Origin of the sequence: Amycolatopsis sp. NPDC006125, from assembly GCF_040614195.1 — a bacterium.
In the GTDB taxonomy this organism is placed as follows: Bacteria; Actinomycetota; Actinomycetes; order Mycobacteriales; family Pseudonocardiaceae; genus Amycolatopsis_E; species Amycolatopsis_E tucumanensis.
In genome coordinates, this window is sequence record NZ_JBEXTZ010000010.1 from 1 (window position 1) to 56472 (window position 56472).

Consider the following 56472-nt stretch of genomic DNA (forward strand, 5'->3'; position numbering starts at 1 on the left):
AGTGTGTTTCAGTCGCCGAGCAGCGGCGTCAAGGCGGGAAAGAGTACCTTGACCCCGCTGATCGGCGACTAAAAGCAGGCTGTGGATCGGGGGCGGGGGAGGTCTGGTTGGGGTAGTCGCCTGCTTTGCGTTGCCGGGTGGCGGTTTTTTTTATTTCAGGTCGAGGATCTTCAGTGCCTTCTCTCGCATTTCGACCTTCCTGACCTTGCCGGTCACGGTCATCGGGAATTCGTCCACGATGTGCACGTACTTCGGGATCTTGTAGTGCGCCAGCTTTCCCGTGCAGAACTCCCGCAGCGACTCCGCCGTCAGTGGCTGGGCTCCTTCGCGCATCCGGATCCACGCCATCAGCTCTTCGCCGTAGCGCTGGTCCGGCACGCCGATCACCTGCGCGTCCAGCACATCCGGGTGCGTGTAGAGGAATTCCTCGATCTCCCGGGGGTAGATGTTCTCGCCGCCGCGGATGACCATGTCCTTGATGCGCCCGGTGATCTGGATGTAGCCCTCGTCGTCCATCACGCCGAGGTCGCCGGTGTGCATCCACCTCGCCTTGTCGATCACCTCGGCCGTCTTGTCCGGCTGGTCCCAGTACCCGAGCATCACCGAGTAGCCCCGGGTGCACAGCTCGCCCGGCTCGCCGCGCGGCACCGTCAGCCCGGTCTCCGGGTCGACGATCTTGACCTCCAGGTGCGGCCCGACCCGTCCGACGGTCGACACCCGCCGCTCGATCGAGTCGTCCGACCGGGTCTGCGTGGACACCGGCGAGGTTTCCGTCATGCCATAACAAATGGACACCTCGGCCATGCCCATCCGCTCGATGACCTGCTTCATCACCTCGACCGGGCAGGGCGAGCCCGCCATGATGCCGGTTCGGAGGCTGCTCAGGTCGTAGTCCTCGAAGCCGGGCTCGGCCAGCTCGGCGATGAACATCGTGGGCACCCCGTACAAGGACGTGCACCGCTCCGCCTCCACCGCCTGCAGGGTGGCCTTCGGCTCGAACGACGGCGCCGGGATCACCATGCACGCCCCGTGGGTGGTGGCCGCGAGGTTGCCCATCACCATCCCGAAGCAGTGGTAGAACGGCACCGGGATGCACACCCGGTCCGCCTCGGTGTAGTGGCACAGCTCGCCGACGAAGAAGCCGTTGTTGAGGATGTTGTGGTGCGAGAGGGTCGCGCCCTTCGGAAAGCCCGTCGTGCCGGAGGTGTACTGGATGTTGATCGGGTCGTCGGCGGACAGGCCGACCTCGGGCAACGCCTTGCCCCGCCCGGACTCCATCAACTCCGACCACTCGTCCGAGCCCAGCAGCACCACCTGCTCCAGCGCGGCGCACCGCGGCCGGACCTCCTCGATCATCGCCGCGTAGTCGGACGTCTTGAACGTGCGGGCCGCGACCAGCATCTTCACCCCGGCCTGGTTCAGCACGAACTCCAGCTCGTGCGACCGGTAGGCGGGGTTGATGTTGACCAGCACCACGCCGATCTTCGCCGTCGCGTACTGCAGGAACGTCCACTCGGCACAGTTCGGCGACCAGATCCCCACCCGGTCGCCCTTGCCGATGCCGCGCCCGGCCAGCCCGGCGGCCAGCGCGTCGACCTCGGCGGCCAGCTCACGGTAGGTCCACCGGCGGCCCGACGCGTACTCCACCAGCGCGTCCCGGTCGCCGAACGCGGCCACGGTCCGGTCGAAGTTGTCACCGATCGTGTCACCCAGCAAGGGCACCTCGGAGATACCCGACGCATAACTCGGCACGGCTGGCATGACGCCTCCTCGGACGCTGTCGACACTGACTGTGACCGAGTTTAGAAATCCCGGCTCATCCCGGACACCCCCTAGAGTGGGTGGCATGCGGCTCTCGATCGTCGACTCGTTCACCGGCACCCCGTTCGCGGGCAACCCCGCCGGAGTGGTGCTGCTCGACGAGCCTGCCGACCCGGCGTGGATGCAGTCGGTGGCCGCTGAGCTGCGGCACTCGGAGACGGCGTTCGTCGAGGTCACCGGCGACGGCCCGAAGCCGCTGCGCTGGTTCACGCCGACGGTCGAGGTCGACCTGTGCGGGCACGCCACCCTCGCCGCCGGGCACGTCCTCGGCGGCGAGCAGGTGTTCACCACCCGCAGCGGCGAGCTGCGCACCCGCGCCGCCGACGGGTGGGTCAGCATGGACTTCCCGAACGACCCGCCGCGCGCCGCCGACGACGACGTCCTCGACGCGTTGCCGGGCGTGACGATCGCGGGCGTCGCCCGCGGCAAGTGGGACGTCCTGGTCGAGGCCACCGACGCCGCCCAGGTCCGCGAGCTGAAGCCGGACCTCGACGTCATCGCGGGGTGGGACGCGCGTTGCGTGATCGTCACCGCGCCCGGCGACCGGGACGACGTGGACTTCGTCAGCCGCGTCTTCGGGCCCGCCGTCGGCGTGCCGGAGGACCCGGTGACCGGATCGGCGCACTGCCTGCTGGCGCCGTTCTGGGCGGAGAAACTGGGGCGGGTCAAGCTCGTCGGCGAGCAGGCGTCGGAACGCGGCGGGATCGTCCGGGTCCTGGTGAACGGGGATCGGGTGACGCTGTCCGGACAGGCCGTCACCGTAGTCAGTGGGGAGCTGCACGCCTGATGCGCATCATCCTGAACCTGATCTGGCTGGTCTTCGCCGGCTTCTGGATGGCTCTCGCGTACGTGGTGGCGGGGATCGTCTGCTGCATCCTGATCATCACGATCCCGTTCGGCATCGCGTCGTTCCGCATCGCGAACTACGCGCTGTGGCCGTTCGGCCGCACGATCGTCGACCGCCGCGGCGCCGGTGTCGGGTCGCTGATCGGCAACGTCATCTGGATCATCTTCGCCGGCATCTGGCTCGCGATCGGCCACGTCCTCACCGGGATCGCCCTGTGCGTGACGATCATCGGGATCCCGCTCGGGCTGGCGAACTTCAAACTGATCCCGGTTTCGCTGATGCCCCTTGGCAAGGCGATCGTGCCGGTCGACCGCGGCACCGAGGCGTACTACCGCCCCTGAGGCCCGACGAGCTCACGCAGCAACTCGACCAGCTGCTCCTGCTGCTCCCGGCCGAGTGAGACCAGCGGCGAAGCGCGGTCGAGGCGGTCGAGCACGCCCGCCTGCGCGTCACGCCCGGCGGCCGTCAGCACGATCTCCTTGGCCCGCCGGTCGGTCGGGTGCGGCCTGCGCTGCACCAGGCCCTGCTCCTCGAGCCGGTCGACGACGAACGTCGCGTTCGAGGCCTCGCACGACATCCGGCTCGCCAGCTCCCGCGCCGTGATCGGCTCCGACAACTCGCGCAGGGCGACGACCTGCGTCGGGGTCAGGCCGACCTCCTCGCCGACCCGCCGCACGTGCACGTCCAGCCGTCGCGCGAACTCGTGCACGAGTTTGCACACGTCGCGGTCGATCCCGGCGTCCACCATGATCCCGAGTCTAGCGACGGTGTTCCGAACTGTGATAGTTCTGACTAGCATTATTACAGTTCGAATCACTTGGGGGTCGTGGTGCCGTTGCCCGTCTTCTCGCTGATGCTCGTCGTCTTCGGGCTCACCACCGGCGAGTTCGTGATCGCCGGTCTCGTGCCGGACGTCGCAGCCGGCCTGTCCGTGTCCGTCCCGTCGGCCGGTCTGCTGGTCAGCGCCTACGCCGCGGGGATGATCGTGGGCGGCCCGGTCCTCACCGCGCTCACCGCGCGCGTCGCCCGGAAACCGCTGATCACCGGGCTCGTCGTGGTGTCCGTGCTGGGGAACCTGGGATCGGCCCTCGCGCCGGGGTACGCCGTCCTGCTGCTGGCGAGGTTCGTCGCGGGCCTGGTCGTCGCCACGTTCTTCGCGGTCGCGATCGCCACCACGGCGGCGATGGCCGCGCCGGGCCGGCAGCCGAGCATGATCGCGAAGGTCGCGCTGGGGATGAACCTCGGGATCGTCCTGGGCACACCACTGGGCACGTTCGTGGGGCACCACTTCGGCTGGCGGTCCACCTTCGTCGCGGTCGCGGCGATCACGCTCCTCGCGCTCATGCTGGTGCTGCGTTCCGTCCCGGCGTTCCCGGCGGCCGGCGCGTCGGCTGCCGGGGAACTGCGGGTCCTCACCGACCGCGAGGTGCAGCTCGGCATCCTCCTGACCGCGGTGGGAAACCTCGGCGCCGTCACGGTTTTCACCTACATCGCGACACTGCTGACCGACGTGAGCGGCTTCGGCGCGGACGCCGTGCCGGTACTGCTGCTCGTGTATGGAGCCGGGGCGGTGCTCGGGAACCTGCTCGGCGGACGGCTCGCCGACCGCGCGCTGATGCCGTCGCTCGCCTGGATGCTCGCCGCGCTCGCCGTCACGTTGCTGCTGCTCTGGATCGCCGGCGACAACCGCGTGGCAGTGGCGATCCTGACGTTCGTCCTCGGCGCGCTGGCGTTCGCGATCATCCCCGGCATGCAGACGCGCGTGCTCACCGCCGCGGGAGCCGCGCCGACGCTCGCCATCGCGGTCAACGCCTCCGGCTTCCAGCTCGCCGCCGCCTTCGGCGGATGGCTGGGCGGACAGCTGCTGACCGGCGCCGGCGCGGAAGCGCTCTACCCGGCCGCGGCCGCCGTCACGCTGGCGGGTCTGGGCATCGCACTGGCGATGCTGCGCCGCGACTCGACCGGTGACGTGCCGGTCGACCACGGCACCGACGCGAACCACCGGCCCTGATCGCGGCCGCGGGGTAGGGCCAGCCCTACCCCGGAGATCATTGCCCGCCCGGTGGGGCCCGGACCCGCCCGCGACCAGGATCTTTCCCATGGTGCTGGTACGGAATTCGATGGACGCTCCGCCGCGGGAAGTGGTCGAGCTGCTCGAGGTGACGAAGGTGCATCCCGGTGGGGTGCGGGCGCTCGACGGCGTCACCGCGGGGTTCACCCGCGGGACGTTCACGGCGGTGATGGGGCCCTCCGGGTCGGGCAAGTCGACGCTGCTGCACTGCGCGGCGGGCCTGGACCGGCCGACGTCGGGCCGGGTCGTGCTGGCCGGACGTGACGTCGCGACCCTGCGTGAGCCGAAGCTGACCGCGGTCCGGCGCGCCCACGTCGGGTTCGTGTTCCAGTCGTTCAACCTCGTCGACTCGCTTTCGGTGTGGGACAACGTGTTGCTGCCGCAGCGGCTCGCCGGCGTCCGGCCGGACCGCGAGTGGGCACGGGAACTGCTGACCCGGGTGGGCCTGGCCGGGCGGGAGAAGGCGCGGCCGGGTCAGCTGTCGGGCGGGCAGCAGCAGCGGGTCGCGCTCGCCCGCGCGCTGGCCGGCAGGCCGGAGGTGATCTTCGGGGACGAGCCGACGGGTGCGCTGGACCTGTCCACCGGGCGCGAGGTGCTGGGCCTGCTGCGCCGGTTCGTCGACGAGCTGGGCGCGACGATCGTGATGGTGACGCACGACCCGGCCGCGGCCGCCTGGGCCGACCGCGCGGTGTTCCTCGCCGACGGCCGGGTCGCCGGCGAGCTGGCCGCGCCGTCCGCCGAGCAGGTGTCGGCGCGCATGATGGAGCTGACCCGATGATGCGCAAACTCGCCGCGGCCGGCGTGCGGCACCGGCTCGGGTCGTTCGTGGGCACGTTCCTCACCGCGTTCCTGGCGATCGCGCTGATCGCCGGCAGCGGGCTGCTGCTGTGGTCGGTACTGACCCAGGGACCCGGCGGGAACCGGTTCGCCGCCGCGGACGCGGTGGTCGCGGGTGACCGGTCGGTCGTGCTGACCACCGCCAGTGACAAGGGCGACAAGGTCAAGACCAAGACGAAGGAGGAACGGCTCACCGGTGCCGAACCGCTGCCGGCCGGGCTGACCGGGGAGTTGGCGGCGGTGCCCGGGGTGGCCGCCGCCGTCGCGGACTACGCGTTCCCGGTGGCGCTCGACCTCGGCGGCGAGCCGGTGCGGGCGCCGGACGCGGCGAGCGTCGCGCACGGCTGGTCCTCGGCCGCGCTGACGCCCTACCCACTGCGGGAAGGCGCCGCGCCGCGTCCGGGCGAAGTGGTGCTGCAGGCCGCGTTCGGGGTGCCCGTCGGTCAGTCCGTGCGGCTGACCACCCGCACCGGCGTGCACGACCTGCTGGTGGCCGGCGTGGTCGACGGGGACGTGCCGGGACAGGCGGCGGTGTTCGCCGCCGACGAGCAGGTCGCCGAGCTGTCCGGGCTGCCCGGCCCGACCGCGGTCGCGGTGCGCCTGGAGCCGGGCGTGGACACCGGGACCGCGCTGGCGGCGCTGGGCGAGCGGGTCCGCGGCACCGCCACCGTCCACACGGGAGCCGACCGGGTCACCGCCGATCTCCCCGGCGCGGTCCCCGACTACATCGGCGCGATCTCCATCTTCGGGTTCGTCCTCGGCATCACCGGCTTCGCGGCGGTGTTCGTGCTGACCGGCACCGTGTCGCTGGCCGTCCAGCAGCGGCTGCGGGAACTCGCCCTGCTGCGCGCCGCGGGCGCCACGCCCCGGCAGCTGCGCCGGATGCTGAGGCTGGAGATCACGCTCGTGACGCTGGCCGCGGCCGTGCCCGGCCTGCCGTGCGGGATCGTGGTGGCCGAGCTGGTCGCCGCCCGGTTCCGCGACCTCGGCGCGGTGCCACCGCAGTTCACCGTGTCGCTCAACGCGGTCGTGCTGATCGCCGCGGTCGTGCTGGGCCTCGCGGTGACGGTGCTGGCCACGGCGATCGCGGCCCGTCGGGCGGTGCGAATCGCTCCGACGCAGGCGCTGCGGGAAACCGTGACGGCAGGCCGCGTCGGCAAGGCGCCACGGATCGTCCTCGCGACCGTCCTGACCGCCGGTGCCGTGGCCGTGCTGAGCCTGGTGCCGCTCGGCGGCCCGTTCGGCATGGGGATGGGGTTCATCTCCTGCTCGCTGCTGCTGTGCGCGGCTGCCGCGCTCGGGCCGCTCGTCGTCGGTCCCCTCACCGCGGTGGTGGCCAGGGTCGCTGGGGTCGCCGGCGCCACCGGCAGGCTGGCGAGCGCGATGACCCGCGCCGACAGCAGGCGCGTCGTCGGCGTCGCGATCCCGCTGACGCTGATGTTCGCGATCAACGGCACGATGCTGCTCAACGGCGACATCCTCACCGAAGTGACCGGCGACCAGCAGGCCGCGCGCACGGCGACGGCGACGGTCCGGGTCGCCGCGGCCATGCCGCTCGGGACCGCCACCGAGGTCACGGCTCTGCCCGAGGTCACCGGCTCCGCCGCGACAATGGCGACGCGGGTCGTCGTCGACCAGGAGGGCAAGCCCGAGGACTACGCCGCGCAGGGCTTGCGGACGACGGGTGAGCCTGCCGTCGATCTCGGTGTGCGGCAAGGGGAACTGGCACTGCGGGACGGGACGGTCGCCGTGAGCGAACCGCTCGCGGAGGCGCGCGGCTGGCACGTCGGCGACCGGCCGGTGTTCTGGCTCGCCGACGGCACGCGGACCGAGCTGACCGTCGTCGCCGTGTACGCGAACTGGCGTGGCTTCGGTGACCTGGTGCTGCCCGCCGACCTCGTCGCCGCGCACGATCCACGCGGTCTCGTCACCTCCTTGTACCTGCGCGGCACCCCCGGCCTCGTCGCCGCGGTCGAACACCGGTGGCCGGCGGCGCCCGTCACGGATCCGCGGGCCGGTGCGGCGGACGTCCAGAACCAGCAGGCGGCGTGGGAGCTGATGGTGGCCATCTCGCTCGGTTTCACCGCGATCGCCGTCGTCAACACCTTCGCCATCGCGACCGGGGCGCGCCGCCGGGAGTTCGCCGACCTGCGCCTGGCCGGTGCCACCCCGAGGCAACTGCACCGCATGCTCGACCGCGAAACGCTCATCACCGTGGTGGTCGCGCTGGTGCTGGGTGGTGTGCTCAGCGGTGCGGTGGTCGGCACGTTCAGCGTCGCGCAGGACGGCCAGTGGCGGCTGTTCGCCGAGCCGCTGCGGTACCTGGCGCTGCTCGGCGGGGTCGGCCTGCTCGGCGCGATCGCCGGGATCGTCCCGGCCCGCGTGGTGATCCGCCCCCGGTCGCTGCCCTCGGGCGCCGCCCGTGCCGACGGCTAGATTGATCACCGTGATCCGCCGTGGGGCGCGTGCGATGGCCCACCTGCTGACCAGCCTGCTGCTGGGGCCCGCGACCTTCGCGTGGGCCCTGGTCACCACGCTGGTCAGCGGCGTGCTGTCGTTCACCTACCTCGCCCCGCCCGCGTTCCTCGCGGTCACCTGGGGCACCCGGCGGATCGCGGAGTTCGAGCGGTGGCGGGCGGCGCTGGTGCTCGGGCGGCGCGTCGAATCGCCGTATCCCGCTCCGTTGCGCGGAAACCCGTGGCGCCGGGGGCGCGCGCTGGTCCGCGAGCCGGCCACCTGGCGCGACCTGGCGTGGTTGCTGTCCTTGTTCCCGGCCGGGCTCGCGGGGCTGGCCGGCCTGGTCGCCGGAGTCGTCGACCTCGCGACGATCCTCGCGCCGCTGTGGCTGTGGTCGGTGCCCAACCCGTACCTGCCGCCCGTGGTGGACTGGCTGTTCAACACCGTCGGCGGCCGGTTCGCGCTCACCGGCATCGGGTTGGTGCTGGCGCCGGTCGTGTGGCCGCTCGTGACCACCGCGGCCAACCTGCAGGCCCGTGCCGCGGCGATGCTGCTGGAAGCCGGCCCCCGGCAACGGCTCGCGCGCCGCGCCCGCGAGCTGGCCGTCACCCGTCGCCGCGTGGTCGACGCGCAAGCCGCCGAGCTGAAGCGGATCGAGCGCGATCTGCACGACGGCGCGCAGGCCCGCATCGTCGCCGCCGGCATGACCCTCGCGCTCGCCGAGCGCAAGCTGCGCCCGGCCGGGGACGACCTCCGCAACGCCCGCCGGCAGCTCGACGAGGCACTGGCCGAACTGCGCCGTCTGGTCCGCGGCATCCACCCGCCGATCCTCACCGACCGCGGACTGGTGGCCGCACTCGCCGCGCTCGCGGGCGACGCGCCCCTGCCCGTCGAGGTCCGCGCGGACGAGCTGGGGGACCTACCGCCCGCGGTCGAATCGGCGGCCTACTTCGTCGCCGCGGAAGGGCTCGCGAACGTCGTGAAGCACGCCGGCGCGGACGCCTGCACCATCAGCATCCGCCGCACCGGAGACACGTTGTCCCTCACGGTCCGCGACGACGGCCGGGGCGGCGCCGACCAGACCGGAGCCGGACTCGACGGCCTGCGCCGCCGGGTCGAGGCGCTCGACGGCACGATGTCGGTCACCAGTCCGGCAGGCGGGCCGACCACCGTCCGAGCGGAGTTGCCATGCGCGTTGTGATCGCCGAAGACCTGCTGCTGCTGCGCGACGGGCTGGTGCGGATGCTGACCGACACCGGCCACGACGTCGTCGCGGCCGTCGCGACGGCGCCGGAACTGGAAGCGGCGGTGGCCGAGCACCGACCGGACGTGTCCATCGTGGACGTGCGGTTACCGCCGGGCTTCCGGGACGAAGGCCTGCGGGCGGCCCTGTCCATCCGCGGGCGCGAGCCGCGGACGCCGATCCTGATCCTGTCCCAGTACGTCGAGCGCGTGTACGCCGCCGAGCTGATCGCCGACGGCCAGGGCGCGGTCGGTTACCTGCTCAAGGACCGCGTGACGGCGCTCGACGACTTCCTCGACGCGCTGGAGCGCGTGGCCGCCGGCGGCACCGCGATGGACCCCGAGGTGGTGCGGCAGTTGTTCGCGCGCAACACCGGCGACCAGGGCATCGCGGCGCTCACGGCGCGCGAACGCGAGGTGCTCGGGCTGGTCGCGCAGGGGCTGTCGAACTCGGCGATCTGCGCGGAACTGGTGCTCGCACCGGCCTCGGTGGAAAAGCACATCGGCAACATCCTGACCAAATTGGACCTGCCCCCGTCCGACGACACCCACCGCAGGGTGCGGGCGGTCCTCGCCTACCTCAACCAGTGACGGGCCCCAGCCACTTGGCGCAGGCGGCACGAAGTCCGTCGACACCCGGTGCGGCCGTCCACGCCACGTGGCCGTCGGGGCGGATGAGGACGGCCGGCGGGAAGCCGGACGGGCCCTTGGCGACGACGACGTCGAGCCGGTCGTCCCAATCCCGCGCGGCGGCCGCCGGTTCCGGGTCGCCTGCGAGGTCCAGCAGCACCGCCCGGCCCGCGTGCAGCAGCGTGAACAGCCGGGTCGCGCCGTGTTCGGTGACGAGGTCGAGGTCCGGCATCCGCAGTCCCAGCAAGGGATCCGCGTCGCCGAGCGGGTAGCGGACGTCGAGCGCGGTGATCATGCCGGCGAGTGCGTAGTTCACCTCCTCGATCGCGATCTGGCCGGCGAACACCTCCCGCAGGGCGTCGACGTGCGCTCCCGGCCGGCTCAACGCGGTCTGCGCGCGGGTGTTGTGCAGGAGCCGTTCGCCGACGGGGTGCCGTTCCGCGTGGTAGGTGTCGAGCAGGGCCTCGGGCGCGTGACCGCGGACGACCGCGGCCAGCTTCCAGCCGAGGTTGACCGCGTCCTGCACACCCGTGTTCAGGCCCTGCCCGCCCGCCGGGAAGTGGATGTGCGCCGCGTCGCCGGCGAGCAGCACGCGGCCGCGCCGGTACTGCTCGGCCTGTCGCGCGGCGTCGCCGTAGCGGGAGATCCAGCGGGGGCTGTGCATGCCGAAGTCGGTGCCCGCGATCTCGATCAGCGACTCGCGCAACTGCTCGAACGTGACCGGCTCGTCCCGGCCGGCCACGCGGTCGTAGCGGGTGGTCATGACCCGGTACCAGCCCGGCTGCAAGCCCAGCACCGAGAAGTCGCCGTGCTCGGTGCGGCGCATGAAGACCGGCTCGCCGGGCGGGTCGGTCAGCTCGACGTCGCCGAGCAGCGCGGTCAGCGTCGCGGGCGTGCCGGGAAAGCCGATGCCGGCGAGCTTGCGGACGGCGCTGCGCCCGCCGTCGCAGCCGACCAGGTAGGCCGCCTCGATGGTGGCACCGTCCGCCAGCGCCACCTCGACGCCGGTCGCGTCCTGCCGGAACCCGGTCACCTCGGACGACCACCGCACCCGCACGCCCAGCTCGGCGGCCCACTGCTCCAGCAGCCGCTCCACGTCGGCCTGCAACAGGTTCAGCAGGAACGGGTACCGGGTCGGCAGGCGGCTGAAGTCCAGCCACAGCCCCGAAAAGTGGCCCACCTGCATCGGGCGGCCCGCCGCGAGGAACCGGTCGGCGACGCCCCGCTGGTCCAGCACCTCCAGGGTGCGCGCGTGCAACCCGCCCGCGCGCGATTCGCCGCTGCGGCCGGGCAGGCGGTCCAGCACGGTCACGTCGACCCCGGCCAGCCGCAGTTCACAGGCGAGCATCAAACCGGTCGGCCCGCCGCCGGCGATCACCACGTTCTCTAACATGATTAGAGAGTTCCCTAACTCTGTTAGAGTGTCAAGCCATGGCGATCAATCCGGAGGTCATCGCGCGGACGGCGCTGCGACTGCTCACCGACGTCGGCCTCGACGGGCTCACGATGCGGCTGGTCGCGACGGAACTCGGCGTGCGGGCGCCGACCCTGTACTGGCACGTGAAGAACAAGCAGGAACTACTGGACGCGATGGCCACCACGATGTACCTGGAAGCCACCGGAGGGCTCGAAGCGCCGGGCGCCGGGGTGTCCTGGGAGGACTGGCTGGCCGACGGCGCCCGCCGCCTGCGGCGCACGATGCTGCGCTACCGCGACGGCGCGCGCGTCCTGGCCGGCACGAACACCACGCACCCCGGGATGTTCCGCACGGTCGAACTCACGCTGCGCACACTGCGGGACGCGGGTTTCTCGGCGGCGGACGCGGCGGAGGGCTACCCCGCGCTGCTGCACTACACGATCGGCTTCACGATCGAGGAACAAGCCCGCACGGGCACCGCCTACGGTGAAGACAACCCGTACGAACCGGGCCGCCTGGAGCGATCCATCGACCGCGAACAGTTCCCGCTCACCGCGAGCATGGTCGGCCACATCTTCGCGCCGGACACCGACGCCGCCTTCGAAGCCGGACTGCGCCTCATCCTGACCGGCCTCCGCACCACGTACCTGCGTTAGTCCCCCATGAACCACAGGTAGCTGCCGGGCGTGGCCGCGCACGCTTCGAGCATCCCGGCGAGATCGGCCAGCGCGGCCCGGGCCGCGGGGTCGGTGCAGTCCCGCAGCAGCGCGGAAACCTGCGGCAGCGCCGCCTCCGCCACCTGCTCGTTGAACATCGTGTCGCCGTACGGGTCCACCCAGCTCAACCTGCCCGTGTCGACACCGTCCAGCACCCGGGCCAGCGCCTCGCCGTGCTCGTAGGATCCGCGCAGGAGCGACGATCCGTCGCGTGCGGGACGGCCGGCGTGGAGTTCCAGCTCCACCCCCACCGGTCAGTCCTCCGGCTTCCAGGGCAGCGGCACCACCAGGCAGGGCCCGCCGACGAACAACCCGCCGTCGATGCCCAGCACCTTCCCGCCGGCGTACAGGTAGGGCGCCTCGATCTGGCTGGGGTGGATGCCGAGCTGGTCGGCGATCACGCTGTGCCCGTGCACGATCCGCTCGCCGCCCAGCTGCTCCAGCAGGTAGTCGGCGATGTCCGGGCCGTGCGGGCCGCGGAAGGCGTAGCGCGTCGTCATGCGGCGCCACACGTCCCACCACTCCACCAGGTCGTCGCCGACGAGGATTTCGCGCACGGTGGTGTTGATGTCCTCGGCGTCGTCGCCCCAGTCGAGGTATTCGACGGTGTCCGAGTGCATCAGCAGGTGACCGGCGGCGTGCGCGATCAGCGGCCTGCTGGTCAGCCACTCGACGTGCTCGTCGGTCAGCGCGTCCTGATCGGACAGCTGCCCGCCGTTGATCTCCCAGCTGCGGGCGAAGCTGCGCGGCCCGAAGTCGGACGGCACCTCGGTGTCGCCGAAGCGGTGCATGCCCAGCAGCAGGATCTCGTGGTTGCCCAGCAACGTCCGCGTCGACCCGCCTGCCTCGGCCGCCTGCCGGTGCAGCCGCATCACCAGGTCGATCACGCCGATCCCGTCCGGGCCACGGTCGACGAAGTCGCCGAGGAACCACAGGTGCGCGTCCTCGCCGGACCAGTCGCCGGACTCGTCGACCAACCCGGCGCGGCGCAGCGCTGCCACCAGCGGTTCCCGGTGCCCGTGCACGTCGCCGACGACGTAGGTGCGCTGGTGGTCACTCATCCCTCGACGATAGGCGGTTGCCGCAGGTCAGGTGAGCACCGCCCCGTCCCCGAACGGGTCCTGCGTGCGGCCGACCAGGTCCGCGATCGAGTCGAGCACCAGCGTCGGCCGGTACGGGTAGCGCTCGGCCGACTCCTTGGTGGAGATGCCGGTGAGCACCAGGATCGTCTGCAACCCGGCCTCGATGCCCGAGTGCACGTCGGTGTCCATCCGGTCGCCGATCATGATCGTGCCCTCGGAGTGCGCGCCGAGGCTGCGCAGCGCCGACCGCATCATCAGCGGGTTCGGCTTGCCCACGAAGTACGGCTGCCGCCCGGTGGCCCGCTCGATGAGGGCCGCTATCGACCCGGTGGCGGGCAGGCTGCCCTCCAGGCTGGGCCCGGTGGCGTCCGGGTTGGTGGCGATGAACTTCGCGCCGGCCTCGATGAGCCGGATGGCGCGGGTGATCGCGGTGAAGCTGTACGTGCGGGTCTCACCGAGCACCACGTAGTCCGGGTCGCGGTCGGTGAGCACGTACCCGGCCTCGTGCAGCGCCGTGGTCAGCCCGGCCTCGCCGATGACGAACGCCGACCCGCCCGGCCGCTGGCTGTGCAGGAACTTCGCGGTCGCCAGCGCGGAGGTCCAGATGCGTTCTTCGGGCACGTCCAGCCCGGTGCGCAGCAGCCGGGCCCGCAGGTCGCGCGGGGTGTAGATGGAGTTGTTGGTCAGCACCAGGAACGGGGTGTCGTTGGCCCGCAGCTCGGCGAGGAACTCGTCGGCGCCGGGCACCAGGTGCTCCTCGTGCACCAGCACGCCGTCCATGTCGGTCAGATAGGTCCAACGGCTCATGCCTGAAGACTAGCCGGGTGCACCGTCACCGCGGTGGCCTTGATCGCGAGCCGCACCGGCACACCCGGCTCCAAGCGCAGGTCAGCGACCGCGGCCGGGGTGAGATCGGCGGACAGGCCGTCCGCCCAGCCCTCGCCCGCGGCCCGGACCCGGATCACCGGTCCGTGTGGTTCGAGCGCGCCGACGACGGCCCCGATCGTGTTGCGCGGGCTGCCCGGGTGCCCGTCCTCGGCGGGGTGCACCGACACCGCGCTCGGCTCGAACACCGCGACCGCCGGTTCGCCGGTGACCGCGTCCGGCGACAGGATCCCGGCGACCAGGCCGCCGTCCGCGGTCCGCAGTCCCTCGGCGACCGCGGTCCCGGGCACCAGGTTGAGCCCGGCGATCCGCGCGGTGAACGCCGTTCGGGGCGCGGCCAGCACTTCCCGCGTCGGACCGCGTTCGACCACCCGGCCCGCGGCCAGCACCACCACGTGATCGGCCAGCGCCAGCGCGTCCAGCGGATCGTGGGTGACCAGCACCGTCGAGCGGTGCGGGTCGGCGGCCAGCACCCGCCGCAGCAGGCCGCGGATGGCCGGAGCGGCGTCGACGTCGAGCGCCGCCAGCGGCTCGTCGAGCAGCAGCAGGTCAGGGTTCCCGGCCAGCGCCCTGGCGACCGCGACGCGCTGCGCCTGACCACCGGAGAGCTGCGACGGCTTGCGCTCGGCGAACTCGGCCGCGTCCACCTCGGCCAGCCAGCGCCGGGCGATCTCCCGCGACTCGGCGCGCCCCGCTCCCTTGGACCGCGGCGAGAACGCCACGTTGTCCACAACGGACAGGTGAGGGAAGAGCAGCGCGTCCTGCGACAGCAGGCCGACGGCCCGGTCGTGCGCGGGCAGGTCGTGCAACTCCCGCCCGCCGAGGGTGATCACCGCCCGGTCCGGCCGGAACAGCCCGGCGAGGCACCCCAGGATGCTCGACTTGCCGGAGCCGTTCGGGCCAAGGATCGCCAGCACGCTCCCGGCGGGCACGTCGAACTCCGCGGACAACGCGAAGGTGCCGCGGGTCAGCTCGATCTCGGCGTGCAGGCTCACCGGGCGGTCCCCTCCAGCGCCCGCGGCCGGGCGACCGCGATGACCACGACCGCGACGACGATCAGCAGCAGCGCCAGCGCGACCGCACTGTCCACATCGGCCTCGGCCTGCACGTAGACCTCCAGCGGCAACGTCCTCGTCACGCCTTCGTAGCTGCCGGCGAACGTGATGGTCGCGCCGAACTCGCCAAGCGCGCGGGCGAAGCTGAGCACCGCGCCCGAGCCGAGCGCGGGCAGCAGCAACGGCAGCGTGACCCGCCGGAACACCGTCCACGGGCGGGCGCCCAGGGTCGAGGCGATCTGCTCGTATCGGTCGCCGCCGCTGCGCAGCGCGCCCTCCAGGCTCACCACCAGGAACGGCATCGCGACGAAGGTCTGGGCGATGATCACCGCCGCCGTGGTGAACGGGACCTGCACCCCGGCCGTCACGCCCAGCAGGTAGCCGAGGAACCCCTTGCGGCCGAGCAGGTACAGCAGCGCGAGCCCGCCGACGACCGGCGGCAGGACCAGCGGCAGCAGCACGACCGCGCGCAGCACCCGGATCCCGCGGACGGTCGAGCGGGCGAGCACGACCGCCAGCGGCACGCCGAGCACGATGCACGCGACCGTCGACACGGCCGCGGTCTCCAGCGACAACCGCAGCGCGGTGAGGGCGGCGTCGCTGACGATCAGCTCCGGCAGGCGACGGAGGTCCGTCCGCACGAGCAGGCCGACCACCGGCAGCACGACGAGCGCGAGGGCGAGCACCGCGGGCACCCACAGAACCCACGGCACCCGCCGGGTCCTACGGAGCGCCAAAACCGGCCTTCTGCAGCTCGGCCCGGCCCTGCTCGCCCAGCACGAACTCGACCCACTGCTTCGCGAGTCCGGACTGCGGGGCGTCCTTGACGACGGCGATCGGGTAGGAGTTGACCGCCTGCGCCGCCTCCGGGAAGTCGACCCGGCCGACCTTGCCCGCGGCGCTCGCCGCGTCAGTCACGTAGACCAGGCCGGCGTCCGCGTCCCCGGTCTGCACCTTGTTCAAGACCTGCTTGACGTCCTGCTCCTCGCTGGCGGGCCGCAGCGCCACCCCGGTGCTCCGCTCGACCTTCTCCGCCGCGGAGCCGCACGGCACCTGCGGGGCGCAGACGATGACGGTCAGCCCGCCCCGCGCGAGGTCGGCGAATCCCGTGATGCCCTTCGGATTGCCCGGCGCGACGGCGATGGTCAGCCGGTTCGTCGCGAACACCGACGGCGCGCCGTCGACCACCCCGGCCTGCACGGCCTTGTCCATGTTGGTCTGGTCGGCCGAGGCGAACACGTCGGCCCGCGCGCCGTTCGACAGCTGCTGCACCAGCGCGGACGAGCCGGCGAAGTTGAACTTGACCTCGGTGCCCGGGTGCGCCGACTCGAACGCCGTCTTCAACCCGGTGAACGACTCGGTGAGCGAGGCCGCGGCGAACACCGTCAGCGTCTGGCTCTCGCTCCCGCCCGACGACGACCCGCACCCGGTGATCATCAGCGCGGCCGCGGCCACGAGGGCGCCCAGCTTCTTCAACTCTGTCCTCCCGGAGTCTCGACGACCACGGTGGTCGCCTTCACCACCGCGACCGCCAGCGATCCGGGCTTCAGGTCCAGCTCCCGCACCGCCTCGGCGCTCATCAGCGACACCACGCGGAACGGCCCGCACTGCAGCTCGACCTGGGCCATCACCTTGTCCACGACCACGTCGGTGACCAGGCCGACGAACCGGTTGCGGGCGGAGCGCCCGACACCGGAGGGGTCGTTGGGACGGGCGGCCTGCTCACGCGCGAAGGCGGCGAGCTCCGCGCCGTCGACGACCTTGCGGCCGGCGCCGTCGGTGGTGGCGGCAAGCTGCCCGCCCCGCACCCAGCGCCGGACGGTGTCGTCGCTGACGCCGAGCAGCTCGGCGGCTTCGGACAACCGGAATTGCGGCATGGAGGCGAGATTACTTCCGCAATTGCGGAAAAGCTATGGGGTTTGCCCGAGAACGTCCGCACGCAAGAGGTCGAGCAGTTCGTTCTGGTACCGCTCGATCGCGTCGCGTTCGGCCGGACTGAACTTCTCCAGCACCTTCTCGGTGATCACGAGCGCCGACTCGAACAGCGGCGCGATCTTCTCCTCGTCCAGCGGCAGGACCTCGACGAGGACCTTGCGGCGGTCCCGGACGTCCCGCACGCGGCGCACGAAACCCGCGCGCTCCAACCGGTCGATCACGCCGGTCACCGCGCCGGTGGACAGGCCGGTGAGCTTGGCGATCTCCCCCGCGGTCAGCGGACCCTCCGCGCGGGCGGCCAGGTCGAGGGCCTTGTGGTCGGTGGCGGACAGCCCCAGCTTCTCGGCGATCTGGGCGTGCCGGAGGACGGCGAGGGTGCTCGATTCCCGGCCGATCTCGGCGAAGCGGGCGAGCACGTCGCCGGGCACCGGGTACCTTTTTTCCTCCGGCATCCGGCGCGTCCCTTCCCAAGTGGTCTTCGCAGTTGAAACACTCTGCTACTGAGACATTCTAGTGAGGATCCACGGTGTGGTCGGCGGGTTAGGCTGGTGTCAATGAGTGCGGTAGATCTCGGGCTCCCCCGCGTGCCGGGCACACGCGGAACCACGCAGCCCCGCCCTGACAACCCCGCCCTCGTCGACACGTTCGGCCGCGTAGCGACGGATTTGCGCGTGTCGCTGACCGACCGCTGCAACCTCCGCTGCACGTACTGCATGCCGGCCGAGGGCCTGCCGTGGCTGCCCGGTGACGAGGTGCTCACCGACAGCGAGCTCCTGCGGCTGCTGCGGATAGCGGTCGAACGCCTCGGCGTCACCGACATCCGGCTCACCGGCGGCGAACCGCTGTTGCGGCCCGGGCTCGAGCACCTGGTCGGGGAGATCACGGCGTTGCGCCCCCGGCCCCGGCTTTCCATGACCACCAACGGGATCGGGCTCGCCAAGCGCGCCCGCGCGTTCGCCGAAGCGGGCCTGGACCGGATCAACATCTCGCTCGACACCGTCGATCCCGAGACGTTCGTGCGGATCACCCGGCGCGACCGGCTCAGCCACGTGCTGGACGGCCTCGCCGCCGCCCGGGACGCGGGGCTGGACCCGGTCAAGGTGAACGCGGTGCTGCTGCGCGGGATCAACGAGCACGAGGCCGCGCCGCTGCTGCGGTTCTGCCTCGACCACGGCTACCACCTGCGGTTCATCGAGCAGATGCCGCTGGATGCCCAGCACGGCTGGAACCGCGCGGACATGGTGACGGCGGAGGAGATCTTTTCCTTGCTCAGCAAGGAGTTCACGCTCTCGCCGAGCCCGGAGGCGCGCGGCGGGGCGCCTGCCGAGCGCTGGCTCGTCGACGGCGGCCCGGGCGACGTCGGGATCATCGCGTCGGTCACGCGCCCGTTCTGCGCGGCCTGCGAGCGCACGCGCCTGACGGCCGACGGGGCCGTGCGGTCGTGCCTGTTCAGCAACGACGAGACGGACCTGCGCGCGCTGTTGCGCGGCGGGGCGGACGACGAGGCGATCGCCCAGGCCTGGCGCACGACGATGTGGGGCAAGCTGGCCGGCCACGAGATCAACGACGCCGGCTTCGCCCAGCCGATCCGGCCGATGAGCGCGATCGGGGGATAGATCTTGACCATGAGCGTCCGGGTGCGGTATTTCGCGTCCGCGCGCGCGGCCGCGGGCGTGGAAGAAGAGGTACTCCAACTGCCCGCCGGCGCGTCCGTCGCCGAGGCCGTCGTCGCTCTCCGTGATCTTCATCCGGAGACCCTCCCGCGGATCCTCCAGGCGGCCAGCTTCCTCGTCGACGGGGTGGCCGTCCGCGACCGTTCGCGCCCCCTCCCGGAGGGGGCCGAACTGGACGTCCTGCCGCCCTTCGCGGGCGGTTGAACGCGGTTCACGATTGGTCCAACCGTGCCGGAACGACGTGATCCAGACCTCACGATCGGTGAAATATCTCGACTTGGAAACGGCCAGGTAACGGCGCGCTGACCAGGAAAAACGACGAGATCGGCATAGGTTGCGCGATGTTACTGTGATGTAGGACACACCTCGAATAATTTCCGATCACGCTCGCCGTTACGTACCGTCGCTTTTCGGCTGGCCCCGACCGGCCAAGGCAACACCGGGATTCCGAGCGCCAAACCCTGTCCGGCGGAATCCCGGACCAAACCCCGAGCGAAAGAAGGTTTTCCGGACAGGGACGGAGAGGGTCGGACCCGAGCGTTTTTCGCGAAGGCCCGATTGGCTCGCCCGGACCCCGCCGGGTGGAGCAGGACCCGTCAGGGTTCGCCTCGCAGCTTCGGCCCGTCGGTGCGAAAGCCGAGTTGATGGAATGTCCTACCGAGGCAAGCACCGCAAGATGTCCCCCGCCGCTCGCAACATCGCCCGCGTCGCTGTCGCGGGTCTCGCGGTCGGCACCCCGCTGGCGATCGCCGCGACCCCCGCGCAGGCCGCCAGCGTCAACTGGGACGCCATCGCGCAGTGCGAGAGCGGTGGCAACTGGAGCACCAACACCGGCAACGGCTACTACGGTGGTCTGCAGTTCTCCGCCAGCACCTGGAAGGCCTACGGCGGCACCGGCAGCGCGGCGAACGCTTCCCGCGAGGAGCAGATCGCCGTCGCCGAGCGCGTCCTGCAGGGCCAGGGCATCGGCGCCTGGCCGGTCTGCGGCAAGAAGGCCGGTTCTTCGGCGAGCTACAAGGGCAAGAACACCCAGGGCTCGACCCAGAAGAAGGCCACCACGCCGAAGAAGTCCACCGCTCCGAAGAGCACGCCGAAGAAGAGCACCCCGGCTCCGGCCGTGAGCGTTCCGACCTCCAACCCCAACGGTGACTACACCGTGGTGGCCGGCGACACGCTGTCCGGGATCGCCAAGAAGTTCAACGTCGAGGGCGGCTACCAGAAGCTTCAGGAGCTGAACTCGCAGTACATCTCGAACCCGAACCTGATCCTGGTCGGGCAGAAGATCGCCACGAAGTGACGCTGGGGGTGTCCGGCAGCCCCACCGCAATCCCCCGGGTGGTGGGGCGCCGGCACCCTGGCGGTTCGGGTTCCACCCGCGCCGCAGGCGTCAGGGCGAGTTGACCCACTCGTCCGTGCCATCGGTGAAGTGCTGGTGCTTCCACACCGGCAACTGGGCCTTCACCTCGTCGACCAGTTCGGCGCAGGTGGCGAAGGCCTCGGCCCGGTGGTCGGCGGACACAGCGCAAGCGAGCGCCACGTCCCCGATCTCCAGGGCTCCGATCCGGTGGCTGACGGCGATCGTCCGCACTCCACTGCGGCGGCCGGCGACCTGAGCGACCACGCGGGCGAGCACATCGCCCGCGCTCGGGTGTCCCTCGTAGAACAGGGACTTCACGCCCTTGCCGCCATCGTGGTCGCGGACGACGCCACCGAAGGTCACCACCGCTCCGGCGGACTGGTCGTCCACGAGGGCCGCGTGCTCCTCGACGGACAACGGCTGATCGGTCACCTCGGCCCGCGCGATGTGCGCGGTCGCCTGGGTGACCGTCGGCGTTTCCGGGGTCTTCGCGGCGGGCGTTTCGGCTGTTTCGGCGGCCGGGCGTGGGTGGTCGCCGCCCGCGAGCTGGTCGACGGCGTGCGTGAGCACCCCGTCGAGCACGCCGAGCCCGTCCTTCACCCCGCCGCGTGAACCGGGCAGGTTCACGACCAGGGTCCGGCCGGCGACACCGGCCACGCCGCGGGACAGCACCGCGGTCGGCACCTTGGGCAGTCCGGCGGACCGGATCGCCTCCGCGAGGCCCGGCAGCTGGTGGTCCAGCAGCGGCGCCGTGACGTCCGGCGTGCGGTCGGTGGGCGAGATCCCGGTGCCGCCGGTCGTGATGACCACGTGCACGTCGTCGTGGAGCGCCTCACGCAGCGCCTGGGCGACCGGGTCGCCGTCGGGCACCACCCGCGGTTCCGGCACGTCGAACCCGCGCTCAGCGAGCCAGGCGACGATCACCGGCCCCGTGTGGTCGGCGTAGACCCCCGCCGAAGCCCGATTCGACGCGACGATCACCCGCGCGGTGCGCTTGTCGTTGCTCATGGCCGCTCCCACACGCCGGACTTGCCGCCGAGCTTGCGCTCCAAACGGACCCCGTCCAAGGTGGCTGCGGGGTCGACGGCCTTGATCATGTCGTGCACGGTGAGCCCCGCCACGGCGACGGCGGTGAGCGCCTCCATCTCGACCCCGGTGCGATCGGTGGTCTTGACGGTCGCCGTGATGCGCACTTCGGCGGGCCCGAGGTCGAACTCGACCTTGACGCCGGACAGGGCGATCTGGTGGCAGAGCGGGATCAGGTCCGGCACCTTCTTGGCGCCCATGATCCCGGCGATGCGCGCGGTCGCGAGGGCGTCGCCCTTGGGCAGCCCGTCCCGCGACAACAGGTCGATCACCTCGGCGGTGGTGTGCACAACCCCCGTGGCGACGGCCGTCCGAGCGGTGGCCTGCTTGCCGGAGACGTCGACCATCCGGGCAGCGCCCTTCTCGTCGACGTGGCTCAGTTCACTCACGAGACAAGGCTAAACGCCGAGCCCCACCTGCCGAGTGAAGGGGCATCCGAGCCGCGACCGTCCGGCCCGCACGTGGCAGGACCGGACGGGCGTCCCGCTGGCCCAGTGCGCCACCCGCACGGCCCCGCGAACCGCCCCCGGACGGGGGTCCGAGCAGCCCAGGGGGCCGGCGGCACCGCGCCAGGCGCCGCGGGGGCATGGCCAGCGGCACGTCTGTCCGGTCTGTTTCGATGGCGGGCGTCCCACCAGCCCCGCCGCACCACCCCGGTCCACCCACCGCCACCCGGCCAAACCGGGCAACCGCCACCGGCCACCGCACACCACCTCACCGGGCCAGGCCGGGCGCCGTCCCCCACCGGCCACCCCACACAACCTCACCCGACCAGGCCGGGCGACCGTCCCGCACCCGCCACCGCACACAACCTCACCCGACCAGGCCGGGCGCCGTCCCGCACCCGCCACCCCACACCACCTCACCCGACCAGGCCGGACGGCCGTCCGCCCACCGGCCACCGCACACCACCTCACCCGGCCAAGCCGGGCGACCATCCCGCCGCCCTGCCACCCCACACCACCTGACCCGGCCAGGCGGGGCGGCCGTCCACCCACCGGCCACCCCACACAACCTCACCAGGCCAGGCCGGGCGACCATCCCGCCGCCCGACCCGCCACACCACCTCACCCGGCCAAGCCGGGCCGCCGTCCGCCCACCGGCCACCCCACACCCCCCACCCGGCCAGGCCGGGCGACCATCCCGCCGCCCGGCCCGCCCCCTGCGCCGCCGTCAGGCCGGCTGCGTGGGCTGGTTGATGCGGATCGCGTTGCCGAAGGGGTCCCGCAGGCCGCAGTCGATGCCGTACGGGCGCTCCGTCGGCTCCTGCGTGAACTCCACGCCCTTCGCCAGCAGCTCCTCGTACGTCTTGCGGCAGTCGTCCGTCGTCAGGCCGATCCAGCCGCCCGTCGCGCCCTTCGCGAGCAGCTCGCGCACCTGCTCGGCGGTCGCCTCGTCCATCGCGGGCGGGCCGGGCTTCTCCAGGAGGATCTCGCGGCCGGGCTCGCCGGGCACGCACACCGTCAGCCACCGCATGAAGCCGAGGTCCTGGTCGACCTTGACCTCCAGCCCGAGCTTCCCCACGTAGAAGTCGAGCGCCTCGTCCTGGTCGGTCACGAATATCTGGGAGAGAGTGATCGCGTTGAACATGTCCGCAACGCTAATCAGCGGGCCCCGCCCCTGGCTTCTCCGAAACTGCTCGGCCTCGTCCAGGCCATCGCGAAGCACGTGGGCGCCGCCACCGTCCCGGCGCCTGCTGCCCGGTACTCCGACGGCGACTGCCCCACGATCTCGCGGAAAGTGCGGCTGAACGTGCCCAGGCTGGTGAACCCCACGGCGAGGCAGATGTCGGTGATGCTGCGATCGCTCTCCCGCAGCATGAACATCGACCGCTCGACCCGCCTCCGCTGCAGGTACCGGTGCGGCGTCTCCCCGAAGGTGGCCCGGAAAGTGCGGATGAAGTGCGCCTCCGAGACGTGCACCATCCGGGCCAGGGCCGCGACGTCGAGGGGCTGCGCGTAAGCGCGGTCCATCGCGTCGCGGGCCCGCAGCATCCGCCGGTTCGACTCCTCGACGGCGCGGCTCATCAGCTCGTGGCGCCGGACTTCCGCGCCGCCGCCTTGACCGCCTCCGCGACGGCCGGGGCCACCGCCGAGTCGAACACGCTCGGCACGATGTAGGAGGCGTTGAGCCGGTCGTCGACCACGTCGGCGATCGCGTTCGCGGCGGCGAGCAGCATCTCGTCGGTGATCTCGTGCGCCTGGGCGTCCAGCAGACCGCGGAACACGCCGGGGAACGCGAGCACGTTGTTGATCTGGTTCGGGTAGTCGCTGCGCCCGGTGGCCACGACCGCGGCGTGCTTCTGCGCCTCGAGCGGGTCGATCTCCGGGTCCGGGTTGGCCAGCGCGAACACCACCGCGTCCGGCGCCATCGTCGCGACCTGCTCGGCCCCGAACAGGTTCGGCGCGGACACGCCGATGAACACGTCGGCGCCGACGAGCGCGTCGTGCAGCGTGCCGGACACGTTGTCCTTGTTCGTGTTCTCGGCCAGCCACCGCAGGTTGTCGTCCAAATCGGACCGGCCGAGGTGGACGATGCCGTTGATGTCGGCGGCGATGATGTCGCCCGGCTTCTTGTGCATGAGCAGCCGCATGATCGCCGAGCCCGCCGCGCCGGCGCCGCTCACCACGATCTTGCAGTCCTCGATCTCCTTGCCGACCACGCGCAGCGCGTTGCGCAGCGCGGCGACGACGACGATGGCGGTGCCGTGCTGGTCGTCGTGGAACACCGGGATGTCGAGCTGCTCGCGCAGCCGCTTCTCGATCTCGAAGCAGCGCGGCGCGGCGATGTCCTCGAGGTTGATGCCCGCGTACACCGGCGCGAGCGCCTTGACGATCTTGATGATCTCCTCGGTGTCCTGGGTGTCCAGGCACACCGGCCACGCATCGACGTCGGCGAACTTCTTGAACAGCGCCGCCTTGCCCTCCATCACCGGCAGGGCCGCGGCCGGGCCGATGTTGCCGAGGCCGAGGACGGCCGAACCGTCGGTGACGACCGCGACCGTGTTGCGCTTGATCGTCAGGCGCCGCGCGTCGGCCGGGTTGGCCGCGATCGCCTGGCACACCCGCGCCACGCCCGGCGTGTACGCGCGGGAGAGGTCGTCACGGTTGCGGAGCTGGACCTTCGGCGACACCGACAGCTTGCCGCCGAGGTGCATGAGGAAGGTGCGGTCGGAGACCTTGCGCACCCGCACGCCGGGCAGCGCGTCGAGGGCCTCGGTGACGACCTCGACGTGGTCGGCGTTGGAGACGTTCGCCGTGATGTCGACGACGATCGCGTCGGAGTGGGACTCGACGACGTCGAACGCGGTGAGCACGCCGCCGACCCGGCCCACCGCCGAGGTGAGGTCGCCCGCGGCGCTCGCCGACGGCGGCGCCTCGACACGAACGGTGATCGAATACCCGGGGCCGGGAACCGGCACGGCAGTAACCCCCTGCTGTCTACTTGTTGATCTCGGTCTCGGGGTGCACGTACGGCACGGTCTCGAGGGGGAACGTCACGTTCCCGAACGGCGACAGCGCGCCCTGGCGGTCCGCCGAGAGCTCGGTGACCGGGTGCTCGCCGTCCGGCAGATGCGGCCAGGTGGGGTCGATACGACCGCTCTTCTTGTCCTTGTCGCCCTTCGCCACTTCATCCTCCAGTGCTCGGCACCTACGGTCCCCAGTTTGCCTCACAGCCGCCCGAACCCGATGGTCAGGGCGGGTATCCTCGATGTGATGCCCGCGACCTCCCTTGCGGACTGGCTGCGGTCCGCGTCCGACGACGAGCTGGGCGCGCTCCTGCAGGCCAGGCGCGACCTGGCGACCCCGCCACCGTCCGACAGCACAGTGCTGGCCACCCGCGCCGGCACGGCCGGATCGGTCGCCAGGGCGATGGAGGACCTGGACACCTTCACCCTTTCCGTGCTCGACGCGCTGCTGGTCGCCGACGCGGACACCGAAGCCGTCCCGCTCGCCGCGATCAGCGAGCTGGTCGGCGCGGACGTCCGGCCCGCCGTGGACCGGCTGCGGTCGCGGGTGCTGGCCTGGGGCGACGACGACGCGGTCCGCGTCGTCCCCGCGGCGCGCGAGCTGGCCGGGCCGTTCCCGGCCGGGCTCGGCGCGTCGGCACCCGGGCTGGACGTCGAGTCCGCGCTCGCCGAGGTCGGTGACGACGAACGCGGCCTGCTCGGCGCCCTCGCCGCCGGCCCGCCCATCGGGCGTACCCGGGACGCGGCGGCCGAACCGTCGCTGGACGCGGGGGCGAAGCCGGTGCAGAAGCTGCTCGCCCGCGGGCTGCTGCTGCGCCGCGACGACGAGACGGTCGAACTGCCCCGCGAGGTGGCGATCGCCCTGCGCGGCGGCCGGATCTGCTCGCCGAAGGCGCTGCGCGAGCCGGAGCTGCCGACGCGCCCGCACCAGCAGTCCACAGTGGATGAGACGGCCGCCGGTGAGGCGATGGAGTTCCTGCGGCAGACCGAATCGCTGCTGACGCAGTGGTCGGAGCAGCCGCCGCCGGTGCTGAAGTCCGGTGGTCTCGGGGTGCGGGAGCTGCGGAAGCTGGCGCGCGAACTGGACACCGACGACACCCGCGCCACTCTGCTGGCCGAGCTGGCGGCGGCGGCCGGGCTGGTCGCGGACAGCCAGAGCACCAGCCCGGAGTGGGTGCCGACGACACTGGCGGACTCGTGGCTGGCGTCCGAGCCGGCGCAGCGGTGGGTCATCCTCGCCGAGGCGTGGCTGGACCTGCCGCGGCTGCCCGCGCTGGCCGGTCAGCGCGACGTGAAGGACAAGCCGATCGTGCCGCTGTCCGACGAGCTGCGGCGGCCGCTGGCGCCGTCGGTGCGGCGGCGGGTGCTGAGCACGCTGGCCGAGCTGCCGCGTGGCGCGGGTGTGCTGGGCGCGGACGACCTGGTGGAGCTGCTCGCGTGGCGGGCGCCGCGGCGTGGCGGGCGGTTGCGGGACGAGGCGGTGCGGTGGACGTTCGCCGAGGCGTCCGCGCTGGGCGTGATCGCGCTCGGGGCGCTGACGACGGCGGGCGGGGCGTTGCTCGCGGGTGATCGCTCGGGCGCGCTGAACGCGGTGTACGACGCGATGCCCAAGCCGATCGGGTACGTGCTGGTGCAGGCCGATCTGACGGTGGTCGCGCCGGGGCCGCTGGAGATGGACCTGGCGACGGAGATCGCCGCGGTGGCCGACGTCGAGTCCGCCGGGCACGCGACGGTCTACCGGATCACGGAGGCGTCGGTGCGGCGGGCGCTGGACACCGGCCGGACCGCCGACGAGCTGCACGAGCTGTTCCGGAAACGGTCGGCCACCGAGGTGCCGCAGTCGTTGACGTACTTGATCGACGACGTGGCGCGGCGGCACGGCAGGCTGCGCGGCGGGGCGGCCGGGTCGTTCCTGCGGTGCGACGACGAGGTGCTGCTCGCGGAGGTGATGGGCAACTCCGTGTCGGGCGATTACGAGCTGCGCCGGATCGCGCCGACGGTGCTGGTCAGCCCGTACCCGCTGGCCGAGGTGCTGGACGGGCTGCGGACGGCCGGTTTCGCGCCGGCGGCCGAGGGCCCCGACGGGCGGGTGGTGGATCTGCGCCCGTCCGGCAGGAGGATCCCCGCGCGCCCCCGCACGGCGCGGCGGGTGGTGCCCGAACCGACCGGGTTGACCGGCGAGCAGGCCGCGTCGGTGGTCACGCACATCCGGGCAGGCGACCGAGCCGCGGCGAGCCGCAAGGGCACGGCGGTGCGCCTCCCGGGCGGCGGCGGAGGGTCCGACACGGCGGCGACGATGGCCCTGCTGGCCCGGGCGCACCGCGAGCAGCGGGAGGTCTGGATCGGCTTCGTGGACGCCCACGGAACGGCCAGCCAGCGAATCGTGACGCCGACCCACGTGGGCGGCGGAGTCCTGATCGGCCGGGATGATGAGCGGTATCCGCTGCACCGCATCACGTCGGCCGCCCTGGTGGACGACTGAGCCTTCTTTGGGGCGTCTGCGGCTCAGAGGCGTCGCAGGCCCTGGAGCACTCGGTCCATGAACTCGCGCGAGGAGCGGTCCCCGAAGGACAGTCCGGACTGGTGGATCAGCACCATCCCGGCCGCATCCAAATCGCTGACCAGCACCTTCACCACGTTGAGCGGCAGGTCGAGGTAGGCGGCGATCTCCGCGATCGAGCGGGCCTCCGAGCACAGCGCGCAGATCCGCCGGTGCTGCACGCCCGTCACGGCCTGCGGCACGCGCCCGCGCTCGGTGGTCGAGACCAGCGCCTCCAGCGCCAGCTCGTAGTCCGGCCGGGTACGGCCTCCCGTGCGGGCGTACGGGCGCATCATCATCCGCGTCCGTACCGACGGTTCCGAGCCCCGCGTCTGCGCGGGCGGCACTCCAGCCCCGCGGGCGTCGACAGCAGTCCGAACGCCGAGCGCGGCACCGGCACCGGCCGTCGGCCAGCCGGCCTCCAGACCAGTCCGGGCGGCAGCGTCCAGATCGGCGCCGGAGGGCCAGTCGGCGTCGGGACCGGCCTGCCAGCCTGCACCGGCGTCCAGACCCGCGTCCCGGCTGCCACCAGCCTCAAAACCTGCGTGCCGGCCGCCCACGTCACGACCCGCGTGCCGGCCACCAGCCTCAACGCCCGCGTGCCGACCAGCGCCCGCGCCACTCAGCGATCCAGCACCCGCCCCACGAAGCGACCCAGCACCCGCGCCGCTCAGCGAAGCGCCTCCAGCCCGCCCGCCAGCACCGGCCCGCGACACGGCATCCGCATCAGACACGGTTGGCCAGCCGCCAGTCGTCCGGGAAGCGGCTCGTCCAACGCCGGGCGACGGCCGCACCGGCGTGCGCACCGGCAGCACCACCGGCTTCTTTGTCAGCACGAACCGCGCCGGTGAGTCGATCCCCTCACGGTCGGTGCCCTGGTGCAGCCGGTCCCACGCATCCACCGCGGGCCGCCCGGCCCCCCGCGAAAGTCCCCGCATCAGCGCACGCCACCCTGGAGCTGGTTGCGCAGCTCCGGCGTCATCTGCATCCCGACGCGGTCGACCAGCAGCGTCATCTCGTACGCCACCGTCCCGATGTCGGAATTGGGCGCGGCCAGCACGGCCAGGCTCGACCCGTCGCTGATCCCCATCAGGAACAGGTACCCGCGCTCCATCTCGACCACCGTCTGGTTCACGAAGCCCGCTTCGAAGCACCGCGCGGCACCGGAGGTCAGGCTCACCAACCCGGACGCGACCGCGGCCAGCTGGTCCGCCCGGTCCTTCGGCAGGCCCTGCGACCCGGCCAGCAACAGACCGTCGGCGGAGACGACCACAGCGTGCGCCGCGCCCGGGACCCGTCGCACGAAGTCGGTGATCAGCCAGCCGAAGCCGAAGCCGCTCGACTGCTGTGCCGATGCCGTCATGTGCCTCCTCACCGGTCGAGCCTGTTCTGCGATTATTCCGACCAGGGTATTGCCGAACCCGGCCCTGTCGACCTGCCGCCCGGGGTGATCTCACATCGATTCACCCTTCCGGCGGCACGGTTACCCGATCACCCCGGTTGTAACGCGCGGTCCCGGTTGATCGCGTGCTCCACGACCGTGATCAGCACCTGCTTGGCCGACTCCTTCTCCCGCGCGTCGCAGGCGATGATCGGCACCGACTCGGAGATCGTCAGCGCGTGGCGGACGTCCTCGATCTGGTGGTGCAGCAGCCGGTCGAAGCAGTTGATCGCCACGATGTAAGGCAGCTTCCGGTTCTCGAAGAAGTCGATCGAGGGGAACGCGTCCGCCAGCCGCCGGGTGTCGACCAGCACGACCGCGCCGATCGCGCCGACCGCGAGGTCGTCCCACATGAACCAGAACCGGTGCTGCCCCGGGGTGCCGAAGACGTACAGCACGAGGTCGTCGCCGAGCGAGAGCCTGCCGAAGTCCATCGCGACCGTCGTCGTCGCCTTGTTGGGCGTGGCGGTCGTGTCGTCCACCGACACGCTGGCCTCGGTCATCACCGCCTCGGTGGTCAGCGGATCGATCTCCGAGACCGCGCCGACCAGGGTCGTCTTGCCCGCACCGAAGCCGCCGGCGACCACGATCTTGGCCGACTGCGTCGGTCCCGTCGCGGCCGACGTGTTCGCGTCGGAGTCAAATTCTCCGAAGCCCACTGAGCACCCTCTCCATGAACTCGATACTGGGACGATCGCCGACGACCGACGTCGTGGAATGGACCAGGACCAGGCCGAGATCGACGGCGTCGCCGATCAGCACCCGCGCGACCCCCAGCGGCATGCGCAGGTACGCCGCCACCTCGGCCACGGAGCGCGTGTCCAGGCACAGTCCGCAGATGGACCGGTGCTCGGGCACCCGCACCCGGTCGAGCATCCGTCCCCGCTCGCTGGTCGAGACGAGTGCTTCGATCGCCAGATCGTAGCTGGGACGTGTCCGCCCGCGCGTCCGGAAGTACGGCCGGACCAGACCGGAGGTCTCCTCCGCCGCCACCGGCGCGGGCACCGGCGGGAAGCTCGGGTGGCTCTCCGCGGCCGGGTTGGGCCGCAGCTCGCCTGCCGGGGCCAGCGGCCCGCCCGAGTCGCCGAACAGGTCCGCCGCCGGACCGGACAGCAACCGGTCGCCGCTGAACTCCGGGTATTCGGTCGCCCCGTAGCCCGGTGGCTCCGGGTCGCTCAGGGTACTGGACCGCTTCTCGCCCGCGGCGGCCCGGCGCAGGCGCCAGGCGCGGTCGACCTTTGCCCGGAACGTGCTCCAGTCCTCGGTCCGCGCCGCCTGAGCCTCGTCCGGCCAGGCGGTTTCGGCGTCGTCGTCCAGCCGTCCCGAGCCCACGCCCGTCGGCTGCCCACCGTCCACTGCAGTCCCTCTCGTGCCCGGCGCGCTCAACCGCGCGCGGCTCCCTGGAGCTGTGCCCGCATCTCGGGCGTCATCTGCTGACCGACCCGATCCACCAGAAGCGTCATTTCGTACACCACGAGGCCGATGTCGCTGTCGGGGGACCCCAGAACCGCGAGGCAGGACCCGTCCGACACCGACATGAGGAACAGGAAGCCGTTGGCCATCTCGACCACCGTCTGAGCCACGGGCCCGCCCTCGAACACCTTCGACGCGCCCCGTGCCAGGCTGGTCAGCCCCGACGCCACCGCGGCCAGCTGGTCCGCGCGGTCCTTCGGCAGCCCCCGGGACGCGGCGAGCAGCAGCCCGTCCGCCGACACCACGACGGCGTGCGCCGCACCGGGCACCCGGTGCACGAAGTCCGTGATCAGCCACGCGAAGCCGTTCCGCGGCGCCTGCGGCGTGGAGCCTCCCGGCTGCAGCGATCCCGCCCGTGTCACTCCTCACTCCTCACTGCCTCGTCCGGCGGGGTGGTTCCCCCGCCACTCACCGGATCACCCTGGTCATAGGGGCCCGGCGTGCTCTCCTGCAGCGCGTGCCGGCCACTCACGTAGCCGCGCTGGAAGCTCGCCATGCGTTCCCGCGCCGCCTCGGCGGAGCGGGCGAGCGCGCCCTGCCCCGGCCTGCCGACGGTCGTGTCGGTGAAGGCGTCGGTCTCGCCCACCGGGATCGAACCGGGGACGAGGTGCGCGTTCGGCACCCGCTTCGGCAGCCCGGCCGGAGTGATCTCCTCCTCCCGCGACTCGAGCAGGGATTGCGCCGCGCGCCAGCCCTCATCGGACACACTGTGCCAAAGATCGGCGCTTTTGTCGTCGGCCTCGGGGGCTTCCTCGGCCGCCGCGGGGGGTTCCTCCTCGAGTTCGCCGCTCACCGAGGCGGGGTCCTCCCCCTCCGCACTGAACCACCTCGACACAACCGACTGGTAGATCGGCAGCCGCTTGGTCGGCACGTCGTCGTCGAAGATGCTCTCGTTCGACGGCGGCTCCTCCGCAGGCTGCTCGGTGACCGGCACGTACTGCGGCTCGCGCTTGGGCAGCGCCAGCGATCCGAAGTGGTTCGGCTGCTCCTCCGGCTGCGGCGGGGTGAGGCCGTTCGGCGACGGCTCCTCGGCACGCGGCTTGCCCCGGCTCAGGTAGGCCGCGTCGGTCGAGCCGGCGACCAGGTCGTCGAGGCTGATCGGCTGGTCGAGGGGCCGCAGCACCCCGGTCTCGGCCTCCTGGGCCGGCTCGCGGCGCGACAGGTTCGACGGGGTGCGCTGGGCCGGGACCGGCGGCAGGTTCGGCGACGAAGTCTCCGCGGGTCGCGGCATCGGCTCCCGCGCGACCGGGCCGAGCAGGTCCGGCGGCACGACGATGCGGGCGATCACGCCGCCGTCGATGTCCTCGTTCTCCCGCAGGCGCACCTCGATGCCCTGCCGCTGGGCCAGTCGCGCGACCACGTACAGGCCCATCCGCCGGGTCACCGACACGTCCAGGTCCGGCGGGTCGGCGAGGCGCCGGTTGGCCTCGGCGATCTGCTCGGGCGACATGCCGACACCGCGGTCGGTGATCTGGATGGCCAGCGCCTTCTTGCGCGTGACCACTGCCCGCACGCTGACCTTCGTCTCCGGCTCGGAGAAGTAGGTGGCGTTGTCCAGCAGCTCGGCGAGCAGGTGCACCAGGTCGTGCACGGACGGGCCGCGCACCGCGACCTCGGGGATCGCGCCGACGTCGACCCGCGCGTACTGCTCGATCTCGGACACCGCGGCGCCGATCACGTCCGCGGCGGAGACCGGCTTGGGCATCGACTTGCTCAAGCCCGCGCCGGAGAGCACCAGCAGGCTCTCGCCGTTGCGGCGCAGCCGGGTCGCCAGGTGGTCCAGCTCGAACAGGCTCGCGAGGTGGTCGGGGTCCTGCTCGTCGGCCTCCAGCAGGTCGATCACCGCGAGCTGGCGCTCCACCAGCCGCTGCGACCGGCGGGAGAGGTTGACGAAGATGCCGTTGACGTTGTCGCGGAGCAGGGCCTGCTCGGCGGCGAGGCGGACGGCCTGGCCGTGCACCACGTCGAAGGACCTGGCGACCTGCCCGATCTCCTCGGTGGTGTGGACCGGCACCGGCTCGATCGCCTTGGCGGCGGCCGCGGCCGGGTCGGCCTCGCGCATGATCCGCTCCACCGCGTCGGGCAGGTGCACCTCGGCGACCTGCAGGGCGGTCGAGCGCAGTGTCCGCAGCGGCCGGATCAGCGAACGCGCCACGACGTACATCAGCGTGAGCACCAGCAGGAGCCCGGCGAGGATGATCGCGACCGTGATCAGCAGGTTCTGCTGCTGCGCGCTGATCAGCCCTTCGGTGTAGGTCCTGGCGTCGTCGAGCAGCCGGTTCTGGACCTGGCTGATCAGGTCGAGCGTCTGCGACGAGGACTGCGCGACCGCGCCCGGGTCGATCGCCAGCGCGAGCGGCGGGTTCGCCTGTGCGCGCAGCAAGGCCAGCTGCTGCAGGGTGAACCGCTGGGAGACCTGCGGGCCGGACAGGGTGGTCGAGTAGTCCAGCTGGGCCTGCGGGGTGGCGACGGCGTTGAACCGGTCGATCGCGGCGACCAGGTTCGACTGCGCCGTGGTGAGGTTCTTCAGCTCGGCCGGGTCGAACCTGCCGCGGATCGCGGCGCTGCGCAGGTAGGAGTTCTGCTGCGCGGAGAACTCCTTGGCGTCGGCGAGGAAGCCGAGCGCCTCGTGCCGGTCCTGCAGGCCCTGGTCGGTGATGTCGGCGTCGAACTCGTCGGCGATCAGCTGCAGCGCGTCGATGACCCCGGTGTAGCCGGCCTGCGCGGCGAGGCTCGGGAAGTCCGCGGCGCCCGCCGAGGAGCGCAGCTGGCTCAGCCCGTCGAGCCGGGCGAGGCCCTGCTGGTAGCGCGCGGACGTGGCGTCGTCGCTGATCGCGGCGACCTCGCTGACCGCGCCGCGCACGGTGTCGGCCGCGTTCTCCGCGGTGCTGATGGCGTCGTCGAGCTCGGCCCGGTCGGCCGGACGGCCGGAGGCGATCCAGGCCGACATCGCGTCCCGCTCGCGCTGCAGCGCGTCGACCTCGGCGGCGACCTTCTGGCTGAGTTCGATGCGTTGTTCGGCGTGCTGGTAGACGGTCATCGTGTCGAAGCTGTCGTACACGCGCAGGCCGGCCAGGGACAGCGCGGCGGCGGTCGGCACGGCGACCACCGCGGCGATCTTGGCGTTGACGCGCCAGTTCGCGAGACCGCGGACCCGACGGCCGCCGTCACCACCGGTCGATGCTCCGATCGCGTTGTCCTGCGCGCCGACGTCGTTACTCTGCGCGACAGGCGACTCCGCCGGGGACACTGCCTTGCGACCGCGCTCCCCGCTCGTGGGCTGGGGCACCGAGGACTTCCTTCCCGGTTCGAGCTGTCCAGTTTCCGCGTTTCCGCGCTCGGGTTCCACGCCATGAGAACCAGGACGTGAATGGTTAACACGGGGCCACCCGATTGGGGGTAGAGGCTATCGGCTGCCGGGATGAAAGGGAAGCCGGGCAGATGCCTCTCACCACGAACTTTAGCGGTCACCCCGGTGACGAATTCTCACCAACTGTCTCAGGAACAGAGCGACTGCACGTCACGCTGCGTGCAGTCGCAGGGCCCTTGTCCAGTGTTACCTATCTCACTATCCGGAAGGCGGGACAGGCCTGTGACACGTTGCGCGGAAACGTCCCACAGTGACCCCCGGAACCTCACAGGGGCTTGACGCGGCCGTTGGAACTGCACGATCCTGCGCCTTACCTCGTGATCTACTGCCACCCGTTCGGGTACCCCTTGCGTCACCGAGAGTAGATAGGGGCGACAGGCTCCACTTCCAGGAGGGATCCGGCCACACCATGACGGCTTCGACACGGCGACGGCGCCTCGCGGTCCTGCTCACGGCGGTCGCGCTCGGCGCGGTGACCGCCTGCACCTCGAGCGGGGGCGCGGTACCGGACAGCGGCGGGAGCGCGGACCAGGAGCAGAGCCTCCTCGATCGCGCGCCGGTGGCGTCCGACGCGGACCTCGCGACCAGCCCGACGGCGCAGGCGATCAAACAGCGCGGGCAGATCCTCATCGGCAGCCAGCTGGACACGCCGCTGCTGTCCCAGCAGAACCCGACGACCGGCCAGACCGAGGGGTTCGACGCGATCCTCGGCCGGTTGCTGGCGAAGTACATCCTGGGTCAGCCGAACGTCAAGATCGTCAATTCCACGTCGCAGATCCGCGAGGCGTTGCTGCAGAACAACACCGTCGACGTGGTTCTGCACACCTATTCGATCACCCCCGCACGCGCGGAGAAGGTGTCCTTCGCCGGTCCGTATTTCGTGTCCGGGCCCGCGATCATGGCGCGCAAGGGCGATTCGAGCGTCACCAAGCCCCAGGACCTGAAGGGCAAGCGGGTGCTGGCGGTGACGAACTCGACCGGCTCGGCCATGGTCCAGCAGTTCGAGCCGGCGCAGGTGATCACGCTGAGCACGAACTCGGAGTGCGTGACGGCACTGGAGCAGGGGCGCGGCGACGCGTACGTGAACGACCTGACGCAGCTGGCCGGGAACGCGCAGACGAACGACAAGGTGCAGATCGTCAGCGGGACCTTCGGGCAGGACCCGTACGGCATCGGCATCCACCACGGCGACGAGACGTTCAAGCGGTTCGTCAACACGTGGCTGGAGAAGATCCAGGCCGCGGGGCTGTGGCAGGAGGCGTACAAGCAGACGCTGGGGTCGGTCATCCCGGGTGACGCGCCTGTTCCGCCCAAGACGGGTTCCGTCCCGGGCTCGTGACCGGGTGGGGCGATCACCTCGGGGAATTCGCCGAGGGCGCGCTGAACACGGTGCTGCTCACCGTGTTCAGCGCTGTTGGCGCCGTGGTGCTCGCGGTGGTCATCACCGCATTCCGGATTTGCCCGGTTCGCCCGCTGCGGGCTTTTGGCACCGGTTACGTCGAGTTGTTCCAGAACATTCCGCTCGCGGTGTGGCTGGTGCTGTTCGTATTCGGCCTGCCGACGGTGGGAATCCGGTTCGAACTGTTCACGACGGCCATCCTCGCGACCGCGTTGTACATGGCTTCGTATTACGCGGAAACACTGCGGGCCGGCGTGAACGGGGTGGAGCGAGGCCAAGCCGAGGCGGCGCGCGCACTGGGGCTCGGCTTCGGACAGTCACTGTCGGCGGTGGTGCTGCCGCAGGCGCTGCGCACGATCATCCAGCCGCTCGGGAACGTCACCATCCAGCTGCTGATGAACACCGCCCTGGCCGCGGCGGTCGGAGTGGTCGAACTGACGGAGGCGACGAACAGGGTCAACCTCGCGCTGGCGGAGCCGCTGCCGCTGTACATCGGCGCGGGGGTTTGCTACGCCGTGCTGGCGCTGGTGATCTCCACGGGGGCCGGCGTGCTGGACCGGAAGCTGGCGATCCCACGGTGAGAGGGGTGGCGACGGCTGCGCTGGGCACGGCGGGCGCGATGGGTGCGCTGGGCACGGCGGGCGCGGCGGCGGTTCGTTTGAAGGACACCGCGCCAATTGGTGGAATCATCAGCGCCACACGACTGACTCAACCGACGCGCGACCGGCCCAGCGCCACACGACCCGCGCAGTCGCACGCTCCGCCGCGCCGCCGTGCCACCCACCCAGGCAGGCTGCACCAGCCGGTCCGCCCAGCCACGTCAGCCGGCCCGCCCATCCTCACCCGTCGCCGCGCCACCAGCCCAGCCACGCCGCACCAGCCGATCCACCCCAGCCACATCAGCGGGCCCGCCCAGCCTCACCCGCCGCCACGCCACGCCAGCCGCCCAGCCACGCCAGCGGGCCCGCCCAGTCACACCCACCGCCACGCCACCGGCCCAATCGCAGCGGCACGACCTACCCACTCACCCACCAGCGCATGAACCGTCCGACCACCGCTCCACGAGAGGGCCAATCGTGCTGAAACAGGCAGACCGGCCATGACCTCCGTGCTCTTCGACGATCCCGGTCCGCGCGCCCGGCGGCGCATCCGCATCGCCACCGTGGTCGCGGTCCTGGCTGGTCTTGTGCTCGTCGTGCTGGCGGTGCGGCAGTTCGCGATCAACGGGGAGCTCTCGGCGGAGCGCTGGGCGCCCTACGGCTCCTGGCCCATGTGGCGCTACCTCCTCGGCGGCCTCGGCGGCACGGCCCTCGCCGCGGTGCTGGCCATTGCCATCGCGGTGGCGGCCGGGCTCGTGCTCGCCTTCGGGCGCATCTCCCGGCACGCCGTGGTCCGCGCGCCGGCCCGGGCGTACGTCGAGGTCGTCCGCGTCGTCCCGCTGCTCCTGCTGATCTACTTCGCCATGTTCGCGCTGCCCCGGTACGGCCTGGACCTGCCGCTGCTCTGGAAACTCGTCCTGCCGATCGCGGTGTCCCGCGCGGCCCAGTTCGCCGAGATCTTCCGCAGCGGCTTCCGCTCACTCGAAGCCGGCCAGGGCGAGGCCGCGGCCGCGCTCGGGATGCGGCCCTCCCAGTCGATGCGGTACGTGATCTTCCCGCAGGCCATCCGCCGCGTGGTGCCCGCGCTCATCAGCCAGGCCGCCGGCGTCGTCAAGGACACCTCGCTCGGGATCGTCGTCAGCTACGCCGAACTCCTGCAGAGCGGCAAGGTCCTCGCCGGCTACAACCGGCTCCTGATCCAGACCTACCTGATCATCGCGCTGCTCTACTTCGCGATCAACTACGCCCTGTCCCGCCTGGCCCGCGCGATCGACGCCCGGCAGCGGCTCGCCGGGATCGAACCCGTCAGCTCTCCCGCGCGTCGCGGGCTCGGGCGAACCCGTTCTGCAGCCGCGACATCCGGTGACGAACCTCGTCGGGATCGAGTGAGAGCGTAGGCGGGTCGAACGAGTCGGGCCGCCGCCGCACCTGCTGCGGGAAGTCCGGCGCCTTCCCGTCCACCTCGTCGTCGTCCGCCGACGGCCACTCCGGCTCGGCCGGCCAATCCGGCTGCCCGTTGCCCGCGACGTCGCGCCGGATCGGCCAGTGCTCGCCCGTCGTGAACCACCGCGACAACACCGCCTGGTACGCCGGCATCCGCTCGGTCGGCTCCTCGTCCTCCGGCGGGAAGGCGTCGTTGTCCGCCGTCGGCCAGTCGACCCGGTCCTCGGTGCGCGCGCGGCGCGGCTCGTCCCGCACCACCGGGATCAGCACCGTGTCGTCCGGCTCCGGCTCCGGCTCCGGTTCCGGCTCGGGCTCGGTTTCTGGCGGCGGCTCGGGCAGCGGGATCGGCTTGAGCGACGGCAGCGAAACCGGCACCGGCGGCGGCTCGGGAGCGGCCACCGGCGCGGGCAGCGGCTCCGGCACCGGCGCCACGTTCTCGATCACCAGCCCCGCCGGGACGACGACCGTCGCGACCAGCCCGCCACCGTCCGCCGACCGCAATCGCACCTGGATGTCGTGCCGCTTCGCCAGCGTCGCAACCACGAACAGGCCCATCCGCCGCGACACCTCGACGTCCACCGCGGGCGGGTTCGCCAGTCGCTTGTTGGCGCGGTCGATCTCCGGCTGCGGCATGCCCGCGCCCTGGTCGGTGATGTGCACGTGCCAGGCGCCGTCCTCGGCGAGCGAGCTGACCACCGTCACCGTCTTGTCCGACGGCGAGTAGAGGGTCGCGTTCTCCAGCAGCTCGGACACGACGTGCACCAGGTCGTTGCACGCCTCGCCGCGGATCGCGATCTCCGGCATCGCGGTCAGCTCGATCCGCTGGTAGTGCTCCACCTCGGACAACGCCGCGCCGATGATCTCCTCGGCGGCCACCGGTTCGGCCTTCTCGTCACCGAAGTCGTGCCCGGACAGGACGAGCAGGTTCTCGCTGTTGCGGCGCATCCGCGTCGCGAGGTGGTCGAGTTCGAACAGGCCGCCGAGGGTCTCCGGGTCCTGCTCGTCGGCCTCCATCCGGTCCAGCACGGCCAGCTGCCGTTCGACCAGGTCCTGGCTGCGCTTGGACAGGTTCACGAACATCGCGTTGATGTTCTCCCGCAGGAGCGCCTGCTCACCGGCCAGCCGCACCGCCTGCCCGTGCACGGCGTCGAACGCGCGGGCGACCTGGCCGACCTCCTCACGCGTGAACACCGGCACCGGCGCCACACCGCGGTGCGCGGTCATGAAGTCGGGATGCGGGTCGGCGAGGATCTCGTCCACCGCCGCGGGCAGCCGGTGCTCGGCGACGTCGAACGCGTTGTTGCGTAGGATCCGCAGCGGCCGCAGCAGCGATCGCCCGATGACCACGGCGAGCACCGCGCACAGCAGCAGCACCCCGAAGACCACCGCCGCGTTGACGATCGCCGAGCGCCGGGCGTCGGTGGCGAGCGCGTCGCACCGCTGCTGCGTCTGCACCTGCAGGGTCTGCTGGAACTGGTAGGCGAGGTCGATGGTCCCGGTGATCGCCTGGTCCCACTGGCGGGAGTCGAGGCCGGACAGGCTCTGCCCGTTCTCCGTCCTGGTGATGGCCAGCTCGAAGAGCGCGTTCGCCGACTGCACGGCCGGTCCGGCGACGGTCTGCTCGTAGGAGCGCTGCTCGGCCGCGGTGGCGAACTTGCGGTAGTCGTTCTGCGCGGCGGCGAGCTGGGCGTCCGCGCCGAGGAGCTTCCGCAGCCGGTCGTCGGAGACCTCGCCCTCCGCGAACGCCTGCCCGAGCACCGCGCGCTTGACCGACATCTGGTCCTTCACGCGGGCGAGCGCGTTTGCGGCCAGCCGAAGCCGCGCGACCTCGGCGTCCGCGATCTCGGCGACGGCCTGGTCCGACAGGTCGAGGACACCCGAGATGAGGTCGCTGTAGGAGGTCAGGATCGAATCCGCCGACGAGTTCGAGAACTCACCCGAGTAACGCAACCCTGGCAGTGCGTCGAGCCGGGACTGGGCTTCCTTCAGCCCCGCGGCGCTGGCCGGGGAGAGCCGCGACTGCTGGGCGGCGAGCTCGCGCGCGAACGCACCGGCGGCCTGGTCCACGCGGGCGCGCTGGTCCCGCACGTCGCTGAGCCCGTTCCGTCGCTGCCCGGCGACGTACCGCACGGTGACGTCCCGCTCGCGCTGTAGTTCGTTGACCACCGCGTTGACGCCCGCATCGACACGAGCGTGCGCGGCGAGCTCGGCCAGCTGTTCCGCGTGCCCGAGGTCGGAGCGCACGTGGAGGGTGATGAGCGCCAGCACGGTCAGCATCGGGATGAGCAGGACGGCGATCAGCTTCGTGCGCAGCCGCCAGTTCCGCAGCCGCCACCGGCTGCCTGCACGGTTGTCCGGCCGCCGGTCCAGCGCCTCACCGCTCTCGGGACGCTTGTGCCGCCGGGCCACCTGACTTCCTTCTCTAGCCGTTCTGCCGGACTCGGATCGGCACCGGCTGGGTCGCCAACCCCGGAGAGGGTAGCGACCCCGGACACACGCGCCCCGCCCGCGCTACTCGTGAAGAGGTCCGCCGGGCGATCGTATTGGCCCGGGAGCGCGGCTTCCACCCACCAGCCGAAATCTTTCGCTGGGCAAGACGTCCGACACTCCCCGTGTCGTTCCCCCGCTGTGGCCTTCGCCACGATCTACCGCGCGCCGAGCCTGCCGAAGCCACTGTCCAGCAGCCTGAACGCCTCGTCCGCGCCCGCCCTGGCCTGCGGAAACACCTCGTCGGCCGACCGCCCGGACGCGATGGACCGGTGGTTCTCGCGCGCCAGAGCCCACAGCACCGAGACGATCGCCGCCGCGGCCACCCGCGCCTCGCCGGGCCCCACCCCGGCAGTGTCCGCCAGGGCGTCTGCCAAGGCCTCCTCCGCCGCCTGATTGAACTCGAGCATCCGCGCGAGCAGCGCCTGCGTGGCGAAGATCATCCGGTACAGCGCGAGGATCTCCGGGGCGTCGTTGAGCCCGGTGATCGGGTCCCGCCGGTCGAGCCCGTCGAAGAAGTGGTCCCGGAGCGCCTCCAGCGGCGTCCGGTCGCCCGGACGTCCCCGGACCACCCGGGCGCTTTCCGTCTCGTGGTCGGCGAACCGGTGGACGACCAGCGACTCCTTCGTCGGGAAGTAGGCGAACAGGGTGCGTCGTGAAACCTCCGCCACGTCGGCGATCTGCGCGATGGACACCTGGTCGAACCCGTGCTCGAGGAACAGGCGGATCGCGGCGTTGGAGATCGCCTCGCGAGTGCGCTGCTTCTTCCGCTCGCGAAGTCCGGCCGGCTCGGTCATCACCCCAGACTACCAACTCCCTTCACTCGGTAGTAATTTGCACTCAGTCTACTTTTGCACTCAGGAGGATCATGGACGCCGACGTCGTCATCGCCGGAGCCGGACCGACCGGCCTCGCCCTCGCTCACGAACTCGCGCTGGCCGGAGTCGGAACCGTGGTCGTCGAACCACTGACCGACCGGATCGAGCAGACCAAGGGCGGCACGATCCAGCCCCGGACTGCCGAACTGCTCGAACAGCGCGGCCTGCTCGACGCCATGCGGGACCGCGCCCACGAACGCGAACCGGTGGGCGGTCACTTCGCCACCCTGCCGGTCCCGCTCGACTACTCGTCCTGGCCGACGCGGCACCCCTTTCCCCTTTCCATTCGCCAGGACCTCTTGGAAGAGGTCCTGGAACAAGCCGCCCTCGCCTGTGGCGCGGAACTGCGGCGCGGACAGCCGGTCACCGGCGTCGCGCAGGACACCGAAGGCGTCACGGTCACCGCCGGCGACGACACGCTTCGCGCCCGCTACCTCGTCGCCTGCGACGGCGCGCACAGCCGCGTCCGCAAGCTGCTCGGCCTGCCCTTCCCCGGCCGGCCCGGCACCTTCCATGCCGTGCTGGCCGAGATCCGGCTCGCCTCGGCGTCCGCGCTCGTGCCCCGGCGCGCCGGCCATATCAGCGACCTGACCCGGCACGCCGGCGGCTACTGGTCGATGCTCGTCCCGGTCGGCGGCGACCGCTACCGCTTCACGTTCGGCCGCGAGGACCAGTCCACCGCCCACGACCCGGTGACGGACAACGAGATCACGGACGCCCTGACCGCGGTCTACGGCCAGGACACCGAGCTCGCGCGCGTCCTCACCGCGTCCCGGTGGAGTGACGCGACCCGGCAGCTGGAGCGGTACCGGCATGACCGGATCCTGTTCGCGGGGGATGCGGCGCACATCCATCCGCCACTGGGCGGCCAGGGCCTGAACCTCGGCGTGCAGGACGCCGTCAACCTCGGCTGGAAGCTGGCGGCCACCGTGCACGGCTGGGCCCCGGACGACCTGCTGGACACCTACCACGAGGAACGGCATCCGGCGGCGGCCCGCGTGCTCCACCACACCTCGGCCCAGCGCGTGCTCGCCGTGCCGAACCCGTCCGAAGACGTCGCCGCGCTGCGCGACATCTTCACCGACCTCCTGCGACTGCCCGACACGAACCACTACCTGGCCGGGATGATGTCCGGTTTGGACGCCGCGGGCCGGGTGCCCGACGCCGACCTGCGCACCGGCGCCGGAAGCACCCGCCTGTCAGCGCTCTTGCGCTCCGGCCGCGGCCTGCTGCTCGACCTCACCGGCGGCCACCCACTGCCGCCGGGCTGGTCCGATCGCGTCGACCGGGTCCGGGCCGAACCGGACCACCAGCTCACCGAGTCCGCCCTGCTGATCCGGCCGGACGGCTACCGGTGCTGGACCCCGGACGGCGGTCCCCTGGACACCGCGCTGACCCGCTGGTTCGGCGCTCCCGCCGATGACCAGCACGGCTCGGCCTCCCGCAACGCCGTATAAAGGAAGACGTGACCGATGGCCCGTTGATCGTCCAATCCGACAAGACCGTGCTGCTCGAAGTCGACCACCCGATGGCCGACGACGCCCGGATCGCGATCGCCCCGTTCGCCGAACTGGAACGGGCCCCCGAGCACGTGCACACCTACCGCGTGACCCCGCTCGCGCTGTGGAACGCCCGCGCTGCCGGCCACGACGCCGAGCAGGTGGTGGACGCCCTCACCACCTACTCGCGCTTCCCGGTTCCGCAGCCCTTGCTGATCGACATCGTCGACACGATGGCGCGGTTCGGGCGGCTGCAGATCACCAACAACCCCGCCCACGGCCTGGTCATGACCACGACCGACCGCGCGGTGCTGGAAGAGGTGCTGCGCAACAAGAAGATCAGCCCGATGCTGGGCACCCGGATCGACGACGACACCGTCCTGGTGCACCCCTCCGAGCGGGGCCGGCTCAAGCAGGCGCTGCTCAAGGTGGGCTGGCCCGCCGAGGACCTCGCCGGCTACGTCGACGGCGAAGCGCACCCGATGCAGCTGGCCGAGACCGGCTGGGGCCTGCGCGACTACCAGCGGCAGGCCGCGGAGGCGTTCTGGGCGGGCGGCTCCGGCGTCGTCGTGCTGCCTTGCGGCGCGGGCAAGACGCTCGTCGGCGCCGCCGCGATGGCCCGCGCGCAGGCCACCACCCTCATCCTGGTCACCAACACCGTCGCGGGACGCCAGTGGAAGCGCGAGCTGGTGGCCCGCACGTCCCTGACCGAGGACGAGATCGGCGAGTACTCCGGCGAGAAGAAGGAGATCCGCCCGGTCACCATCGCCACCTACCAGGTGATCACGCGCAAGTCCAAGGGCGAGTACAAGCACCTGGAGCTGTTCGACTCCCGGGACTGGGGCTTGATCGTCTACGACGAGGTGCACCTGCTGCCCGCGCCCGTGTTCCGGATGACCGCGGACCTGCAGTCGCGCCGCCGGCTCGGCCTGACCGCGACGCTGGTGCGCGAGGACGGCCGCGAGGGCGACGTGTTCTCGCTCATCGGCCCGAAGCGGTACGACGCGCCGTGGCGCGACATCGAGGCGCAGGGCTGGATCGCCCCGGCGGAGTGCATCGAGGTGCGGGTGACCCTCACCGACAACGAACGTCTGCTGTACGCCACCGCCGAATCCGAGGACAAGTACAAGCTCGCGGCCACCGCCCGCACGAAGATCCCGGTCGTGAAGTCCATTCTGGACAAGCACGCGGGCGACCAGACATTGGTCATCGGCGCGTACCTGGACCAGCTCGAGGAACTCGGCGCCGAACTGAACGCGCCGGTGATCCAGGGGTCCACGCGGAACAAGGAGCGCGAGGCGTTGTTCGACGCGTTCCGGCGCGGCGAGATCGACAAGCTCGTGGTGTCGAAGGTCGCGAACTTCTCGATCGACCTGCCGGAGGCGACCGTCGCCATTCAGGTCTCGGGCACGTTCGGCTCCCGTCAGGAAGAGGCCCAGCGGCTCGGCAGGCTGTTGCGCCCGAAGGCCGACGGCAGGCAGGCGCACTTCTACTCCGTGGTCTCGCGGGACACGCTCGACACCGAGTACGCCGCGCACCGGCAGCGGTTCCTCGCCGAACAGGGCTACGCGTACACGATCCACGACGCGGACGCCTACCTGTAGCGCTGCCCCGAGAAGGCTCCGCGCGCGTGCCCCGCCTCCGGGCGGAGGCGGCCACAACCCGGTGACCGCACGGTGGACTGCGGCACCCGCGAGGCATAGTCCGCGCGAAACCGTGGAATCCCCTGGGCGTGGTTTGGGCAGGGGTGTGCTTCGTCGTCGTGATGTTCGCCGTAGCGGCCACGGCTATGTGGCGCCGTGCCCGTCGCTCGGACGCGGCGGTGGCGCGCCGTCTGTCGCTCGCGTCGTCGTGGGCCGGCTTCGTGCTCGCGGCCGTGCCCAGCGCGGTGTGGCTGGTCCTGTGGCTCTCCGGCGGTGAGCCGAAGGCGCTGATCGGTCTGGCGGGGCTGGTGCTGTCGGCGGCTCCGGTGGTCGCCGGGTACCGGTGGCCGCGCCTGGTCGTGCCGTCATTGGTCCTGTGTCTCCTGGCTTCGATCGGGATGGCTGTCGCCTGGCAGCACTTGTTCGTGTTGCTGCCGCTCGCGCTCGCGTTGACGGGGGCCTGGCTGCTCGCCCTCGCCCTGCACGTGCGGTCCGGTACTCACGCAGGTGCAGGCGAAACCCCAGTTCAACGGCGGGGTGCGACCCGCTCGTGACCGAAGCTACCACGAATCTCGAACACCCGTTCGACCGATCGGGTGAACCGGCGAAAACCAAATCTCGGGACCGGAAACTGTCGTACCCTCGAACTACTGTTCGACCTCATCGACGCAGTCCATCCCGAGGAGGTCTCGTGACCACCGCCGCCACACCCGAGGAAAGCCTCGTCGCCGAGGCCCTCACCGACATCGAACTGCCGCCCGGCCGCTGGATCGGGCAGATGTGGGTCTCCGACGATCCGCTGGCCGACCCCGGCCGGTACCGGGCCTGCATCGCCGGGTTCGACCGGTCGGGGCTGTGGCCCGTCCTGATCCCGCACGACCCGCGCTTCGCCGCGACGGGCGAGGACTGGCTGACCGACCGCGGCCGTCTCGCGCCCGCCGTCCACCGCGTCGGCGACGTCGACGTCGCCGCGACGCTCGCCCGGTGGTGGGACCCGTTCTGCTGCCCGGACGGCACCGGCTGCCTGCGCCCGTACAGCGCCGGTTTCCCCGGCCTGGCGAAGAAGTCCCAGCTGCGGGTGGACCCGGTGGCCGAGGCGGGCAACAGCGGCTCGATCCTCGTCCGGCGCGCGCCCCACCGGCTCGGCCTGGTGCCGGTCGAACGGCCCGCCGACGTCCCCGCCGCGCTCGGCTGGACGGGCATGATCAAGTCGACGGACGAGGTCGCCGCCGTGTCCGCGGTCCTGCGCAGCTGGGAGGACCGGTTCGGGGCGACGCTCGTCGTGCTCGGGTTCGACGAGCTGGAGCTCTCGGTCGCGGCGCCGCCACGCAACCAGAACCGCTCGCTCGTGCTGGCCGCCGAGCACCGCGCGTTCAGCCTGCGCAGCTTCTCCGGGCAGCCGGGCACCCTCCGCGAGTACGCCGCGGGCCTGGTGCACCGGCGGCACTGGAGGTTCTCCTGGGACTGACGGAAGGGTTGAGGAGGTCACCATCGCCGAAATCCGGGTGGGCACCTCGGGCTGGCGGTACCCGCCGTGGCGGGGCACGTTCTACCCGAAGGGCCTGGCGCAGCGCCGCGAGCTGGAGTACATCTCGCGGCAGGTGAACTCCGTGGAGATCAACGGCTCGTTCTACTCACTCCAGCGTCCGGAACGGTACCGGGCCTGGGCGGAGCAGACGCCGGACGACTTCGTGTTCGCCGTGAAGGGCGGTCGCTTCATCACCCACATGAAGCGCCTGGCCGACACGGAGACACCGCTGGCGAACTTCTTCGCGTCGGGGGTGCTGGCGCTGGGCCACAAGCTCGGGCCGATCCTCTGGCAGCTGCCTGCGAACTTCGCGTTCGAACCCGGACGGTTCGCGGAGTTCTTCGCCGGACTGCCCCGGGACACCCGTGCGGCCGCGGAACTGGCCCGCAAGCACGACGACAAACTGAAGGGAGAAGCCCACACCGAAGCCGGAACCAACCGGCCCCTGCGCTACGCGCTCGAACCGAGGCACCCGAGTTTCTCCTCGGACGAGTGCCGGAACCTGTTGCAGGACAACAACATCGCACTGGTGGCGGCCGATTCGGCCGGCACCTGGCCGAGTTTCGAGGAGGTGACCGCGGACTTCGTCTACGTCCGCCTGCACGGCGACGAGGAGCTCTACGCGAGTGGGTACACCGACGAGGCCCTCCAACGGTGGGCCGACAAGATCCGCCGCTGGCGGCGCACCGGCGGCGGGAAGACACGCGACGTGTACGTCTACTTCGACAACGACATCAAGGTGAAGGCGCCCGGCGACGCCATCGCGCTCGCGACCCGGCTGGGGGTCACGAGCCGCCCGATCGACCTGCCGTCCTGACAAGCCGACCGGGCGTCCTGAAACCGGGTCAGGCGCTCTTCGCCTGGGCGCGGTGCTTGCCCTCCGCGAACTCCTCGACCAGCTTGCGGCAGAAGGCGGGCAGGTCGTCCGGCTTCCGGCTGGTGACGAAACCGGAGTCGGTCACGACTTCCTCGTCCACCCACTCGGCGCCGGCGTTGCGCAGGTCTGTCTGCAGGCTCGGCCAGGAGGTCATCCGGCGGCCGCGCACCACGTCGGCCTCGATGAGCGTCCACGGCGCGTGGCAGATCGCCGCGACGGGTTTCTGCTGCGAGAAGAACCCGCGGACGAAGCGAACGGCGTCGGGAACGGTGCGGAGGAAGTCCGGGTTCGCCACACCGCCCGGCAGGACCAGCGCGTCGAAGTCGTCCGGCGAGACGTCGGTGACGACCTTGTCGACCGGGAACGTGTCGGCCTTGTCGAGGTGGTTGAACGCCTGGATGCTGCCCGGCGAAGTGGACACCAGCTCAGGCTGCCCGCCCGCTTCCTGGACCGCCTTCCAGGGCTCGGTCAGTTCGACCTGCTCGGTGCCCTCCGGCGCGACGACGAAGGCCACTCGCTTACCGGAGAGTGTGTTCGCCACGATTGCACTCCTTCCGTTCCGGGGATTCAGCGGTGAACTACCCGCGTCCGGGCGGGCGTGAAACATGCGGACGTACGATGAGAACAAGCCGATCGGGTGGCAGTCGGAGGGTTCGATGACGAGCACGACGGCCGGCGAAGGCCCTGGCCACGGCCCGCATTTCGTGCAGGCCGTCGGCCGCGCGTTCGCGATCCTGCGCTGCTTCGGGGCGGACCACCCGGCCCTGACGGCGGGCGCGGCGGCCAAGCGGACGGGGCTGGACCGGGCGACCGCGCGGCGGTTGCTGCTCACCCTCGCCGACCTCGGGTACGTGCGTTACGACGGGCAGGCGTTCCGGCTCACGGCGCAGACCCTCGACCTGGGTTACTCGTACCTGTCCGGGCTCGCCCTGCCTGAGATCGCGCACCCGCACCTGCACGATCTGGCGCACAGGCTGAACGAGACGGCTTCGCTCGCCCTGCTCGACCGGGGCGACGTGGTGAACCTGGCCGTGGTGCCCGGGCACCGGCACGCTCCGCCGACGCTCACCGTCGGCGCGCGACGGCCCGCCCACGTCACCTCAAGCGGGCAGGTCCTGCTCGCCGCGTTGCCCGAGGACGAGCTCGCACGGAGGCTCGACGCGCTGCCGGACATCGCCGGGCTGCCGAAGGAGATCGAGCAGGTCCGGGAACGCGGGTGGGCGATGGCCGAACACGACGTCGACGACGACCTGCGGGCGATCGCCGCGCCGGTGCGGCACCGGCGCGGACGGGTGCTCGCCGCGGTGACGGCGTCGGTGCACCCGGACCGGCTCGGACACGGCCTGGTCGAGCGGGACTACGTGCCCGAGCTGCTGCGCGCGGCGTGGTCGATCGAGGCGGATCTGGCGAACCTGCCGGAGGCGTGAGCGTCAGTCGAAGCTGATCCAGGACTTGCCGGCGACCGACTGCACCGACGCGAACGCCTGCGCGGCCTCTTCCAGCGGGAACCGCGCCTGCAGCACCTTGCCCGGCCGGACCTCGTCGCGGTTGAGCAGGCCGACGGTCGTCTCGAAGTCGACCGGGTGGTCGTAGATGAGCGAGCCCTTGAGGGTGTGCTGGCGGTAGACCAGGTCGGCGGTCGTCAGGTCGAGCGGGCGCGAGTTGATGCCGACGAGCAGGGCGGTGCCGCCGCGGCGCAGGCGCTCCAGGCCGGCGCGCAGGGCCTGCGGGACGCCGGACGTTTCGAAGAGGAGGTCGAACTCGCCCTCGACGCCGGTCTCGGCGCCGAACGAATGGGCCAGCTCCGCGCGCCCCTCGTGTGGTTCCTGGACCGCGACCGTCGCACCGAGCGCCCGCAGTGCCAGGCACAGCAGCAGGCCCTGCGAGCCGGCGCCGACCACGAGGACCCGCTGACCAGGCTCGACGCCGGACCGGCGAATCGCCGACCGCGCGACGGTCAGCGCCTCCGTGCAGACGAGGTCTTCCAGGGCGACCGTCTCCGCCGCGGGCCAGGCGAACTCGGCCGGGACCGCGACGTACTCGGCCAGCAGACCGGGGTGGTTCATGCCGACGATCACCCGGTCGGTGCAGGCGGAGGTGAAGCCGGCGACGCACGCCGCGCACCGGCCGCAGCAGTAGTTCGGCTCGATCGCGACCTGCTGCCCGACCACGCGGTCCGCCACGTCCGCCCCGACGGCCACGATCTCGCCGACGCCCTCGTGCCCCATCAGCCACGGCCGCTCGGGCACCTCGCGGGCGCCGCGGTAGACGCCGAGGTCCGACCCGCACAGGCCGAGGCCCCGCATGCGCACGAGCACCTCACGCGGCCCGATCGCGGGTTCCGGCAGGTCGACGAGCCGCATCACCTCGGGCTCGGCCAGCACTACGGCCTTCATTCGCTACCTCCACATGTCCGCACCTCGCATGCTAACCGCTAATTAACCAGTTAGTCCATTAGCTGTGAGTCGGGGCCGGATGGTTCGGCGGTTCCGATGGGCTGGTTCACCGGGGGGGCCGATGCAGGTCGGGGCGGTGTGGCAGGCCGGCGCGAGGGGATGACCTTGACCGTGATCGGGTGACGCGGGGCTCTGGAATCGAGCGACACGGCAGGGTTGGGAGATGGTGGTTTCGGGCAGGCGCAGGGTGAGGGAGTGCCTCACACAGGAAGGCCCCACCAAGCCGAGTCGGGCACCACTGCCGTCCCTCCGCGTCTGCGCAGGTTCGTATCGCCCAGCGTGCGAGGATGGTCGCCGTGGATGAGCGCCTGGTCTACGCGATCCCCCTGCGGAACCGGTTCCGTGGGATCACCGTGCGCGAAGGCGTGCTCCTGCGCGGCCCCGCCGGCTGGGGGGAGTTCTGCCCGTTCGCCGACTACGACGACCGCGAATCCGCGCCCTGGCTCGCGGCCGCGGTGGAGGCTGCGCAGGTGGGGTGGCCGGCTCCGGTGCGGGATCGGGTCGAGGTGAACACCACCGTGCCCGTCGTGGGCGCCGACGCCGCCTACGAGATGGTCGCCGCGTCGGGGTGCCGGACCGCGAAGGTCAAGGTCGCCGATCCGCGGGCGTCCATTGTGGAGGACTGCGAGCGCGTCGCGGCCGTCCGGGACGCGCTTGGGCCCGGCGGGGCCATCCGCGTCGACGCCAACACGGCCTGGGATGTCGACACCGCGGTGAAGGCGATCCGCGAGCTGGACCGCGCCGCGGGTGGGCTCGAGTACGTCGAACAGCCGTGCCCGTCCATCGACGAGCTGGCCGCCGTGCGGCGGAAGGTGGACGTGCGCATCGCGGCGGACGAGTCGATCCGGCGGGCCGAGGATCCGCTCCGGGTGGCGGTCGCCAACGCGGCCGACGTCGCCGTGATCAAGGTCGCTCCCCTCGGCGGTGTCCGGCGGGCACTCGAGGTCGCCGAGGCCGCCGGTCTGCCGTGCGTGGTGTCGTCCGCGGTCGAAACCAGCGTCGGGCTGGCGGCTGGCCTCGCGCTGGCCGGGGCGCTGCCCGACTTGGAGTTCGCCTGCGGGCTGGGCACGATGTCCCTGCTCACCGACGACACCACCAGCCAACCACTGTCCCCTGTGGACGGTTACCTGCCGGTCCTGCGACAGGCGCCGGAACCGGACCGCGCAGCCGAAACCGCCGCCGACGAGGTCACCACGAAGGCCTGGCTCGATCGGCTCCGTCGCGTCGAGGGTCGACGGTAGACACGACGGCTGACAACCGGTGGGCTAAGCCACTGCCTCGTCCGCGTCCGAGGACGCCGCCGACGAGCGCACGGGCAGCGTCTCGAACGCCGCAGGCGGCTCCCGCCAAACCACGGACTCCCCGGAACGCACAGCGCGCCACACGCGCTGCGGCGTCAGCGGCATGTCGATGTGCCGCACGCCCAGATGAGCCAGCGCGTCGATCACCGCGTTCTGGACCGCCGGCGTTGAACCGACCGTCGCCGACTCGCCGATTCCCTTGGCGCCCAACGGGTTCCGCTCGGTCAGCGTCTCGGTGTTGCTGACCTCCAGCGCCGGCACGTCGGCGGCCGTCGGGAGGTGGTAGTCGGCGAAGGTGGCGGTCACCGGGTTGCCGTCCTCGTCGTAGGAGACCTGCTCCCACAACGCCTGCGCGATCCCCTGCACCACGCCGCCGTGCTGCTGCCCGCGCACGATCATCGGGTTCAGCACGCGCCCGCAGTCGTCCACGGCGATGTGCCGCAACGGTTTCACGAAGCCCGTCTCGACGTCCACCTCGACCACCGACACGTGCGCCCCGAACGGGAACGTCGCCCCGCCCGGCTTGAAGTCCGTCGTCTCCAGCAGCGGACGCCCCTCCGCCGCGGCGGCCTCCGCCAGCTCCGCCCAGCCGATCGTCGCCTGCGGGACGCCCGCCACGCCGAGCCGCCCGTCGGTCAGCACGATGTCGTCCACGCCCGCCTCCAGCCGCGACGCGGCCAGCTCGCGAGCGCGCTCCAGCACCAGGTCCGCCGCCTGCCGCACCGCGCTGCCGCCCACCTGCAGCGACCGCGAACCACCCGTGCCGGCGCCACGCGGCACCGCGGCCGTGTCCGACTGCACGAACTCGACCGACTCCAGCGGGATCCCCAGCGCGTCGGCCACCAGCATCGCGAACGATGTCGCGTGGCCCTGACCGTGCCCGGACGTGCCGACCTTGATCGCCGCCGTCCCGTCCGCCCGGACCTCCACCGACGCGAACTCGCCGCTGCCGCCGCCGGTGATCTCGACGTACGCGCTCACGCCGATCCCGAGCAGCCGCGACTCGCCGGCCTCGATGCGCCGCCGCTGCTCGGCCCGCAGCTCGTCGTAACCCGCGACCTCCAACGCCTTCCGCAGCGGCAGGTCGTAGTCGCCGCTGTCGTAGCTCGCGCCGCTGAACGTCGTGTAGGGGAACTCCTCCGGGCGCAGGAAGTTGCGCCGCCGGATCTCCGCCGGGTCCATGCCGAGCTCCGCCGCGGCCAGGTCCATCAGCCGCTCCAGCATCGCCGTCGCCTCCGGACGGCCCGCACCGCGGAACGCGCCGACCGGCGCGGTGTTCGTCAGCGCCGCTATCGCCGCGTAGCTGATCTTCGGGATCCGGTACACGCCCTGCGCCATCGTCCTGGTCGGACCGAGCGCCAGCCCGCCGCCGAACCCGGCGTACGCGCCCGCGTCGCCGACCACCCGGCAGCGCAGGCCGACGATCGTCCCGTCGCGCCGCAGCCCCAGCTCGCCGTACTGCACCTGCCCCCGGCCCTGCGGCGAGGCCTGCAGGTTCTCCGACCGCGTCTCCGTCCACTTCGCCGGTCGCCCGAAGCGCCGCGCCGCCTCGATCACCACCGCGTGCTCGGCCGTGACCCCGACCTTCCCGCCGAACGCGCCACCCACGTGCGGCGCCACCACGCGGATCCGGTCGCCGTCGTAGCCGAACAGCTTCGCCGCCGCGGCCCGGAAGCCGTGTGGCATCTGGGTCGACACGTAGACCGTCAGGTCGAACTCGCCGTCGCCGGGCAGCGCGACGATCGCGTTGCCCTCCATCGGCGCCACCGCCAGCCGCTGGTTCTCGATCCGCGCTCGCACCACGACGTCGGCGCCGTCGAGCACCTCGCCGCCCACGGCGTCCCGCTCGCCGGCCGCGATGTTCGAGCCGATTTCCGGGAACTGCAACGGCGCGCCGTCGTCCAGCGCCTGCTCCGGGCCCACGACGGCGGGCAGCGGTTCGTAGTCCACATCGACCAGTTCGAGCGCGTCCACCGCGGCGGCCGCGCTTTCCGCGACCACGGCGGCCACCGGCTCCCCGGCGAAGCGCACCCGGTCGGTGGCCAGCGCGTACCGCTTCGCCCGCGGGTTGAGGTCCAGGAACACCGGCAGCTCGGCCAGGTCGAGGTCCGCGGCGGTGAGCACCGCGATCACCCCCGGCACGGCGGCCGCCTCCGCGATGTCGATGCCGTTGACCAGCGCGTGCGCGAACGGCGACCGGACGAACGCGACATGGCAGACGCCCTCGAACTTCAGGTTGTCGACGAAGGTTCCACGGCCACGCACCAGATCCGGGTCCTCGACCCGCCGGACCTCGGTGCCGAGCAAAGATCCCGCCATGTGATCGACCTTAACCGTCCCGGAGCACCCTGGCCCAGAGGTTTCCGGGTGCGCTCCGGGTTCGTCCCCGATGTGCTGACCACCCGCCGCGGCCGACGATGGGGACATGACGAACACAGTGACCACGAAGAAGCTCCGCCGCAGCTCGACCGACAAGATGATCGCCGGCGTGGCGGGCGGCTGGGCCGACCTGCTCGGCGTCGACGCGGCGATCATCCGCATCGTCCTCGTCGCCGCGACCCTGCTCGGGTTCGGTGCGCCCATCCTGCTCTACGCGATCTGCTGGATGCTCATGCCGCAGGAGTAGCGCAGCAAAAAGCCCGGATGCGCTGTGCGCACCCGGGCTTTCGCCGGACTAGTGGATCAGAAGTCCATGCCGCCCATGCCACCGGTCGGGTCGCCACCCGGAGCGGCAGCAGCCTTCTCCGGCTTGTCGGCGACGACGGCCTCGGTGGTCAGGAACAGGCCCGCGATCGAAGCCGCGTTCTGCAGCGCCGAACGGGTCACCTTGGCGGGGTCGATGACGCCGGCCGCGACCAGGTCCTCGTAGTCGCCGGTCGACGCGTTCAGGCCGTGGCCCTCCGGCAGACCCTTGACCTTCTCCGCCACGACGCCGCCCTCGAGACCGCTGTTGACCGCGATCTGCTTGAGCGGAGCCTCGACGGCGACCTTGACGATGTTCGCACCGGTCGCCTCGTCACCCGAGAGGCGCAGGCCCTCGAAGGCAGCCTTGGACGCCTGCAGCAGGGCCACGCCACCACCGGCGACGATGCCCTCCTCGACGGCGGCCTTCGCGTTGCGAACGGCGTCCTCGATGCGGTGCTTGCGCTCCTTGAGCTCGACCTCGGTGGCGGCACCGGCCTTGATGACGGCCACGCCGCCGGCCAGCTTGGCCAGCCGCTCCTGCAGCTTCTCGCGGTCGTAGTCGGAGTCCGACTTCTCGATCTCGGCGCGGATCTGGTTCACGCGGCCCTGGATCTGGTCCGCGTCGCCGGCACCCTCGACGATGGTCGTCTCGTCCTTGGTGATGACGGCCTTGCGGGCCTTGCCCAGCAGGTTCAGGTCCGCGTTCTCCAGCTTGAGGCCCACGTCCTCGGAGATGACCTGGCCACCGGTCAGGATCGCGATGTCCTGCAGGATGGCCTTGCGGCGGTCACCGAAGCCCGGAGCCTTGACGGCGACGGACTTGAAGGTGCCGCGGATCTTGTTGACGACCAGGGTCGCCAGGGCCTCGCCCTCGACGTCCTCGGCGATGATCAGCAGCGGCTTGCCCGACTGCATGACCTTCTCCAGGACCGGCAGCAGGTCCTTGACGTTCGAGACCTTCGAGCCGAACAGGAGGATGTACGGGTCCTCCAGTACGGCTTCCTGGCGCTCGGCGTCGGTGACGAAGTAGCCCGAGATGTAGCCCTTGTCGAAGCGCATACCCTCGGTGAGCTCGAGCTCGAGGCCGAAGGTGTTCGACTCCTCGACGGTGACGACGCCTTCCTTGCCGACCTTGTCCAGCGCCTCGGCGATCAGCTCGCCGATGGTGCGGTCCGCAGCCGAGATCGAGGCGGTGGCAGCGATCTGCTCCTTGGTCTCGACCTCCTTGGCGGCCTTGTGCAGCTGCTCGACGACGGCCTCGACCGCCTGCTCGATGCCACGCTTGAGGGCGATCGGGTCGGCACCGGCGGCCACGTTGCGCAGACCTTCGCGCACGAGCGCCTGGGCCAGCACGGTGGCGGTGGTGGTGCCGTCACCGGCTACGTCGTCGGTCTTCTTGGCGACTTCCTTGACGAGCTCGGCCCCGATCTTCTCCCACGGGTCCTCGAGCTCGATCTCCTTGGCGATGGAGACACCGTCGTTGGTGATCGTCGGCGCGCCCCACTTCTTTTCGAGCACGACGTTGCGGCCACGGGGGCCAAGCGTCACCTTGACGGCGTCGGCCAGGGTGTTGAGTCCGCGCTCAAGCCCGCGGCGGGCGTCCTCGTCGAACGCGATCAGTTTGGCCATTGGGGTGTTGTCCTCCGGTAGTGGTCGCTGCCATGACCTGCTTCAGGACTGGCAGCAGGACACTTAGCTCGGCCAGGCTCGGTGCCCGCGACGGACGACCTGCTCGGTGCTCCGAGCCGGCCTCACCGTCCCGACCATTGGTGCGTTGGCACTCGACACCGCCGAGTGCCAACGCCTGTTTAGCACTCTCCGGGGGCGAGTGCAAGAACCGCACGTCAGGGGCTCGGTTTGATGGAGATCGTCGCGGGGGGCGGGCCGCCACCGGTGGACGGGCCGGTCGCGCCGCCGGTGGGACCGACGGGGATGTTGGGCGCGGTGGTCGGCGCGGGCGCGGAGCCGCCGCCGCGATTCACCAGAACGAGGGTCACGACGACCGCCGCGACGACGACGAGCCCGGCCAGGCCCGCCCACAGCCACTTGAGGCCGCCACCCTTCTTCGGCGGCTGCTGGCCGTAGCCGTAGGGCTGCTGCTGGGGCGGCCAGCCCGGGTTCCACGGCTGGCCCTGCGGGGCGTTCGGGTGGAACTGCGGCGCGGGCATGCCGGGGTGGCTTTGCATGCCGGGGTGGCCGTACGGGTTCCCGGGCGGCTGGTGGCCCGGCGGGCCGTAGGGACCCGGCTGGCCGGGGTGGCCCGGTTGAGCGGCGCCGGGGCGGCCCGGCTGGTCGCCGTGGCCCTGCGGGCCGCCGGGACCGGGCTGGTGTCCTGGGCCGGGGTGGCCACCGCTGGGGACTGCGCCCTGCTGGCCGCCAGGGCCGGGCTGACCCGGCACGCCGGCGCTCGATTGCCCGCCTGCCTGGCCGCCGCCAGGGCCGCCGGCGCCTGGCTGGCCGCCCGGACCGGGCTGCCCTGTTTGACCGGCCCCCGGCTGCCCGCCTGCCTGGCCGACGCCAGGGCCGCCGACGCCAGAGGCACCGGCGCCCGGACCACCAGCGCCCGGCTGCCCGGTACCTGGGCCACCGACACCCCCTTGCCCGGCGCCCGGACCACCAGCGCCCGGTTGGCCGGCGCCGTGCGGGCCGGGGTGGCCGCCCGGCTGTCCCGGCGGGTACGGCTGCATGCCGGCCTCCCGTGTCGCAGCCTGGGGCGGGCCCGGCGGTGTCGTCGAGGCGGCGGCCGGGCCGAGGGCCTTGCGCGCCGCGGTGATCAGCTCGACGCAGTTGTCGTAGCGGTCCGCCGGGGCCTTGGCCATGCCCTTGCGCACGACCTCGTCGACCGCGGCGGGCAGCCCCACCACGCCCGACACCGCGGGCGGTTCCACGGCCAGGTGCCCCTTGATGACCGTCGGCACGTCGCCGCTGAACGGGGGCTGCCCGGTGAGGCACGCGTGCAGCACGCACGCCAGCGCGTACTGGTCGGTGCGCCCGTCCAGCGGCTCCCCGCGCAGGTGTTCCGGCGCGGCGTAGGTCGGCGACCCGAGGAAGTCGCCGCCACGGGTGCGGTGACCGGTCGCGCCGCGCCGGGTCAGCCCGAAGTCGGCGACGTAGACGTGCTCGCGCGCCGACTCCCGGCTGGTGACCAGCACGTTGGCCGGTTTGACGTCGAGGTGGACCAGGCCGCGCTCGTGCAGGCAGTCCAGCGCGTCCGCGACCTGGTCCAGCAACCGCAGCGTGCGGTCGGGGGAGATCGGTCCGTCCGCGATGAGACTCGCCAGATCGGCCCCGTCGACGAGGCGCATGGCGATGTAGAGCATCCCGTCGAGCTCACCGAAGTCGTACAACGGCACGACGTTCGCGTGGTCCACGGCGGAGGTGTTGCGCGCCTCGTCCACGAACCGTTCGCGGAACTCGGCGTCGGCACCGAGGTGCTCGCCGATCACCTTCAAGGCCACCTTGCGGCCGAGCCGCACGTCGGTGGCCTTGTACATGACGCTCATGCCACCCTTGCCGAGCACTCCGTCTATGCGGTAGTTGCCCAGCCGGCGACCGGTGAGGTCCCCCGACACATCGCCTGTCACACGGGGCAGCCTACTGCCGGCTTCCACAGCGACGCGAAGCGTCTCCGTTGAGGGTGGTGGCGGGGAAGCGGCCGGCCCCTAGGACACCTTGCGGACGTCCGCTGCCTGTGTCCGGCCGTCCCGGCCCGCCTCGATCTGGAACTCGACTTGATCGCCCTCGTCCAGAGTGCGGAATCCGTCCGACTGGATGGCCGAGTAATGCACGAACACATCAGGTCCCTCGGGGGACGCGATGAACCCGTAGCCTTTTTCGGAATTGAACCACTTGACCGTGCCAACAGCCACGGTTTCCTCCTTGCGAAAACCACCGGGAGCCGTGCCCGCCCGGCTCCCGAAGTGGAAGTCACGGTACCGGAGAAACGCGAAGGATCAATAAGATTCAGCGAGATTTACGCGCTTGCACCAAAAGCGTGCCCGGCCCCGCGAAGTCGATCATGAGTCCTTCGCCCGTCCGGATCGACTGTTGGCCCGAAGGGTCCAACGCCCGCAGGCGGCACTGGACGCTGTCCGGGTAGGCCAGCAGGTGCCCCGGCCGCACCGAGATCAGCTCGCCCGCCGCGAGCTGGAACTGGTCCACCGGCCCGGCGCACGCGAGCACGAGCGGGCCCGTTCCGCTGTAGTGCTCCAGGAACCCGTGCTCGGCGCCGAACATCGCCTGCAGGCCCGGCCAGGAGTCGGTCCGCACCGATG

General features: G+C 71.7%; 55 protein-coding genes (1 of these 55 only partly in view). 23 read left to right on the forward strand and 32 right to left on the reverse strand.

Translation table 11 applies throughout. The features are described 5' to 3' along the window. Positions 1-150: 150 nt before the first annotated feature. The gene (locus tag ABZ193_RS07555) at positions 151-1761 is read right to left on the reverse strand and encodes an AMP-binding protein (protein ID WP_027935697.1); all 1611 of its coding nucleotides are present in this window, start codon (positions 1759-1761) and stop codon (positions 151-153) included. A gap of 85 nt (positions 1762-1846) precedes the next feature. On the opposite strand from ABZ193_RS07555, the gene ABZ193_RS07560 reads away from it, so the two are divergent. Together ABZ193_RS07560 and ABZ193_RS07565 are read left to right on the forward strand one after the other, a co-directional pair. After that, on the forward strand, positions 1847-2608 hold the full coding sequence (locus ABZ193_RS07560) for a PhzF family phenazine biosynthesis protein (protein ID WP_237336499.1): 762 nt from the start codon (positions 1847-1849) through the stop codon (positions 2606-2608). Beyond that, positions 2608-3009: a YccF domain-containing protein gene (locus ABZ193_RS07565; RefSeq protein ID WP_020416913.1), complete on the forward strand. Its 402-nt coding sequence runs from the start codon at positions 2608-2610 to the stop codon at positions 3007-3009. Before ABZ193_RS07560 ends, ABZ193_RS07565 begins: the two co-directional genes overlap by 1 nt. Here ABZ193_RS07565 and ABZ193_RS07570 read toward each other — a convergent pair. Next, positions 2997-3416, reverse strand: coding sequence for a MarR family transcriptional regulator (locus ABZ193_RS07570; RefSeq protein ID WP_354709287.1), 420 nt, complete (start codon positions 3414-3416; stop codon positions 2997-2999). The genes ABZ193_RS07565 and ABZ193_RS07570 overlap by 13 nt on opposite strands. Positions 3417-3494: 78 nt before the next feature. Here ABZ193_RS07570 and ABZ193_RS07575 point away from each other — a divergent pair, with 78 nt between their 5' ends. The 5 genes from ABZ193_RS07575 (at position 3495) to ABZ193_RS07595 (ending at position 9866) form a co-directional block, all read left to right on the forward strand. Further along, positions 3495-4679 (forward strand): MFS transporter, encoded by a 1185-nt coding sequence (locus ABZ193_RS07575; RefSeq protein ID WP_354709356.1) that lies wholly within the window; start codon positions 3495-3497, stop codon positions 4677-4679. 88 nt (positions 4680-4767) lie between these two features. Next, positions 4768-5517, forward strand: a complete 750-nt coding sequence (locus tag ABZ193_RS07580; protein ID WP_237336498.1) for an ABC transporter ATP-binding protein — start codon at positions 4768-4770, stop codon at positions 5515-5517. Further along, on the forward strand, positions 5514-8012 hold the full coding sequence (locus ABZ193_RS07585; RefSeq protein WP_354709288.1) for an ABC transporter permease: 2499 nt from the start codon (positions 5514-5516) through the stop codon (positions 8010-8012). Before ABZ193_RS07580 ends, ABZ193_RS07585 begins: the two co-directional genes overlap by 4 nt. Before the next feature lie 10 nt (positions 8013-8022). Beyond that, positions 8023-9234: a sensor domain-containing protein gene (locus tag ABZ193_RS07590; protein WP_354709289.1), complete on the forward strand. Its 1212-nt coding sequence runs from the start codon at positions 8023-8025 to the stop codon at positions 9232-9234. Next, a complete protein-coding gene (locus tag ABZ193_RS07595) occupies positions 9222-9866 on the forward strand; it encodes a response regulator transcription factor (RefSeq protein ID WP_027935700.1) in 645 nt (214 codons plus the stop codon). Before ABZ193_RS07590 ends, ABZ193_RS07595 begins: the two co-directional genes overlap by 13 nt. Here the strand turns inward: ABZ193_RS07595 and ABZ193_RS07600 are convergent. Then, positions 9856-11298, reverse strand: coding sequence for an FAD-dependent monooxygenase (locus ABZ193_RS07600; protein WP_027935701.1), 1443 nt, complete (start codon positions 11296-11298; stop codon positions 9856-9858). The two genes, ABZ193_RS07595 and ABZ193_RS07600, sit on opposite strands and share 11 nt — an antisense overlap. A gap of 38 nt (positions 11299-11336) precedes the next feature. Here ABZ193_RS07600 and ABZ193_RS07605 point away from each other — a divergent pair, with 38 nt between their 5' ends. Further along, positions 11337-11978 (forward strand): TetR/AcrR family transcriptional regulator C-terminal domain-containing protein, encoded by a 642-nt coding sequence (locus ABZ193_RS07605; protein WP_354709291.1) that lies wholly within the window; start codon positions 11337-11339, stop codon positions 11976-11978. Here ABZ193_RS07605 and ABZ193_RS07610 read toward each other — a convergent pair. The 8 genes from ABZ193_RS07610 to ABZ193_RS07645 are packed head-to-tail and all read right to left on the reverse strand — an operon-like array spanning position 11975 to position 17447. Further along, positions 11975-12289 carry a hypothetical protein gene (locus tag ABZ193_RS07610; protein WP_020416922.1) on the reverse strand — a complete coding sequence of 105 codons (315 nt, stop codon included), beginning with the start codon at positions 12287-12289 and terminating at the stop codon, positions 11975-11977. The genes ABZ193_RS07605 and ABZ193_RS07610 overlap by 4 nt on opposite strands. Before the next feature lie 3 nt (positions 12290-12292). Beyond that, positions 12293-13099: a metallophosphoesterase family protein gene (locus ABZ193_RS07615; protein WP_020416923.1), complete on the reverse strand. Its 807-nt coding sequence runs from the start codon at positions 13097-13099 to the stop codon at positions 12293-12295. Positions 13100-13126: 27 nt separating this feature from the next. Further along, on the reverse strand, positions 13127-13927 hold the full coding sequence (locus ABZ193_RS07620; RefSeq protein WP_026153557.1) for an HAD-IIA family hydrolase: 801 nt from the start codon (positions 13925-13927) through the stop codon (positions 13127-13129). Then, entirely contained in the window at positions 13924-15000 is a 1077-nt protein-coding gene (locus tag ABZ193_RS07625) for an ABC transporter ATP-binding protein (RefSeq protein ID WP_020416924.1), read from the reverse strand. The genes ABZ193_RS07620 and ABZ193_RS07625 overlap by 4 nt, the downstream gene beginning before the upstream one ends. Beyond that, on the reverse strand, positions 14997-15773 hold the full coding sequence (locus tag ABZ193_RS07630) for an ABC transporter permease (protein WP_020416925.1): 777 nt from the start codon (positions 15771-15773) through the stop codon (positions 14997-14999). The genes ABZ193_RS07625 and ABZ193_RS07630 overlap by 4 nt, the downstream gene beginning before the upstream one ends. A 10-nt stretch (positions 15774-15783) precedes the next feature. Further along, positions 15784-16536, reverse strand: a complete 753-nt coding sequence (modA, locus tag ABZ193_RS07635) for a molybdate ABC transporter substrate-binding protein (RefSeq protein WP_020416926.1) — start codon at positions 16534-16536, stop codon at positions 15784-15786. Next, positions 16533-16937 carry a helix-turn-helix transcriptional regulator gene (locus ABZ193_RS07640; protein WP_020416927.1) on the reverse strand — a complete coding sequence of 135 codons (405 nt, stop codon included), beginning with the start codon at positions 16935-16937 and terminating at the stop codon, positions 16533-16535. Before ABZ193_RS07640 ends, modA begins: the two co-directional genes overlap by 4 nt. Positions 16938-16970: 33 nt before the next feature. Beyond that, on the reverse strand, positions 16971-17447 hold the full coding sequence (locus ABZ193_RS07645) for a MarR family transcriptional regulator (RefSeq protein WP_039791268.1): 477 nt from the start codon (positions 17445-17447) through the stop codon (positions 16971-16973). Positions 17448-17549: 102 nt separating this feature from the next. On the opposite strand from ABZ193_RS07645, the gene moaA reads away from it, so the two are divergent. The 3 genes from moaA (at position 17550) to ABZ193_RS07660 (ending at position 19965) form a co-directional block, all read left to right on the forward strand. After that, positions 17550-18611, forward strand: coding sequence for a GTP 3',8-cyclase MoaA (gene moaA / locus ABZ193_RS07650; RefSeq protein WP_039791269.1), 1062 nt, complete (start codon positions 17550-17552; stop codon positions 18609-18611). Positions 18612-18620: 9 nt separating this feature from the next. Further along, positions 18621-18872: a MoaD/ThiS family protein gene (locus ABZ193_RS07655; protein ID WP_020416930.1), complete on the forward strand. Its 252-nt coding sequence runs from the start codon at positions 18621-18623 to the stop codon at positions 18870-18872. Between the two features lie 445 nt (positions 18873-19317). Then, positions 19318-19965 carry a transglycosylase family protein gene (locus ABZ193_RS07660; RefSeq protein WP_020416931.1) on the forward strand — a complete coding sequence of 216 codons (648 nt, stop codon included), beginning with the start codon at positions 19318-19320 and terminating at the stop codon, positions 19963-19965. A 90-nt stretch (positions 19966-20055) separates the two neighbouring features. On the opposite strand, the gene ABZ193_RS07665 is transcribed toward ABZ193_RS07660, so the two are convergent. The 6 genes from ABZ193_RS07665 to ABZ193_RS07690 form a co-directional block, all read right to left on the reverse strand. Beyond that, on the reverse strand, positions 20056-21033 hold the full coding sequence (locus ABZ193_RS07665) for a molybdenum cofactor biosynthesis protein MoaE (RefSeq protein ID WP_020416932.1): 978 nt from the start codon (positions 21031-21033) through the stop codon (positions 20056-20058). Further along, complete coding sequence (gene moaC / locus ABZ193_RS07670; protein WP_020416933.1) at positions 21030-21500, reverse strand: cyclic pyranopterin monophosphate synthase MoaC; 471 nt, start codon at positions 21498-21500, stop codon at positions 21030-21032. The genes ABZ193_RS07665 and moaC overlap by 4 nt, the downstream gene beginning before the upstream one ends. Positions 21501-22284: 784 nt before the next feature. After that, on the reverse strand, positions 22285-22701 hold the full coding sequence (locus tag ABZ193_RS07675) for a VOC family protein (RefSeq protein WP_020416934.1): 417 nt from the start codon (positions 22699-22701) through the stop codon (positions 22285-22287). Between the two features lie 14 nt (positions 22702-22715). Further along, positions 22716-23138, reverse strand: a complete 423-nt coding sequence (locus ABZ193_RS07680) for an AraC family transcriptional regulator (protein ID WP_020416935.1) — start codon at positions 23136-23138, stop codon at positions 22716-22718. Then, on the reverse strand, positions 23138-24532 hold the full coding sequence (locus ABZ193_RS07685) for an NAD-dependent malic enzyme (protein WP_020416936.1): 1395 nt from the start codon (positions 24530-24532) through the stop codon (positions 23138-23140). Before ABZ193_RS07685 ends, ABZ193_RS07680 begins: the two co-directional genes overlap by 1 nt. Before the next feature lie 19 nt (positions 24533-24551). After that, positions 24552-24740 (reverse strand): hypothetical protein, encoded by a 189-nt coding sequence (locus ABZ193_RS07690; RefSeq protein WP_017985268.1) that lies wholly within the window; start codon positions 24738-24740, stop codon positions 24552-24554. An 87-nt stretch (positions 24741-24827) separates the two neighbouring features. On the opposite strand from ABZ193_RS07690, the gene ABZ193_RS07695 reads away from it, so the two are divergent. Further along, positions 24828-27062: a helicase-associated domain-containing protein gene (locus ABZ193_RS07695; RefSeq protein ID WP_354709293.1), complete on the forward strand. Its 2235-nt coding sequence runs from the start codon at positions 24828-24830 to the stop codon at positions 27060-27062. Positions 27063-27085: 23 nt separating this feature from the next. Here ABZ193_RS07695 and ABZ193_RS07700 read toward each other — a convergent pair whose 3' ends face one another. From ABZ193_RS07700 to ABZ193_RS07725, 6 genes are all read right to left on the reverse strand, one after another. Beyond that, the gene (locus ABZ193_RS07700; RefSeq protein WP_020416938.1) at positions 27086-27418 is read right to left on the reverse strand and encodes a DUF742 domain-containing protein; all 333 of its coding nucleotides are present in this window, start codon (positions 27416-27418) and stop codon (positions 27086-27088) included. A gap of 638 nt (positions 27419-28056) precedes the next feature. Further along, positions 28057-28482 (reverse strand): roadblock/LC7 domain-containing protein, encoded by a 426-nt coding sequence (locus tag ABZ193_RS07705; RefSeq protein ID WP_017985271.1) that lies wholly within the window; start codon positions 28480-28482, stop codon positions 28057-28059. Positions 28483-28610: 128 nt separating this feature from the next. After that, entirely contained in the window at positions 28611-29219 is a 609-nt protein-coding gene (locus tag ABZ193_RS07710) for an ATP/GTP-binding protein (RefSeq protein WP_017985272.1), read from the reverse strand. Beyond that, positions 29200-29916: a DUF742 domain-containing protein gene (locus tag ABZ193_RS07715; protein ID WP_027933815.1), complete on the reverse strand. Its 717-nt coding sequence runs from the start codon at positions 29914-29916 to the stop codon at positions 29200-29202. The genes ABZ193_RS07710 and ABZ193_RS07715 overlap by 20 nt, the downstream gene beginning before the upstream one ends. Before the next feature lie 26 nt (positions 29917-29942). Continuing rightward, positions 29943-30395, reverse strand: a complete 453-nt coding sequence (locus tag ABZ193_RS07720) for a roadblock/LC7 domain-containing protein (RefSeq protein WP_017985274.1) — start codon at positions 30393-30395, stop codon at positions 29943-29945. After that, positions 30392-33322 carry a nitrate- and nitrite sensing domain-containing protein gene (locus ABZ193_RS07725; protein WP_235716073.1) on the reverse strand — a complete coding sequence of 977 codons (2931 nt, stop codon included), beginning with the start codon at positions 33320-33322 and terminating at the stop codon, positions 30392-30394. Before ABZ193_RS07725 ends, ABZ193_RS07720 begins: the two co-directional genes overlap by 4 nt. A gap of 490 nt (positions 33323-33812) precedes the next feature. Here ABZ193_RS07725 and ABZ193_RS07730 point away from each other — a divergent pair, with 490 nt between their 5' ends. From ABZ193_RS07730 to ABZ193_RS07740, 3 genes are all read left to right on the forward strand, one after another. Continuing rightward, entirely contained in the window at positions 33813-34742 is a 930-nt protein-coding gene (locus ABZ193_RS07730; protein WP_237336489.1) for a glutamate ABC transporter substrate-binding protein, read from the forward strand. Beyond that, positions 34739-35383 (forward strand): amino acid ABC transporter permease, encoded by a 645-nt coding sequence (locus tag ABZ193_RS07735; protein ID WP_027933812.1) that lies wholly within the window; start codon positions 34739-34741, stop codon positions 35381-35383. The genes ABZ193_RS07730 and ABZ193_RS07735 overlap by 4 nt, the downstream gene beginning before the upstream one ends. Positions 35384-35901: 518 nt before the next feature. Further along, a complete protein-coding gene (locus ABZ193_RS07740) occupies positions 35902-36798 on the forward strand; it encodes an ABC transporter permease subunit (RefSeq protein ID WP_020416943.1) in 897 nt (298 codons plus the stop codon). Here the strand turns inward: ABZ193_RS07740 and ABZ193_RS07745 are convergent. After that, entirely contained in the window at positions 36707-39253 is a 2547-nt protein-coding gene (locus ABZ193_RS07745; protein ID WP_237336487.1) for a nitrate- and nitrite sensing domain-containing protein, read from the reverse strand. The genes ABZ193_RS07740 and ABZ193_RS07745 overlap by 92 nt on opposite strands. 236 nt (positions 39254-39489) lie before the next feature. Continuing rightward, positions 39490-40128, reverse strand: a complete 639-nt coding sequence (locus tag ABZ193_RS07750) for a TetR family transcriptional regulator (RefSeq protein ID WP_354709294.1) — start codon at positions 40126-40128, stop codon at positions 39490-39492. Between the two features lie 71 nt (positions 40129-40199). Between ABZ193_RS07750 and ABZ193_RS07755 the strand changes: the two genes are divergently transcribed. From ABZ193_RS07755 to ABZ193_RS07775, 5 genes are all read left to right on the forward strand, one after another. Next, positions 40200-41666 carry an FAD-dependent monooxygenase gene (locus ABZ193_RS07755; RefSeq protein ID WP_354709295.1) on the forward strand — a complete coding sequence of 489 codons (1467 nt, stop codon included), beginning with the start codon at positions 40200-40202 and terminating at the stop codon, positions 41664-41666. Positions 41667-41674: 8 nt separating this feature from the next. Beyond that, positions 41675-43312, forward strand: coding sequence for a DNA repair helicase XPB (locus tag ABZ193_RS07760; RefSeq protein WP_020416947.1), 1638 nt, complete (start codon positions 41675-41677; stop codon positions 43310-43312). Positions 43313-43440: 128 nt separating this feature from the next. Next, positions 43441-43905 (forward strand): hypothetical protein, encoded by a 465-nt coding sequence (locus ABZ193_RS07765; protein ID WP_354709296.1) that lies wholly within the window; start codon positions 43441-43443, stop codon positions 43903-43905. A 137-nt stretch (positions 43906-44042) separates the two neighbouring features. Then, a complete protein-coding gene (locus ABZ193_RS07770; protein ID WP_354709297.1) occupies positions 44043-44819 on the forward strand; it encodes a DUF4253 domain-containing protein in 777 nt (258 codons plus the stop codon). A 37-nt stretch (positions 44820-44856) separates the two neighbouring features. After that, on the forward strand, positions 44857-45696 hold the full coding sequence (locus ABZ193_RS07775) for a DUF72 domain-containing protein (protein ID WP_237336482.1): 840 nt from the start codon (positions 44857-44859) through the stop codon (positions 45694-45696). 28 nt (positions 45697-45724) lie between these two features. On the opposite strand, the gene ABZ193_RS07780 is transcribed toward ABZ193_RS07775, so the two are convergent. After that, positions 45725-46297: a type 1 glutamine amidotransferase domain-containing protein gene (locus ABZ193_RS07780; RefSeq protein WP_027935703.1), complete on the reverse strand. Its 573-nt coding sequence runs from the start codon at positions 46295-46297 to the stop codon at positions 45725-45727. Between the two features lie 64 nt (positions 46298-46361). On the opposite strand from ABZ193_RS07780, the gene ABZ193_RS07785 reads away from it, so the two are divergent. Continuing rightward, complete coding sequence (locus tag ABZ193_RS07785; RefSeq protein ID WP_237336481.1) at positions 46362-47183, forward strand: IclR family transcriptional regulator C-terminal domain-containing protein; 822 nt, start codon at positions 46362-46364, stop codon at positions 47181-47183. 3 nt (positions 47184-47186) lie between these two features. Here ABZ193_RS07785 and ABZ193_RS07790 read toward each other — a convergent pair whose 3' ends face one another. Continuing rightward, the gene (locus tag ABZ193_RS07790) at positions 47187-48152 is read right to left on the reverse strand and encodes an alcohol dehydrogenase catalytic domain-containing protein (protein WP_354709298.1); all 966 of its coding nucleotides are present in this window, start codon (positions 48150-48152) and stop codon (positions 47187-47189) included. 347 nt (positions 48153-48499) lie between these two features. On the opposite strand from ABZ193_RS07790, the gene ABZ193_RS07795 reads away from it, so the two are divergent. Then, positions 48500-49453 (forward strand): o-succinylbenzoate synthase, encoded by a 954-nt coding sequence (locus ABZ193_RS07795; protein ID WP_354709300.1) that lies wholly within the window; start codon positions 48500-48502, stop codon positions 49451-49453. Between the two features lie 24 nt (positions 49454-49477). On the opposite strand, the gene ABZ193_RS07800 is transcribed toward ABZ193_RS07795, so the two are convergent. Then, on the reverse strand, positions 49478-51832 hold the full coding sequence (locus tag ABZ193_RS07800; protein ID WP_354709301.1) for a xanthine dehydrogenase family protein molybdopterin-binding subunit: 2355 nt from the start codon (positions 51830-51832) through the stop codon (positions 49478-49480). 106 nt (positions 51833-51938) lie between these two features. Here ABZ193_RS07800 and ABZ193_RS07805 point away from each other — a divergent pair, with 106 nt between their 5' ends. Continuing rightward, positions 51939-52139, forward strand: coding sequence for a PspC domain-containing protein (locus tag ABZ193_RS07805; protein WP_027935706.1), 201 nt, complete (start codon positions 51939-51941; stop codon positions 52137-52139). A gap of 56 nt (positions 52140-52195) precedes the next feature. On the opposite strand, the gene groL is transcribed toward ABZ193_RS07805, so the two are convergent. The 4 genes from groL to ABZ193_RS07825 form a co-directional block, all read right to left on the reverse strand. Beyond that, on the reverse strand, positions 52196-53827 hold the full coding sequence (gene groL, locus ABZ193_RS07810) for a chaperonin GroEL (protein WP_020416957.1): 1632 nt from the start codon (positions 53825-53827) through the stop codon (positions 52196-52198). Between the two features lie 215 nt (positions 53828-54042). After that, positions 54043-55782, reverse strand: a complete 1740-nt coding sequence (locus ABZ193_RS07815; RefSeq protein ID WP_354709302.1) for a serine/threonine-protein kinase — start codon at positions 55780-55782, stop codon at positions 54043-54045. 78 nt (positions 55783-55860) lie between these two features. After that, positions 55861-56067: a cold-shock protein gene (locus ABZ193_RS07820; protein ID WP_017985292.1), complete on the reverse strand. Its 207-nt coding sequence runs from the start codon at positions 56065-56067 to the stop codon at positions 55861-55863. Between the two features lie 94 nt (positions 56068-56161). Continuing rightward, positions 56162-56472 carry the 3' portion of an AIM24 family protein gene (locus ABZ193_RS07825; protein WP_020416959.1) on the reverse strand. 277 nt of this gene lie beyond the right edge of the window, so the window shows 311 of its 588 coding nt (coding positions 278-588); the start codon falls outside the window, past its right edge — the gene reads right to left on this strand; the stop codon is at positions 56162-56164.

Coding starts and splice junctions, on each gene's coding strand:
- ABZ193_RS07555 (WP_027935697.1), bottom strand. CDS start 1,761: ATGCCAGCCGTGCCGAGTTATGCGTCGGGTATCTCCGAGGTGCCCTTG.
- ABZ193_RS07560 (WP_237336499.1), top strand. CDS start 1,847: ATGCGGCTCTCGATCGTCGACTCGTTCACCGGCACCCCGTTCGCGGGC.
- ABZ193_RS07565 (WP_020416913.1), top strand. CDS start 2,608: ATGCGCATCATCCTGAACCTGATCTGGCTGGTCTTCGCCGGCTTCTGG.
- ABZ193_RS07570 (WP_354709287.1), bottom strand. CDS start 3,416: ATGGTGGACGCCGGGATCGACCGCGACGTGTGCAAACTCGTGCACGAG.
- ABZ193_RS07580 (WP_237336498.1), top strand. CDS start 4,768: ATGGTGCTGGTACGGAATTCGATGGACGCTCCGCCGCGGGAAGTGGTC.
- ABZ193_RS07585 (WP_354709288.1), top strand. CDS start 5,514: ATGATGCGCAAACTCGCCGCGGCCGGCGTGCGGCACCGGCTCGGGTCG.
- ABZ193_RS07595 (WP_027935700.1), top strand. CDS start 9,222: ATGCGCGTTGTGATCGCCGAAGACCTGCTGCTGCTGCGCGACGGGCTG.
- ABZ193_RS07600 (WP_027935701.1), bottom strand. CDS start 11,298: ATGTTAGAGAACGTGGTGATCGCCGGCGGCGGGCCGACCGGTTTGATG.
- ABZ193_RS07605 (WP_354709291.1), top strand. CDS start 11,337: ATGGCGATCAATCCGGAGGTCATCGCGCGGACGGCGCTGCGACTGCTC.
- ABZ193_RS07615 (WP_020416923.1), bottom strand. CDS start 13,099: ATGAGTGACCACCAGCGCACCTACGTCGTCGGCGACGTGCACGGGCAC.
- ABZ193_RS07620 (WP_026153557.1), bottom strand. CDS start 13,927: ATGAGCCGTTGGACCTATCTGACCGACATGGACGGCGTGCTGGTGCAC.
- ABZ193_RS07640 (WP_020416927.1), bottom strand. CDS start 16,937: ATGCCGCAATTCCGGTTGTCCGAAGCCGCCGAGCTGCTCGGCGTCAGC.
- ABZ193_RS07645 (WP_039791268.1), bottom strand. CDS start 17,447: ATGCCGGAGGAAAAAAGGTACCCGGTGCCCGGCGACGTGCTCGCCCGC.
- moaA (WP_039791269.1), top strand. CDS start 17,550: ATGAGTGCGGTAGATCTCGGGCTCCCCCGCGTGCCGGGCACACGCGGA.
- ABZ193_RS07655 (WP_020416930.1), top strand. CDS start 18,621: ATGAGCGTCCGGGTGCGGTATTTCGCGTCCGCGCGCGCGGCCGCGGGC.
- ABZ193_RS07660 (WP_020416931.1), top strand. CDS start 19,318: ATGTCCTACCGAGGCAAGCACCGCAAGATGTCCCCCGCCGCTCGCAAC.
- ABZ193_RS07665 (WP_020416932.1), bottom strand. CDS start 21,033: ATGAGCAACGACAAGCGCACCGCGCGGGTGATCGTCGCGTCGAATCGG.
- ABZ193_RS07675 (WP_020416934.1), bottom strand. CDS start 22,701: ATGTTCAACGCGATCACTCTCTCCCAGATATTCGTGACCGACCAGGAC.
- ABZ193_RS07680 (WP_020416935.1), bottom strand. CDS start 23,138: ATGAGCCGCGCCGTCGAGGAGTCGAACCGGCGGATGCTGCGGGCCCGC.
- ABZ193_RS07695 (WP_354709293.1), top strand. CDS start 24,828: ATGCCCGCGACCTCCCTTGCGGACTGGCTGCGGTCCGCGTCCGACGAC.
- ABZ193_RS07700 (WP_020416938.1), bottom strand. CDS start 27,418: ATGATGATGCGCCCGTACGCCCGCACGGGAGGCCGTACCCGGCCGGAC.
- ABZ193_RS07705 (WP_017985271.1), bottom strand. CDS start 28,482: ATGACGGCATCGGCACAGCAGTCGAGCGGCTTCGGCTTCGGCTGGCTG.
- ABZ193_RS07730 (WP_237336489.1), top strand. CDS start 33,813: ATGACGGCTTCGACACGGCGACGGCGCCTCGCGGTCCTGCTCACGGCG.
- ABZ193_RS07740 (WP_020416943.1), top strand. CDS start 35,902: ATGACCTCCGTGCTCTTCGACGATCCCGGTCCGCGCGCCCGGCGGCGC.
- ABZ193_RS07750 (WP_354709294.1), bottom strand. CDS start 40,128: ATGACCGAGCCGGCCGGACTTCGCGAGCGGAAGAAGCAGCGCACTCGC.
- ABZ193_RS07755 (WP_354709295.1), top strand. CDS start 40,200: ATGGACGCCGACGTCGTCATCGCCGGAGCCGGACCGACCGGCCTCGCC.
- ABZ193_RS07785 (WP_237336481.1), top strand. CDS start 46,362: ATGCGGACGTACGATGAGAACAAGCCGATCGGGTGGCAGTCGGAGGGT.
- ABZ193_RS07790 (WP_354709298.1), bottom strand. CDS start 48,152: ATGAAGGCCGTAGTGCTGGCCGAGCCCGAGGTGATGCGGCTCGTCGAC.
- ABZ193_RS07795 (WP_354709300.1), top strand. CDS start 48,500: ATGGTCGCCGTGGATGAGCGCCTGGTCTACGCGATCCCCCTGCGGAAC.
- ABZ193_RS07800 (WP_354709301.1), bottom strand. CDS start 51,832: ATGGCGGGATCTTTGCTCGGCACCGAGGTCCGGCGGGTCGAGGACCCG.
- ABZ193_RS07805 (WP_027935706.1), top strand. CDS start 51,939: ATGACGAACACAGTGACCACGAAGAAGCTCCGCCGCAGCTCGACCGAC.
- groL (WP_020416957.1), bottom strand. CDS start 53,827: ATGGCCAAACTGATCGCGTTCGACGAGGACGCCCGCCGCGGGCTTGAG.